This is a genomic window from Paenibacillus sp. JCM 18996 (assembly GCF_055392555.1).
Genome location: NZ_AP043884.1, coordinates 2,762,501 through 2,819,226, shown reverse-complemented (window position 1 = coordinate 2,819,226; position 56,726 = coordinate 2,762,501). Strand labels below are relative to the sequence as shown.

Genomic DNA, 56,726 nt, shown 5'->3' with positions numbered 1-56,726 from the left:
GTCCTTTTATACGCCGCATCGAGGGCACAGCATGTGCACGAATTGATTTTGCCGGCTTTGGAGGAAGGAAAGATTGTCATCAGCGACCGTTATATCGACGCCAGCGTCGCTTACCAAGCTTACGGTCTCGGGATCGATCTCGATGCTGTGATTTCCATCAACCGTTTTGCAAGCTCCGGACTGCAGCCGGACAGAACTTATATGTTGGATTTATCTGTTGAAGCAAGCAGGGAGCGTTTACAATCCAGAACGGCGGGTAATGGTATGCAAGGATTAGACAGGATCGAACAGAAAGGCGCCGCCTACCATCAAAGGGTAAGGGAAGGATTCCATCGTATTGCCGCTCGCGAGACGGAACGGATTGTCGTTATCGACGCGGACCGCACTGCGGAAGAAATGGCGAAACAAATAATTGGGGATTGTGAACAGTTTTTAAACCATTTCCAATGAGAAATGCGCTATAATACAAGGGAGGGTTTCTTTATGAAATTAGTAATCGCCGTAGTTCAGGACAAAGACAGCAACCGTCTGTCCAACGCTTTGGTCAAAGACGGGTTCCGGGCAACGAAACTGGCCAGCACCGGCGGTTTTCTCAGGGCCGGCAACACAACGTTCATGATTGGTATCGAGGACGAAAGAGTTCCGGAAGTGATGAAAGTCATCCAAGCCAATTGCAAAACAAGGGAACAGCTGGTCACACCGGTATCTCCGATGGGTGGAACAACCGATTCCTATATCCCTTTCCCAGTTGAGGTCCAGGTCGGAGGAGCAGCGGTGTTTGTGCTTCCGGTCGAGCGTTTCGAGCACTTTTAAGATGGAAAAGGAGGGACTTCCCCTATGAAAATCAATCCAGGCTGGCGGCCCCTCGATAAAGATATCAGGCTCGGAGACGGTTCGTCCGCGCACAATATCCAAGCCAAAAACTTTTCCGACATCATGTACCATCACCAGGAAAAAGCCTCTGAGCAGCAACTGCAGCAGATTGTCCAGCAGATCCATATGCAGGCCGACCGGCTTCTGAAATCGATGACGATCCGGGAGCTGCACACTTATAAACAGTACGTCAAGAGATTTCTTGAAGAGACGGCCCGCAGGGGGATCCGTTTGAGGGACACCAAGGGCTGGGACCGCAGGGGAAGGACGAAGAGATACAAGCTTTTGGACGAAATCGACGGGCATCTGCTGAGGATGGCGGATGACCTGTTGGACAGCGAGCAGGGACGGATTGAAATTCTGGGAGCGATCGGCGAAATCAGAGGACTGCTCATTAATTTCGCTTTTTAGATAGGAAGTCGTAGATATATGCCTTTTACATCCATACGCGGCCAGCAGCACGCCAAAAGGCTGCTGCAGAACGGACTGCGCTCCGATACATTGTCGCATGCCTATATATTTACCGGACCCGTGGGGACGGGAAGGAAGAAGATGGCGTTTGCGCTCGCCCAAGCCGTGTACTGTACCGGGATGAAGGACGACGCTTGCGGAACCTGTCTGGAATGCCGCAAAGTCGAGCATGGAAACCATCCCGATCTGCATTGGATCGAGCCGGACGGAGCGTCCATCAAGATAGAGCAGGTAAGAGAGCTGCAAAAAGAGTTTGCCTATAAAGCAACGGCTTCAGCCGTTAAAATTTATATTATTCAACATGCAGAGAAAATGACCGTTCAAGCGGCAAATTCGCTGCTTAAATTTTTGGAGGAGCCCGGATCGCAGGTGATTGCCGTTTTAATCGCGGAGAATGGACAGGCCTTGCTGCCGACCATTCGTTCGAGGGCGCAGGAGATCCACTTTTTCCCTTTGAAAAGGGGTGAGATGATCCATGCCTTGCTGGAGGAAGGACATCCTGCCCCATTGGTTGCCGCCGCGGCGCATTTGACTGCCGGAATGGAGGCCGCAAGAGAGCTGATCACGTCAAAATGGTTTGCAGAAACCAGAAACGTAGTGATACAATTGACAAAGGAAATCCTGACCCGATTTCCGGCTGCATTCTTGACCATACAGCAAAAAGTGATAAAAACGGAGCTTTCGGAGCATGTTCATATATTGTTGGATCTCGTTATTTTATGGTTTAAAGATATGGTTCATTTGAGCTTGGGACGCCGACAACAGCTCATCTACAGCGATCAATTGGAATGGATGAGCCCGCAGGCCTTCAGCAAAGGAACCGACTATTGGCTGCGCGGAATGGAACGGGCGATGGAAATGCAGAAGCGTCTCCGTTACCATGCTAATCCCCAATTAATCCTGGAGAAATGGTTGATTGAACTTCAGGGGGTGTAAAATGTATTCAGTGGTTGGAGTCCGCTTTAAGAAAGCGGGTAAAATATATTATTTCGACCCGAGCGATTTTCATGTGGAGCAGGATAACTCGGTCATTGTGGAAACTGCAAGGGGGATCGAGTACGGCAAGGTCGTTATCGGCCGCAAGAACGTAGAGGAGCAGGACGTGGTCCTTCCCTTGAAGAAAGTGATCCGTATTGCCGACCTCACGGACGCCGAGCTGGTTGAGAACAATAAGGCGGCGGCTAAAGAGGCTTTTGGCATCTGCCAGAACAAGATTAAAGAGCATGAATTGAAAATGAAGCTTGTGGATGTGGAGTACACGTTTGACCGTAATAAGATCATTTTTTATTTTACTGCGGAAGGACGGGTTGATTTCAGGGAATTGGTAAAGGATCTTGCGAGCATCTTCAGGACAAGGATCGAGCTCAGGCAGATCGGAGTGCGCGACGAAGCCAAGATGTTGGGCGGTATCGGCCCATGCGGCCGGATCCTGTGCTGCTCTTCGTTCCTGGGAGATTTCGAACCGGTGTCCATCAAGATGGCAAAGGATCAGAATTTGTCCTTGAACCCGACCAAAATTTCCGGATTGTGCGGCAGACTTATGTGCTGTCTTAAATATGAGCATGATAATTATGAAATCGGCAAGGACAGCCTTCCGAAAGTGGGCAGCATGGTGGTAACCTCTTACGGAAACGGCAAAGTCCTTGGCTTGAAGCTTGAGGAGCGGTTGGCGAAAGTGCAGCTTTTCGATCTGGGTAAGGTGATGGACCTGCCTTTCGACGATGTGGTTGAGCAGTAGGGAGCGGCATACCCGGGCACTGAGGTGAAACAGTGGACAAGAATCATATATTTCTGCAATTCGATCAGATGGAAGAGCAAATGGGCAAAATGTACACAGATTTAGGGACGCTGAAAAAGAAGCTGATCGATCTGTTGGAAGAAAACAAGCGGCTCGCTATTGAGAACAGTCAACTGCGTCTTCTGATCAAAAAGGAAGAGGCCTCCGAGGAGGAGGACGGGAAGGAACCTTATCCTCTGCAGGGTCAAGGTTACGATAATTTAGCCGGGCTGTACCAAGAAGGATTTCATATATGCAACGTCAACTATGGACATTTAAGGACGGAAGGGGACTGCCTCTTCTGCTTGTCTTTCCTGAATAAATGAATTACCGCCGTAGAGATCCCGTCTCTACGGTTTTTTGCAGGTTATTATGAAAGCGGAGAAGTGAACGGATTGGAAAACGTGAAGCTGCAGCCTACAGAAAGGCTGGATGATTTGTTGACGAATAATTTAAGGATTATCCAGAGCGAGGAAGTGTTCAGCTTCTCCATGGACGCTATACTATTGGCTCACTTTTGCAGTGTCCCTGTGAAAGGGGCTATACTTGACCTGTGCACAGGAAACGGTGTTGTACCTCTTCTGCTGACGACACGTACCAGGTCCCGAATCTGGGGAGTGGAAATTCAAGAGCGATTGGCCGATATGGCGAAGCGCAATGTGAAGCTCAACGGTCTGCAGGATCAATTGACCATGCTGCACGGAGATCTGAAAGAGGTCCATCAAACGCTGGGCTACGGAAATTTTGACCTGGTCACCGTCAACCCTCCATACTTACCGGTACCGAGCGGGGAGATCAGCGGCAATGCCCATTTTGCGGCGGCCAGGCATGAAGTGCACTGTACTCTTGAAGATGTGGCGGCGGCTTGCTCAAGGCTGGTACGTCCCGGAGGTAAGGCGGCAATGGTTCACAGGCCGCATCGTCTGGCTGACATTGTCTGCCTGATGCGGAAATACCGACTGGAGCCCAAGCGTATCCGTTATATCCACCCACGGCAGGGAGAGGAGGCCAATATGGTGCTGATTGAAGCGATAAGAGACGGCAAGCCGGAGATACGCACACTGCCTCCCCTGATCGTCTACACGGAAGAAGGGGTATACTGCAAGGAGCTGATGAAAATATATTATGGAGGGGTTAACGCCTCCAGTGGAGCGGAGCAGGAGTCACGATGCTGAAGGTACAAAAAAGCTACGAGGAACACACAGCCGGCACTCTTTATCTCGTCGGCACACCTATAGGAAATTTGGAAGATATGACTTACCGGGCCATTCGAATTTTGGGAGAGGTCAAGTGGATTGCAGCGGAGGATACCCGGCAGACCCGAAAGCTGCTGACGCATTACGATATTTCCACGAGACTGGTCAGCTACCATGAACACAATAAACAAGCGAGCGGCCCTGAATTGATTCGGCTTCTGCTGACCGGAGAATCCATTGCCCTTGTGAGCGACGCAGGTCTGCCGGCTATCTCGGATCCGGGCTGCGAACTGGTTCAGCTGGCGGTGGAACACGAGATACCCGTAGTTCCTGTTCCCGGCGCGAACGCGGCCTTATCCGCCTTGATTATTTCCGGACTCCCCACGGATAAATTTACGTTTATAGGCTTCTTGCCGAGAGACAACAAGACGGCCGCGAGTCAGCTTGAAGAGCTTAAAAGCCGGAGGGAAACGCTTATTTTATATGAATCCCCCCACCGTATATCCAAAACGCTGGAAAAGATTAAAGAAGCTTGGGGCGACCGGCCGGTTGCCGTAACCCGTGAACTGACCAAACGTTTCGAGGAAGTGGCCCGGGGAACCGTGACGGAAAGCCTGGAACGGCTGAAAGATCACCCGCCTCTTGGGGAATACTGTATTATTGTGGGCGGCTTTGAAGGGAAGGACTCGGATGAGCGGGGCGGCTGGTGGGAGAACCTTTCTTTAGCCGAACACGTGGAGCGTTATATGGCGGACGGACTGGATCGAAAGGATGCAATGAAGCAGACCGCCAAGGAACGCGGCTTATCCAAGAGGGACGTGTACAATGAGCTTTTGGGCCATTAAAATACTTCTGGTATAATGATGTGCAGCATGTCTACAAAAAAAAAATCCCTTACAGGCCTAAAGGTCTGGTAAGGGATCAAGAGGAGATATGAAAAAGGTTAGAATTAACAATTTCAACTTACTGTTTCTATTATATACTATTTTTATTAGTTTGTCACAGGAGTTGGCATATCCGCTAAACAATTATGGCAAACGATTTTTCCTTTGAAGTAAGAGACGTTCTCCGCGTTTCCGCAGAAAATGCAGGCTGGTTCATATTTCTTGAGCATGATGCGCTCGCCGTCCACATAGATCTCGAGAGCGTCTTTCTCGCCAATTCCAAGAGTGCGGCGCAGTTCGATGGGAATGACAACACGCCCAAGTTCGTCGACTTTACGTACAATGCCAGTAGATTTCATCATTATGAAAGGTTCCTCCTATAGATATGTATTTTATCGTCAATATTCGACATATTTTTCGATTCTAATAATACCAACGATTCCCAGAATAGTCAACTTAAAAATAGATTAAAAGTCTATAAAATTTAAGCAAAAAAGGAAATACATAGAAATTTTAAAAAAATTATTTTAAGCTAAACAGTTGATTTTACTGCATTTTTTCCGCTTATTACCGTTTTGGGTTATAATGAAAACAGCTTTGAAAATTGTTACAGGATTATGAAAATTGTAAATAAAAGTCATGGAAATCGACTTTTTTCGACAAAAATAATAGAGACAAGCGATCCACCCGGTCGAAAAACAGTTCTATCTCAGGGAGGTGTCTATGTATCGGTTGCTGCGTGAGGAAAAAGTGTTCAAGGATCCGATCCATAAATACATTTATGTCCAGGATCAGTTGATTTGGGATTTGATCAATACCAAGGAGTTCCAAAGGTTGCGGAGGATCAGGCAGTTAGGCACTTCTTACCTGACCTTTCACGGCGCTGAACACAGCCGGTTCTCCCACTCCCTGGGCGTATATGAAATCACCCGCAAAATCATTTCCCAGTTCGAACGGAACCAGTACGAGAGCTGGCCCGGGGAAGAGAGGCTTTTGTGCTTGTGCGCGGCGCTGCTGCATGACATCGGGCATGGGCCGTTCTCCCATTCCATCGAAGGCGTATTCGGCATCCACCACGAAGAGTGGACGATCCGCATGCTGCTCGGTGAAACAGAGGTTAACCGTGTTTTAAGCCGGGTTTCCCCTGTGTTTCCCCAGAAGGTGGCGGGTGTGATTGCCAAGACCTATGAAAAGGAAATTGTAGTCAGTCTTGTTTCAAGCCAGCTGGACGCGGATCGGATGGACTATTTGCTGAGGGATGCTTATTTCACCGGAGTCAATTACGGCACGTTTGATCTGGAGCGTATTCTGCGGATCGTCAGGCCGTACAAAGGGAGGATCGTTGTCAAAGACAGCGGAATGCACGCGGTGGAGGACTATTTAATGTCCCGGTACCAGATGTATTGGCAGGTGTACTTTCACCCGGTCACACGCAGTGCAGAGGTGATATTGAATAAAATTTTTCAAAGGGCCAAAATGCTGTACGAAGAAGGCTATTCCTATCGATTTATGTTGAGGCCTATGGTGGAAATGTTTGAGCGCACGATCAGCTTGGAAAACTATTTTCTGCTGGACGAGTCGATGATGCAGACGATACTGATACAGTGGAGTTATGAGCAGGATCAGATCCTCTCGGATTTATGCGGCAGATTCATGCATCGCAAGCTGTTTAAATATGTGGCAGTCGACGATGTTTCGCCGAGTCTGCTGGAAGCGATAACGGCGGGGATGCAAAGGATGGGGTTTGATTCGTCCTATTACCTGCAGATCGATTATCCGTCTACTCTCCCCTACGATGTGTACCGGCCTGGGCGAGAGGATGACAGCCTGCCGATTCTGCTGCTGGACGAGAAGGAGCAGCTGACCGAGATTTCCCAAAAATCCGACATTGTCCGCTCGATAAGCGGCATCCGCAGAGGAAAGCATCATTTGTATTTTCCCGAGGAAATCAGCCATTCGATGCAATCTCTATGATTTTAAGCCAAAAACAACCGCAGAAGGAGCAGCCATGTTAACAGACACCCATATGCATTTAAACGCGGACGCCTTCGCCGAAGACCGTGATGCGGTCATTAAAAGGGCTTATGAAGCGGGAGTCACCCGGATGGTAAACGTCGGCTTCAACAGAGAAACGATTCCGACATCGATGGAGCTGGTGGAAGCGTATGATTTCATCTGGGGAGCCGTCGGTTGGCACCCTCAGGACGCTAAGGACATGACGCCCGAAGATTTGGATTGGATTGAACAGCTGTGCAGGCATGAAAAGGTGGTGGCACTGGGCGAGATCGGCCTGGACTACTACTGGGACACCTCCCCTAAAGACGTGCAGCAGCGGGTTTTTCGCGAACAGATCCGTCTGGCGCGCAGGATCGGTATCCCGATCGTGATCCATAACCGGGACGCGCACCAGGATATCGTGGATATTTTGCGGGAAGAGAAGGCGGCGGAGATTGGCGGCATCATGCATTGTTATTCCGGATCCTGGGAGATCGCCAAGCTGTGTCTGGATATGAACTTCCATCTTTCGTTCGGGGGGCCCATCACCTTTAAGAATGCGAAACAACCGAAGGAAGTGCTGGAGAAGGTGCCTTTAGACCGTCTGCTCATCGAGACCGATTCTCCTTATTTGACGCCTCACCCTTTCCGGGGCAAAAGAAACGAAACGTCGTATGTGAAGCTTGTCGCCGAGGCGGCAGCAGAAATCAAGGGCGTGTCCCTGGAAGAGCTGGCCGAAATCACGACAAATAACGCCATTTCATTATTAGGCTTGAGGTAAGCTGTCGATTTTTCGCGGTACGAAGCGAAAGCTGTACCAAGCGATAAGGGCCAGGCATACGGCCGGCAGCCAGATCCATTGCATCCCCGTAAACACCAAAAGGAGCAGCGAGAGCACAATGAGCTGCACAACGAGCGCCCGGAAAATAATGCGGCCCACCGCCTGCACCCTTGTCCGGCCTTCCAGCGGATATAATTTCACCCAAAAGGAATGACGTTGCAGCTGCTCCACCCCGGAGATTTGCAAAGCCGAAATTCCCAAAGTCCCGAGGAAGAACAGCACTCTGCCGGTGTCCGAGACAGCGCTGATAAGCAGCAAGCCGCCGATAAGCGTGATCCGGGACAAGATGCCGAACAGCTCCGACCGGATAAACGATTTTGCATAAAGAAAAAAGAATGTGTGATGCTGTGTAAAAGGCACGTAATCGGCAAGCCGCGACAGCGCCGATCTCCTTTTCACCCGGTAAGACCGGGCAGGGACATCCGTAAAAAAGCTGAAGAAGGAGTACAGCCGCGCCTGCTGATCTTTTTCTTGCTGGATAAGCTGTTCCCAGTTGACGGGAAAGCGCGGGGTGCCCCGCATATACAGCGCCGATGCAGCCAAGCTGCAGAGCAGCAACAGACCGGCAATGGGCCAACTTGCGACTAAAAGCATGTAAGCGATTAAAGCTGTCGCTGCCCACCGAAAGAGGGAGTGCACCGTCCGGTAGGTGGCATACTGCAGCTTGTCTTCATACCAGCTTCCAGCCAAATTGCTTGCTTTGATGAGAAAGAAACTGACCAGGAGTGTGATCAGATAGGAAGTTCCCGCGCCGGTACAGTGCTTGATTAGGGGCCACAGGATGAGGAGGGGCACCCCGATCCATAGGAGCTGCATGCCGATGCTCCTGAGCAAGGCTTTGCGAAAATAGCCGCCCAGTTCTCCCTCCAGCCGCAAAAGAAAGACGCGGTCTGCTTCCTTCAGCAGGGTCCGCACGGGAGAGATGACCAGCAGCGGAATAAGCACAGCTAGAGCGATCCACTCGTAAGGGTAGGTAACGGGGAGCCCGTCAAGCAATTTTCGGTAAAAGTAAAAAAACACGATCAAGCCAAGCAGCAAAAAAGTGCCGAAGCCGCTTCGAAACACATCTTTCCAATACTGAAGATTGTTTTTTCGGTAAGCGGCGAGCCTGCCGCTCCATAGCTGGTCCGATTGCTTCACTTGTCCCCCTCCTTGATCAAAGCGAAAAACGTCTCGTCAAGCGAAGCGCCTGGACTGCCGGCCGCCGCAGCGATCTCCCGGAGGGACCCTTGGGCAAGAGCGCGTCCTTTATGCAGGACGACGTAACCGTCGCAATATTTTTCAATCGTCGCCAAAATGTGCGAAGAAATGAGGAAGCTCGCGCCTTTTTCTTTGAATTTCACCATCAATTCCAGCAGGGATCGGATGGCCAGCGGATCAAGGCCGAGGAATGGCTCGTCGATGATATAAAGCTGGGGTTCAATGAGAAAAGCGTTCATGATCATTACCTTCTGCCTCATCCCCTTGGACATCTGGAACGAAAAGCTTTCGGTCTTGTCGGCCATTTGAAATTCCTCAAGCAGAAAATCCATCCGTTCGCGGAACAAGGGTTCGGGAATGCCGTAAGCCCTCGCGGTCAACTCCAGATGCTCGCGGAGAGTCAGATCCTCATACAATTCGGGGGATTCCGGCACATAAGCGTACAGGCTGCGGTAACGTAGAGGAGATTCCTCCAGCTTAAGGCCGCTGATGGTAATCGTTCCCTGCTGCGGCTTAAGAAGTCCGAGAATATGTTTGATCGTTGTGCTTTTTCCCGCGCCGTTTAAGCCGATCAGGCCCATCATTTCGCCCGGACGAAGAGAAAAACTGATTTCACGCAGATAAGGCTTCCGGGGCAGATAGCCGCCGAAAAGCCCGTCCACTTTGAGTGAAGTTTCCAAAACGAGCACCTCTCTTTTAAGGGAAATTATGTAAAATATGTGTGGGTTTTTATGCCCATATAGGGCAAAAAAATGATAAAAAAGTCATGCTTTTTGCGATATGTCGAGAAAAACAAGAAAACTAAACCTAATACAAAGAAATAACCTGTTTTTATTCGGTAAAAAGCAGTATTTGATTGGAATTTATCTTTTTTTGACCATTTTTAGAAAATTTCCAGACTTTACATGTCATAATTTACAGCGTATCATAGCTTTCATGATAACTTAATACATCTTATCATATTTCCGTATCGCTGAGTTTCCCTTTTGGGGAAACGGGGGAACCAAGTCATGGTACCATGTTCATGGTATCAGGGGTGAATCCTAAGGCAAGCACCGCTTGCCCAGGTAGGGCGACTCTCACGTCCGAATCCGTCAGCTAACCTCGTAAGCGTGCAGAGAGAGGTAACTTAACATCGTGTACTGTTTCTGATTGATTGGAAAAGCCACGAGAGAAGTCCTCTTCTCTTTTGGCTTTTTTTGTTGCCCGGAAATATGGATATTAGAGAACTGCAGCTCATACATTGTTCAAAGGAGGTGGACGACTCCCGGCTCGAACGAAGAAGTATGAAGCCAATGTTGGGATGTAAGTAAAATACCACAGTCACGTCAAAATTAATCATGCACTACACGACGGCGAGGCTTACAAGGAGGACCGAAGAAGTGGGAGCTTTAGACAACCGGCAAACCCATGAAGAGCGATCATCCAACCTATCCTTCGCATTGCGATGGAAGCATGAAAACTTGCGTTTGATATCAACGATATCAATTATCTCTTGCGCTATGACTTTCATGTTCTTGGTGATGTTATACGGTACGGCTACCAAAAGCGTATCCGTGGTGGTGAACGGACAAGAGCAGGTAGTAAAAACCAAGCAGCTTGTCCTGCAACGCCTACTGGATGAACAAGCCATATCGATTGGGGAGCATGATCTTGTTAATATTCCTCTGAATGGGAAGATTCAAGACGGACAGAGAATAACAATTGATCGTGGAAAACCAGTCCAATTGACAGCTGATGGAAAGACGACAACGGTTTACACCACCGGTACAACGGTAGAGAGTGCTTTGAGAAACTTACATATAGCACTTGGGAAAGACGACAAGGTCGTTCCTTCCCCGGAAACGAAATTATCGGATACATCGGATGTCAGAATCATTCGCGTCAAGAAAGAGACCGAACAGGAGAATGTGCCTATATACTTCGGAGTTATTCAGCAGAACGACAACAATTTGCTTAAAGGCAAGGAGCAGGTCGTTCAAGAAGGCAAGCAGGGAGTTCTGGTCAAGCAGAAAGAAAAAGTATTTGAGGACGGCGAGCTGGTCTCGGAAACGATTGTGGATGAGTCTGTTGCTGCGCCAAGTGAGGACAGGATTGTTGCGGTGGGTACGAAGAATCCCGTGGTAACCGCAGCCGTTACGGCCGTCCCGGCAGCTGCTCCGGCTTCTGCTCCGGCCAGCGCCCCTGCCGATACGCAGGTAGTCAGCAAAAGCGGTATGAATTTCGGTTATAAGCAGGTGTTGAATAACGTGTCCTTGACCGCTTATGCGGCAGGCGTCAGTTCAACCGGCAAATCCAGCAGCAACCCCCAATATGGGATGACCGCAACCGGAACCCGCGTAACCGAAGGCAGGACGATTGCCGTAGATCCGAGCGTGGTACCGCTTGGATGGTGGGTTTACATTGAGGGTCTCGGTTTCCGCAGGGCGGAGGATACCGGCAGTGCCGTGAAAGGAAAGATCATCGACGTTTATTTCGACAGTGAAGATTACGCCAACCGGTTCGGCCGGAAAAGCGGCTTTACTGTTTATGTGATCGGACCCAACAAGCCTGTAGGGAATTGATTGAATATTCATATTGTGCTATTTTAAATATAATCTAGGTATAATGTGAAGAAGAGGTTGCGGCCTCTTCTTTTTCTGTATAAAGGATGAGAAACGGATAATGATTAAAGAAATTATTGTAGTAGAAGGCAAGGACGACACCGCTGCCATCCGTAGGGCGGTCGAGGCGGAAACGATTGAAACCGGAGGGTCCGCGATTAATACGGCGATATTGAATCGCATCGCGCTCGCCCACCGCCGCAGGGGTGTGATCGTGTTTACGGATCCCGATCATGCGGGGGAAAGAATAAGGAAAATCATCACTCAGCACGTCCCCGGCTGCAAGCACGCTTTTCTGAGGCAAGAAGAAGCTACACTGAAAGGCGATATCGGTGTGGAGAACGCGGCTCCGGAAGCCATCCGGGAAGCGCTCAGCAAGGTGAGGACCGATTATGCCGGCGCCGAATCGCGGATTACTTGGGACGATCTCCTGGAAGCGGGGCTCATTGTGCATCCCCGGGCTTCTTCCCGCCGGTTGGCCGTAGGCAACGCGCTCGGAATAGGGTATGCTAACGGTAAACAATTTTTCAACCGCTGCCGAATGTTTCAAATCACCAGGGAAGAATTCGAAGCGGCCTTAACCCAACTAGATGAAGAGGTTAATCCATGACGATGAATGATTTTTTTTCTTCTGAAGATATTGCATCTCCGAAACGGACGAAGGAATTGATCCGAAAATACGATTTTACGCTAAAGAAAAGCCTTGGACAGAATTTTCTTATCGATTACAAGATATTAAATAAAATTGTCGGAGCCGCCGGGCTGGACAAGAGCAAAGGGGCGTTGGAAATCGGTCCGGGCATTGGCGCGCTCACACAGCAGTTAGCCAAAATCGCGGGAAAGGTGGCCGCTGTAGAAATCGATCAGAGGCTGATTCCCATCCTCGCCGAGACATTGGACCCTTACCCGCATGCAAGCGTAATCCATGGGGATGTGCTCAAGCTTGATCTGCATGGGCTGTTCCGGCAGCATTTCCGGGATGTTCAGGGCGTCAGTGTGGTGGCCAACCTGCCTTATTATATTACTACGCCGATTATTATGAAGCTGCTTGAGGAAAAGCTGCCTCTGGACAATATCGTCGTCATGATCCAGAAGGAAGTCGCCGAACGGATGGCGGCGAAGCCGGGGGGCAAGGATTATGGGAGCTTGAGCATCGCCGTCCAATTCTATTGCGAGCCCGAGATCGTGACGATCGTGCCCCGCACGGTATTCATCCCACAGCCTAACGTGGATTCAGCTGTAATAAGGCTGCGGGTAAGAAAATCTCCTCCGGTGCAGCTCACGGACGAAGAACACTTTTTCAAAGTGATTCAAGCCAGCTTTGCCCAGCGGCGCAAGACGCTGTGGAACAACCTGGTCTCAGGTTTGTATGGGAAAGAGCGCAAGGACGAGCTTCAGGCCGTTCTGTCCGCATGCGGGATCGATCCATCCCGGCGTGGCGAAACGCTCAGTATCGAGGAGTATGCGTGCCTTAGTAACGCGATGCTGGCCTCGATAAGATAGCGTCGCTTTATCCGCGAATTTATTCACACCAAAAGCCCACCCTCGCGCATATGATACATCGGAGGGGATTAAGCTTATGAATCTAGGAGACCTGGTCACAAGAAGATCTTACGGCGGTGACATCATTTTCAAAATCGAGTCAATCACAGGCGCGTGGGCTACCTTAAGAGGAGTGGAGTATCGGCTGTTGGCGGACTCTCCTGTCCAAGATTTAACGTTGACAGACGCTAGATACTTTTGGACCCGCACCATTCGAACCCAGCCCCAAGTCGTTCAGTCCATGCACAAAATGGAGGACTATAGAACGTCCATTCTGAAAAAGGCGATGTCCAGAAATCCTGGGGTCGAGGACAAGGGATACTTCGAACTGCCGGGAAAAGTGCTCCATCTGGACGGTGATCCTTCCTATCTGCAGAAATGCATGAGTCTTTACAAACAGCTGCGAATTCCCGCGAAAGGCTACTACGTGGCGGAGACCGGTATGGCGGAAGCGCTCTACACGCTGCTGCCGGAGGTTCTTCCCGATATCGTGGTGATCACAGGACATGACGGGATCATTAAGCATCGGAGAGATGTAAACAGTCTCAATTCCTATAAAAATTCCCATAATTTTGTGAATGCTGTAAAGGTGGCACGCCAGTACGACAGGAATCTGGATTCCCTGACCGTGATCGCGGGTGCCTGCCAATCCCACTTTGAGGCCTTGGTGGAAGCGGGCGCCAACTTTGCCAGTTCCCCCGCCCGAATCCTGATCCATGCGCTGGATCCGCTTTGTATTGCTGCAAAATTTGCCTACACCTCGGTTCGGGAAACGGTCAGTATCCCGGATGTCATAAACATGACAGTAAGCGGTATCCAAGGAATCGGAGGACTTGAATCCACAGGATGCTATCGTATAGGCCTTCCGAAAGTAACTTATTCTGTTTCAGTGTAAATCGGCAAAGCCCGGTCAGCTTGGAAATTCCAAAGCTCAGACGGGTTTTTTGGTTTGTCTGCATAAAGCAACCAAGTCTGAATTATAATACATTCGAAAAGGTAAATTTAGAACGATGCGTTGACAATGCGCGTGCACTACTGATATAATAATTGGCCTTGTTTGACAAGCCTCCTCAAATGGAGTATAATGTATAAAGAAAGAGGTGGTAGAGAACAATGGCTAAAAATGCGCTGTTGGAAATTAAACGCAGTTTGGAGCCCCATGTCGGGCAGAAAATCATGTTGAAAGCAAATGGCGGACGTCGCAAGACAGTCGAGCGTTCCGGTGTTTTGGAAGAAACCTACCCTTCTGTATTTATTGTAAAATTGGATCAAGAGCAGAACGCTTTCAAACGTGTATCTTACAGTTATGCCGACATTCTAACGGAATCCGTAGAAGTGACGGTGTGCAACGATGATGGACAAATGCGCATAACTTACATACAACATTGAGCGCATAATGCAATAGAGCGGCGGTGAAGTCCAAGCGACTTCGCCGCTTTTTTGTTGGCCGTGGGTGCCATTTGCGAGTGAACGTTTGGGTCGCGTATGGTAAAGGTGTTTCGGTGCATACTAATATTACCCCTATAGAGAAGGAGGATGTTCCCATGAGTCGTCGTAGAAACCGTGGAGTTTTGTCCGAGGAGTTCAAGTACGAACTGGCTAAAGACCTTGGTTTTTATGAAACTGTTCAACGCGAAGGATGGGGAGGCATTCGTACCAAGGACGCGGGGAATTTGGTGAAGAGAGCGCTGCAGATCGCGGAGCAGTCGGTGAGACAGCGGCAATCCCGGCCATAACGCAATACAAGCAAGTGTGAGAAGCTCCCGCGGGAGCTTTTTTTCTTAACGTTAAAGACAGTTGGCTAAAGGATTAAAGCGAAATGAAACTTTCTTTACCAAGAAAACCTGCCTATAACCGCGGTCGCTCATCCTTGAACAGCCTTGATAGAGGTTTTCTTATCGGTCTGCGGGTTAACAGGAATGGCGCGCCGAATGCGATGAGATGCTTTTATGAAAGGCATTTGCTATAGTATAGGGAAAGAAGCGGTAAGTAGAGAAGAAGGTGACAGAAGTGAAGGTATTCGAGAAGGCGCCGGCCAAAATCAATTTGTCTCTGGACGTGCTAAGAAAGCGCGAAGACGGTTACCATGAAGTGGAGATGGTAATGACGATGGTCGACCTGGCGGACCGGATTGAAATGCAGGAGTTGCCGAGGGACACGATCATCATCTCCAGCCAGGCGGGTTACATTCCATTGGACGAAAAGAATCTAGCCTTCCAGGCGGCGAGATTAATGAAGGACCGCTATGAGGTAAAGAAGGGCGTTTATATCCACCTGGATAAAAAGATTCCTGTGGCGGCAGGCCTGGCTGGCGGGAGCAGCGACGCGGCGGCTGCCTTGAGAGGGTTGAACCGGCTGTGGGGCCTTAATATCCCGCTGAAAGAACTGCAAACTTTAGGCGCGGAGCTGGGATCGGACGTACCTTTCTGCGTGGCGGGAGGGACGGCCATAGCTCGGGGACGGGGCGAGATCCTGGAGCCGATCGCTTCTCCGCCGCAGTGCTGGGTGATCTTGGCCAAGCCTCCGATTAATGTGTCCACGGCGGATGTATACGGACGATTCCGGGTGAAAGATGTAAAGAAGGGCCCGGCCACCTCCCACGTTCGCAAAGCGATCGAAGATAAAGATTTCTGGGAGCTGTGCGACAGTCTTGGAAATGCGCTGGAAGAAGTCACCTTGTCGTTATATCCGGAAGTCAGACAGCTGAAAGAGGTCATGCACCGTCTGGGAGCTGACGGCGTCCTTATGTCGGGAAGCGGGCCGACGGTCTTTGGACTCGTCTCCAAAGAATCCCGGGTGGCGAGAATATATAACGGGCTGCGCGGTTTTTGCAAGGATGTGTATGCGGTGCGCTTGTTGACCTGATCCGGGGCCCCACAATTTGCTAATGTGAGATCTATGTCAGAATAATTTTCATGAATAACTTGAATAAACACGTATATCAATGATATATTTTCAATATAACATTCGGGTTTGAATTGGCTCTTTCATCATTTATTCCGTGTAGAGAATTGTTTTTTATCCATTGACGAAGAAAGGGGGGGCGCCGATGAAGAAACTTAAAAGAAGCGCAAGACTGGTGGAGATGACTCAGTATTTATTGTTTCGCCCCCATACTTTAATCCCTTTGACTACATTCGCCGAAAGCTACAGTTCCGCGAAGTCGTCCATCAGCGAGGACCTGGCTATAATCAAGGAGGTTTTGGAAAGCGATGGTTTGGGGGAACTGAATACGCTTGCCGGAGCCGCTGGAGGAGTAAAGTATATCCCCACTGTCGCCAAGGCAGGCGCCCTGGAGTATATCCGGGGAATCTGCACTCAGCTTGCACAGCCGGACCGCGTACTCCCCGGAGGCTACGTGTACATGGCGGATATTCTGGGGCAGCCGACAATTCTCAACGAAGTGGGCCGGATGTTCGCGTCTGCTTTTGCCCGGAGGGATTTCGACGTCATCTTGACCGTGGAAACTAAAGGGATCCCCATCGCTTACGCGGCAGCCTCTTATCTGAACGTGCCGGTTGTGGTCGTCCGCAGAGACAGCAGGGTGACGGAAGGATCCGCGGTGAGCATTAATTACGTGTCGGGCTCCAACAAAAGGATCCAGACAATGTCGCTGTCCAGAAGGGCGTTGAAAGAAGATTCGAGGGTCCTCATTATCGACGACTTCAAGAGAGTGGGGGGCACGATGCGGGGTATGATCGACCTCCTGAAGGAATTTAACGCCACCGTCAAAGGCATAGGAGTATTTGTGGAATCGGCAGAGGTGGAGGAACACCTGGTGGAGGACTATGTTTCTCTAGTCAAAATCTCGGGAGTCGATTCCAGGTCAGCGCAGCTGACCGTAGTGCCGGGCAATTATTTTGAAGAAAGCGAGGAATTGTAATGAAACTGCTGACAATATCAACCCAAGGGGCTCCGGCGGCTATAGGGCCATACGCTCAAGCCGTGAAGGCGGGCGACCTTCTGTTTACTTCGGGCCAAATTCCGCTTGGTCTGGACGGACAAGTAGTTGCCGGAGGAATCGCCGAACAGGCGCATCAGGTGTTTTCCAATTTGAAAGCGGTATTAGCGGAAGCCGGGGCGGATTTCAGCCATGTGATCAAGGCGACCGTGTTTATAAAAGATATGAACCAGTTCGCAGAGCTGAATGAAATTTACGCCTCCTATTTCGGAATCCATACACCGGCCCGTTCCACAGTCGAAGTTTCCCGTTTGCCGAAGGATGTTCTTGTCGAAATAGAATTGATCTGCTCGCTTTCTGTCGATTAACTTTGAACTGAAAAAAAACAAAAAAAAATCCATTATTTTTCTAGGAAAAAGAAGGAATCCAGCCCCAAAATGTGGAATTATACTGCCAAGTCTTTGATGCTAAAAGGTGGTGACTTTTAAATGCAAATTACTGATGTGAGACTCCGCAGAGTAAATTCCGAGGGCAGAATGAAAGCAATCGCTTCCATTACGATTGACAACGAATTCGTAGTACACGATATTCGTGTCATCGACGGCAACAACGGAATGTTCGTCGCCATGCCAAGCAAGCGCACTCCTGACGGAGAGTTCAGAGACATAGCTCACCCTATCTCTTCTACCACTCGCGAGAAGATCCAGGCGGCCGTTTTGACAGAGTACGAAAGAGCGGCTGCCGACGAGGAAGTTATGGAAGAAGGAGCATAAGAACGTGATGTAAGAGAGCCTTGTTTTGCGGGCTCTCTTTTCTTTTTGTATAATAGAATACAGATCCATCGCGCATAAAGACAGCGCATCATTCAGAAGGGAAGGGTTTGTTTGATGAATATTTACGCGGTTGTGTTGGCTGCAGGCCAAGGAAAGAGGATGAAATCCAAGTTGTATAAGGTTCTTCATCCGGTGTGCGGCAAACCGATGGTGGGGCATGTGGTCGATATGCTTGAAAAAATTCATGCCGACCGTTCCATTGTAATTGTGGGCCATGGCGCCGAAGCAGTGCAATCCTTCTTGGGAGATCGGGTCGAATATACAGTGCAGCAAGAACAGCTGGGAACCGGCCACGCGGTTATGCAGGCAAAGAAGCTGCTTGAGAATGAAGAGGGAGTGACGCTCGTCGTCTGTGGAGACACCCCTTTGGTCAAAGAAGAAACGTTGTTGGAAATGATGAGGCTGCACGGCGAAACGGAGGCGGCTGCGACAGTTCTGACGGCCAAGCTGGAACAGCCTCATGGCTATGGACGAATTATCCGGGACGCGGACGGCGCGGTAAACCGGATTGTGGAGCAAAAGGACACCACTCCCGAGGAAGCGGCGGTGCAGGAGATCAACACCGGCACATACTGCTTTGACAACCGCAAGCTGTTCCAGGCTTTATCCAACGTAACGAACAACAACGCACAGCAGGAATACTATCTGACCGACGTCATCGGCATTTTCCGGCAAAGCGGAGAAACGGTGCAGGCGTACTGTACGCCGGATGAGGCTGAATCCATTGGAGTGAATGACAGGGCGGCCTTGGCGGAGGCGGAGAGGCTGATGAAGGAGCGCATTAACCGCCGCCATATGCTGAACGGGGTAACGATTATCGATCCGTCGCAAACTTACATTGAAGCGGATGTCGTAATCGGAGAAGACACAGTAGTGTATCCGGGCACATTGCTGAAGGGGAAGACAGTCATCGGAAGCCAATGTGTCATCGGGCCTCAATCCGATATCGCCGACAGCGTCATCGGAGATGAAGTCGAAGTGAAGCACTCGGTCGTAACCGATGCGGAAATCGGCAACCAGACGTCGGTTGGCCCGTTCGCTTATCTGAGGCCGGGGGCCAGGCTCGGGCGGAAGGTGAAGGTCGGCGATTTTGTGGAAATCAAGAACGCCAAGCTCGATGACGGCGCGAAAGTGTCTCATCTGAGCTATATCGGGGATGCGGTTGTTGGCAAGAATGTCAACTTCAGCTGCGGGGCGATAACCGCCAACTATGACGGTTACCGCAAGCAGCTCACGGAAATCGAGGATGAAGCCTTCATCGGCAGTAACGTCAACTTGATCGCGCCCGTGAAGATCGGCAAAGGGGCTTATGTCGTGGCCGGTTCGACCATTACGCACGACGTAAACGAGAATGATCTGGCGATAGCCAGGGAGCGGCAAGTGAATAAGCCGGGGTACGCGGATAAGCTGCGCAGCAAGATTCTGGCAGCTAAGAATAAGCAGTAAATTTTGCAAAATCGGCTGAGGACGTTTCAAAACGACTCCATAAGGGTTATAATTAGGAAGGGTTCAACTCTAACTGTACCCATTCCCGGTTGCTGAACTATAAGGAGGTACAAAATGTATGACTGCAGCATTAACAACGGAACCTCGTCAATCAGTGACGAAATCCGAGAATAAAGGGCTTCGGGCCCAAGGGAAAATCCCCGGCGTCGTTTATGGCAAGAAAGTGGGAAGTGTGCCGGTGACCGTCGACAGCAAAGAACTGCATATCGCGTTAAAAGAAAACCCTAACGGAGTTATCGAGATGAATCTGCCGGGTGCCGGCAAGCAATCCGTTATGATCAGCGAAATTCAAAAGGACAGCCTTTCCAAGGCGATTCTTCATATCGATTTCCATCAAATCAATATGGACGAGCCCGTCAGAACGACTCTTGCAATCGAAATTGTGGGAGAGGCCCAAGGCGTGAAGGAAGGGGGCGTTCTGCAGGTGCTTGCGCATGAAGCGGAAATCCGCTGTCTTCCTGAGAACATTCCCGCACATCTGCAGGTGGAGGTCAGCAAATTGAACATCGGGGAGAATGTCCTTTTCTCCGAGATCGAGCTGCCTGAGGGTGTGGAGCTGCTTTCTCCTGCCGAGAACGTGGTTGTAACCATCGGGCTTCCGCAGAAGGAAGAGGCAGCCGAGACCGAAGAGGAAGCTCCTGCTGCGGAGGGCAAGGATCAGGCGAAAGCCGCAGAAGCAACCGAATAATCCTTCCGGTCCTTCCGGTTTATCAGAGGCTACTGTTACCCGACAAGGTGCAGTAGCTTTTCTGGTTTACACCTCCGCTTTGTGTCCGGTATACAGGCCCCGCGCTATGTACCCGGATGAGGCTTCGGAGCATGACTCTGGCTGGAGTCGCTTAGTAGCCGGGTCTTGAGATAAACGTATATATAGCACGGTTGTAGTAGATATTATTGACTTTGATGAAGCTCGTCGTGTAATATTCTACAAAACCGATGTCCTTGTGGTTGTTCTTGAAATAAACCTGTACAGGAACCTCATGTTCGATATGGTCCTTGAACTGTTGGTCGTGATTTAAGGGTTGGCCATTGGTATACATGCTGGAATCACCTACAGTGGAATTTTGGCTTATATTAATAACGACAATTGCTGGCGAAGATGTATCACTGCATTTACATAAAAAAAGTAAATTTTTTTAAACTGTCGGGTATTTTGCTGAAAAAAGGAGCAGATCTTCATTGAAATGGTTTGTTGGGTTGGGAAATCCCGGAACAGAATACGGAAGCACCAGGCATAATGTCGGATTTATGGCCATTGACGCTTTTGCCAGGAAACACGGAATCTCCGTCACAGGCGCCAAATGCAAAGGGCTGATCGGCGAAGGACGCATACAGGGAGAGAAGGTTATGCTGCTGAAGCCGATGACTTATATGAACCTGTCCGGAGAAAGCGTCCGCGCGTTTATGGATTATTACAAAGCCGAGCTGCAGGATATGATTGTCCTGTATGACGACCTTGATACGCCATTCGGACATCTGAGGCTGCGGTATCAAGGAAGCGCGGGAGGCCATAACGGGATCAAGTCCATTATCCAGCACACGGGCACGCAGACGTTTAACCGGATTCGAATGGGAATCTCCCGCCCCGCTCCCGGATTTCCGATAGTCAATTATGTGCTGTCCAATTTTACCAAAGAAGAAATGAAATCAATGGACTCTCTGCTTGAGAAAACGGTGGAAGCTATGGAATGCAGCCTGCAAGCGCCTTTTGACAAGACTATGGCGAAGTACAATTCCTGAACTGGGGGCAATTATGCGGCTTCGCTCCCGTAAAAGTCTCAATTCCAGGGCTAATTGACGGCGTTTTGGGAATACTGAAAAGGTATATGACCAAAACAGGAGGCATACACTATGTCAATTAAATATATTTGTCCCCACTGCCGGATAGGGATTGGCCAATTGGACTCGTCGGTTTCCGAATTTCAGCTGGGCTTCCATTTCTTGACCACAGAGGAGCGGAGAGATATAATATCGTATGATTCAAACGGTGATGTGACTGTCCGAATTGCGTGCGATTATTGCAGGGAAGCGGTGGAAAATAATCCCGAGCTGTCCCTTATCGTTAATCCGTTGCAATAAGAAACGGGCGGATAGGCCGAAGCTTTACAGCTTAGGCTTCTTTTGCTTCATATGAAGGTGTATGGTTGAGAGGGGTGTACATGATTGCAAGAGTTACTTTCTGCTTTTTCCCGTGATGCGGATTTTCAGTCGATTGTATCGGGACTGCGTTCCGGAATGAAAGAACAATTGATTTCCGGTTTGTCCGGGTCATCCAAAGGGGTCATGATTTCGGCCCTTGCCGCAGAGATGAAAGCCCCTTTATTGGTTCTTACTCACAATATGTTCTCGGCTCAGAAGATTGTGGAAGATTTGGTGGAATGCCTGCCCGAGGAGCAGATTTTGTTATTTCCCGCGCAGGAAATCCTCTCGGCTGAGGCCGCGGCGGCAAGTCCCGAAATGCTCGCCCAGAGGATAGAAGCGTTAACCCGCCTGGCCTCCGGATACAGAGGGGTCGTTGTGGCGCCGTTTGCGGCTGTACGAAAGCTTTTGCCCAATAAAGAGATGTTTGTGCACGCGCCTGTGTCTCTGAAGGTAGGGGATACGGTGCAGTTGGAAGATTTCCTTGTTAAGATGACAGAGCTGGGGTATGAAAGAACGGAAAGGGTCGAATCCAAAGGACAGATGAGTGTCCGCGGCGGAATCATTGATTTTTACCCGGTGACTTCGGAGACGGCTTTCAGGGTGGAATTGTTCGATGTGGAAGTAGACTCGATCCGAAGCTTTGAGGTGTCCGATCAGAGATCGATAGACAAGCTGAATTCAATAGTCATTCTGCCCTGCAGCGATATTTTAATAGAACGTAAGCGCTTCCAATTAGCGGCGCAGCATGCATATGAACTGCTCCAGGCCCAACTGCAGAAAATGTCGGACCGCAAAAGCAAGGAAAAGCTGCTGGAGAACATCGGTTACGATATCGAAAGATTGAAGCAGGAAGAGAATTTCCCGGGCATTTATAAATATATTTCCTTGTTGTATCCGGAGAGACAGAGTTTGTTCGATTACGTCCCTCAAGATACGGTGCTGTGGATCGACGAACCGCTGCGTCTGCTGGAGACGGTGAAGCAGCTTGAGAAGGACGAAGCCGAATGGATGACCCATTCCCTGGAGGAGGGCAAGAGCTTGCCTGCTTTTTCCGTTTCCAAATCCTATGAGTCGATGCTGTTCCGCAAGCCTTTCCAGACGCTGTACTCTTCCCTTTTTTTAAGGCAGGTGCCGCAAACCCAACCCCAGAACATTGTCAATTTCATGTCCCGGGCGATGCAAAGCTTCCATGGGCAGATGAATCTGTTGAAATCGGAGATGGAACGCTGGAAGAAGACCGGAAGCCGGGTCATTATCCTCGCCAACGGGCCTGAGAGGATCGAACGCGTTAAGCGGGTGCTGCAGGACTATCACATCGAGGAGCCTGTTATCCTGGACGGAAACCTTCAGGCAGGGTTCGAGCAGCCTTCCATTCATTTGGTCGTCATTACCGAAGGCGAGATGTTCACGCAGAAACAGCGGAAAGTGCGTAAAGTAGACAAGAAGCTGGACAACGCGGAACGGATCAAGAGCTACCAGGAATTGAAAATCGGCGATTATGTAGTGCATGTCAACCATGGAATCGGGAAGTATGTAGGTATCGGCACCCTGGAGATCAACGGGATCCACAAGGATTACATCCACATCCTCTATGCGGGCGGAGACAAGCTGTCCGTGCCGATCGACCAGATCGAGCTCATCCAAAAGTATGTCGGAGCCGAAGAAAAAGAGCCTAAGATCTATAAGCTTGGCGGAGCCGATTGGGCGAGAGTCAAAAGCAAAGCCCGGGCTTCTGTCAAGGACATTGCGGACGATCTGATCAAGCTGTATGCCGAGCGGCAGGCCGCCCAAGGCTATGCCTTCCAGAAGGACAGCGCTTATCAGCAGGAGTTTGAAAGCTTGTTCCCTTATGACGCGACTGTGGATCAGCTGAGGGCTATAGAGGAAATCAAAGAAGATATGGAGAAGTCCAGGCCGATGGACAGGCTGCTCTGCGGAGATGTGGGGTACGGCAAGACGGAAGTGGCGATCAGGGCAGCGTTCAAAGCGGCTATCGACGGCAAGCAGGTGGCCGTTCTGGTGCCCACTACGATTTTGGCGCAGCAGCATTATGAAACTTTCCGTGAACGATTCTCCGGATACCCGTTTCGCATCGAGGTCCTGAGCCGTTTCCGTTCGAAGAAGGAACAAACGGACACGATGAAAGGAGTGAAGGCGGGAACTGTGGACATAGTGATCGGCACGCATCGGCTGCTCTCCGCGGATGTTCAGTTTAAGGAACTCGGCCTGCTTATAGTCGACGAGGAGCAGCGTTTTGGCGTGTCCCATAAGGAGAAGCTGAAGAGGCTCAAGACGAATGTCGATGTGCTTACCTTGACGGCGACGCCGATTCCGCGGACGCTGCACATGTCGATGCTGGGAGTGCGCGATCTGTCCGTCATCGAGACGCCGCCCGAGAACCGTTTCCCTGTGCAGACATATGTCGTTGAACACAGCAACGCGCTGATCCGTGAGGCTTTGGAGCGTGAGCTGTCCAGGGAAGGACAAGTGTATTACCTTTACAACCGGGTACAGGGCATTCACCAGATGGCGGATATTATCTCATCGCTGGTTCCCGACGCCAAAGTGGCCGTAGCTCATGGACAAATGTCCGAGCAGGAGCTGGAAAAGACGATTCTCGACTTCCTCGACGGGGAATACGATGTGTTAGTTTCTACCAGCATTATCGAGACCGGTGTGGATATTCCTAACGTCAATACATTGATCGTACACGACGCGGATAAAATGGGTTTATCCCAGCTGTATCAGTTAAGAGGACGGGTAGGACGCTCTAACCGGATTGCGTATGCGTACTTCACTTATCAACGCGACAAAGTGCTGACCGAGGTGGCCGAAAAGAGACTGCAGGCCATCAAGGAGTTTACAGAACTGGGTTCAGGGTTTAAAATTGCCATGAGGGATTTGTCCATCCGGGGGGCCGGCAATCTGCTCGGTGCGGAGCAGCACGGATTTATCGCGTCTGTGGGTTTTGATCTGTATTCGCAGATGCTTGCGGAGGAAATCGCCAAACTCAAGGCCGAGATAGACGGCACAAGCGCGGAGCCCGAGAAGGAATGGCAGACCCAACTGGATATCAATCTGGATGCTTATCTTCCATCCGACTACATTTACGACAGTATGCAGAAGATTGAAATTTACAAAAAGGTTGCCCACATTCGCAAGATAGAGGAATCGGAGGACCTGCGCGACGAGCTGGTGGACCGGTTCGGCGATTTGCCGCAAGCGGTGGAGAACTTGCTGGCAGTAGCGCGCCTTAAGGTTTACGGCATCCAATATGCCGTTGAGTCTATCACCCAAAAGGGAGACGACTACTATATCAAAATCCATCCCGACCAGAACGGCCGGTTGGATGGGCAGAAGCTGTTCGAGCTGTCATCCGACTTCGGAGGCAGGGTGAAGCTCATCAGCGGTCCGCAAATTCATATCGCGGTTCGCTGTAAAGGCATGAGTTCTGAGGAATCGATCTCATATCTGGAAAAATTTTTGCTGCAGTATAAGGCGGCTTTAAAGTCGAAAGGAGAATTACAGGATGTTGCAAAATAAACAAACGTTAGCGAAGAAGTGGGTCCTCCTTTTAGCAGCCGCTATATTGGTGCTTGGTGTGCTCGGCGGGTGCGGAAAGAAATCGCAAGCGGGAAATGCGGCCGCTTCGAAGGATGTAGTCGCCACTTATAAAGGCGGAACGGTCACCGCCGAGGAGTTCGACAAGTTTCAAAATGTAAATAAAGTGTTCTATCCCCAGTACGCCCAGTTTGCGAACGATCCGTCTTACAAGCAGGAAATGCTGAAGCAGTATATCACCTTCAAGGTGCTGTCCGAACGTCTGGATGCCAAAGACAAGCCGGAAGCTGACAAAAAGGTGAAAACGCAGACCGATCAAATTAAAAGCTACCTGGACATGCAGGGCGGAGCGGATAAGGTGCTTAAGGACAACAAGATCGAGATGAAGGACCTTGAGCAGTTTGTGCAGCGCAGCCTTTATTCATTGACCGCGATGGAAAGCAAAGTGACGGACGACCAGGTCAAAGCCGAGTATGACAAGAAGCTCGCGGCGGACAAAGAGGCTTACACCGTGGCTACGGTCAGCCATATCCTGGTCGCTTTGAAAGACGCTGCCACACAGAAAGACCTTCGCACTGCTGACGAGGCGTTGAAACGCGCGAAGGAAGTGCAGGACAAGCTGAGCAAAGGCGGAGATTTTTCAGCTTTGGCCAAGGAATACTCCGACGATCCGGGTTCCAAGGACAAAGGCGGCAAGTATGAGAATGCGGATATCTCCCAATGGGTGCCTGAATTCAAAAAGGCCGCAGCCGAGCTGCCTCTGGGCCAGGTCAGCGATCCGGTCAAGACCGATTACGGTTACCACGTGATGAAAGTGGAATCAAGAACAACCAAGAAGCTGGACGATGTCAAAGCGGATATTAAGTCCGGACTTGCAGAACAGCAAATATACAACTTTGCCGAGAAAGAGCTGCCGGGCATGATTGAAACCAACAATCTTCCCAAGCCTCAGCCTCAGCAGCCTGCCCAGCCGAATAACGGCGGACAAGCGCCATCCGGTTCACAGCAGCCTGCTCCGGCCGCACCGGCTCCCGACCAGACTGCGCCGCAGAATACACCGGCGCCTGCTCCGGCAGAGCCTAAGAAGTAAGCCCTTCGCAATATTTACCAGGATGTCCTTCGGGGCATCCTGTTTTTATTTGGATATTATGGACATAATGAGTGAAGCGGAATCTGTTATATAACGGGTGTAGATCAGACCCGCTGGGAGTTGTATAAGAATTTGGGAACGGTTGAATACTATGTTCAGAAACCAATTCCCTTTCATCATGGTATAAAGTTTTGGATCTACTCGTATCTAATTCTTCAAAGAAAGCGAGGCAGCTAGAGGCATGAAAGCAACTGGAATTGTTCGTCGTATAGACGATTTGGGCAGAGTCGTAATTCCAAAAGAAATCCGCCGCACATTGAGGATTCGCGAAGGAGATCCACTGGAAATTTTTGTTGACCGGGACGGGGAAGTCATTCTTAAGAAATATTCACCAATCGGGGAGCTCGGCGATTTCGCAAAGGAATATGCTGAATCCTTATATGAAAGCACAGGGCATATTACGATGATTTCGGACCGCGACACAGTTATTACCGTGGCAGGCGGCTCCAAGAAGGATTATTTGGACAAGCCGATCGGAAGTCTCGTCGAAAGCAGCATGGACAATCGCAAGACCGCGCTGGACAGCGGAGGCGGACAGTATGAAATTTGCAAAAACATGAATGAAACCTACAGCTCCTATGTTATCGCACCGATCATTGCGGGCGGCGACCCTATCGGCTCCGTTATCCTGCTGTCCAAAGAAGACAATGTGAAAATGGGCGAACTGGAAAGCAAAATGGCCGAAACCGCAGCCGGTTTTTTGGCCAAGCAAATGGAGCAGTAAGACGAAACTTCTCAAGGCAGGCTTCCTTGAAGGCAAGGTGCTCAGGCATCTTCTTATCCGGGAGGCTTTTTTCTTTGGCCGGATATCATATATAATGGAGGGCATGGGAGGAGATGGCGTGAACGACAAAGAGCGGGAGAGACCGTCATCCCGGTGGATGGAAGGCGCATTGGTATTGGGTTTGGCAGCGGCAGTTTCCAAGGCGCTCGGGACGCTGCAGAAGATTCCGCTGCAGAATCTGGCCGGAGACCAGGTATTCGGCATCTATAACGCGGTTTATCCGCTGTACATATTGATTACTTTCCTCGCAACCGCGGGGTTTCCGCTCGCGGTGTCCGCTTTTGTTGCAGAGCGGGCCTCCAAAGGGCAGTATGGCGAAGCCAGGCGTGTACTTCGCATTGCTGCCGCCATTCTTTCGATGAGCGGCTTGCTTTTCTTTGCGGGTTTATACTGGGGGGCCGATCTGCTGGCAGGCTGGATAGGCGTACAAGATACGGCGGCGGCTATCCGGAGCGTTTCCTTTGCGCTGCTGATTGTGCCGGTTATGTCCGCTCTGCGCGGATATTTTCAGGGACACGGCAACATGCTGCCCACGGCTTATTCCCAGGTTGCCGAACAGCTTGTGCGTGTGCTTACTATGGTGGGGCTGCTTCTTTACTTTATGCAGGGACATGCTTCCGAAGGAACGATAGCGGCGGGAGCTACATTCGGCTCTGTCACCGGCGCAGCGGCGGGCTTGGCCGTTGTGTGGCGTTATTGGATTAGGGAACGAATGGATCCCCGTGTGGATGAGGCCAATGGATTAAGCGGCGGGCGTGTAAGCACGTTCTCTCTGGTCAGGCAGTTCGTGCTCTATGCGCTTCCTATTGCGCTGGGATCCATCATGCTGCCGATCTTGACGCTGGTGGACACTTTTACGATGCCCCGCCTGCTGGCAAACGGCTTGGGCACGGAAGCGGGCGCCATGCGGCAGTTTGGTCTTTACAACCACGGGCTGCCGTTGGTCCAAATGGTGGCTATGATCGCCGCTTCCGTGACGGCCGCGGTGGTTCCCGTCATAGCGGCTGCTAGGGCGACAGGCGATGAACGGCTGATCCGGATAAGGACCGAGCTCGCTCTGCGGTTAACTTGGCTCATAGGGCTGGCCGCTTCCATAGGGATGGCTTTGACTGCAGAGCACCTGAATATCACGTTCTACACGGATAATGAGGGCACTGGAGCCGTGCGAATACTGGCCTTTACCGCTTTATTCAGCATTATGAATATTATCTCGGGAAGTATCCTGCAAGGGCTGGGCGCCGTGTTGATCCCGGTTGTAAGCCTGCTCGCAGCCTCTGCGGTCAAGCTGACCGGGAATTATCTTCTGATGCCCCGGCTCGGAATTGAGGGGGCCGCATACTCCGCCAACGCGGCTTTAATGCTGGCGGCGGGTATAAATCTTTACTTTTTGAGAAAGCTGACAGGAGCTTCTTTCCGCTCAAGCAGCTTTCTGTGGAAACCTGCTTTGGCTGCGGCCATCCTGACTTTCGGCATTTTATTAAGCATGCACGCGGCCCAAACTGTGCTGCAGTGGGCCCCTGTCCTGCTGCCGTCAAGGCTGCAGAGCACGATAATCAGCTTGTTCACCGTGTTGGCCGCGGCAGGGATGTATATTGCCGCTGTATTCAAGACAGGCTGTCTTACAAAAGACGACCTGGAGGCCCTCCCGGAGCTTCAAGGCAAACTGGATGCTTTTCTGCTGAAGATGAAGCTGCGTAAACCGATGAATCTTTAAATAAAAACGACTGCTGGAGGTAATTATGAGCGCATCCATTACGATTGTCGGATTGGGAACCGGGGATGAGAACCAATTAACCTTGGGCGTATGGAAGAAGCTGCAGTCATCCGGGCGCCTGTATGTACGGACGGAGCAGCATCCGGTGGTGCAATCCCTGCTGCGTGGAAGTATGGCGTACGAATCCTTCGACAGGCTCTATGAGCGGCATGACACTTTCGAGAAGGTATACGATGCGATCGCCGGGGAACTCGCGGCCGAGGCGAAGCAGACAGGGGGAGAGGTGGTTTATGCCGTTCCGGGCCATCCGATGGTGGCGGAATATACGGTTAAACTCCTGCGGGAACGCTGCTCCGCGGAAGGGATTCACCTGACAGTCCTGGGGGGCGAGAGCTTCCTCGACCAGGCGTTCCTGCGGTTCGGCTTCGACCCGATCGATGGCTTCCAGCTGCTTGACGCTTCCGAACTGTCCGTAGCCAATCTGAATCCCCGCCTGCATACGATCATCGGCCAGGTGTATGATGTCCATACGGCTTCCGACGCCAAACTCAGCCTGATGCAGATTTATCCGGACGACTACAAGGTAAAGGTCGGGCATTCCCTCGGAGTGGAGGGGGCGGAAAGAATAGAAGAGGCAGCTTTGTATGAACTGGACCGAATCAAGGATTACGGCAATTTATCTTTAATCTGGGTGCCGGCCGCCGACAAGCCTGAACTGCTTAACCGTTCTTTTGCCCGCTTGCATGAAATTATCGCGATTTTGCGGAGCCCGGAAGGGTGCCCTTGGGACCGTGAACAGACTCATGCTTCCCTTCGCCGTTACCTCATCGAGGAGACGTATGAAGTGCTGGAAACGATTGATGACGACGATCCTGCAGCGATGTGCGAAGAGATGGGTGACCTGCTTCTGCAAATTATGCTGCATTCCCAAATCGAAGAGGAAGATGGCGTTTTTACCGTCTACGACGTGATCCAGAAACTGAATGAAAAAATGATTCGCCGCCACCCCCACGTGTTTGCCGAAGCCACAGCCGATTCTTCGGAAGAAGTGCTCGTCAATTGGCAGCAGATCAAGGCCGAGGAAAAGAAAAGCAAGGGTGTCGATGCTGCTGAGGAACAGGTTCTCTCCGGCATCCCGAGAGATCTGCCTGCTTTAATGAAAGCGTGGCATCTTCAGAAAAAGGCGGCTCGCGTGGGCTTTGATTGGGAACGGATCGAGGAGGTCATCGGGAAAGTGGAGGAGGAACTTGCGGAGCTGAAAGAAGTGCTTGCCACAGGCGATCAACGCGATGAGCAGAAGGAAGAGCTGGGAGACCTGCTTTTTGCCGTCGTGAATCTTGCGAGGTTTCTGAAGGCGGATCCGGAGGAAGCTCTCTCCTCCACCAACCGCAAATTCATCGAACGTTTCTCTTATATTGAGCGGGAGCTGCGTTTAAGAGAGAAGACTTTTGACCAAACTGATTTACTAGAAATGGAAACCCTGTGGCAGCAGGCAAAAAAACTTCGGCAATCGACCGCGCAAAAGCAGGAATTCTAGCGGGTGCAAAGAATAAATAATTACGAACAGGCAGGGCTCGGCGGAGCTCACAAAAATGAATGCTATTTAGGAGGATTCTATTATGTTGAACAAAGCGGATCTAATCAGCAACATCGCAACCAAAAGCGGAATGACCAAAAAAGAAGTGGAAACCGTGCTTAACGGTTTTTTGGGTGAAGTGACCGAAGCTTTGACGAACGGAGATAAAGTGCAGCTGATCGGCTTTGGCACTTTCGAGACCCGCAAACGTTCCGGCCGCACGGGGCGAAACCCGCAAACCGGCAAGGAGATTTCTATCCCCGAGACGGTGGTTCCGGCTTTCAAAGCGGGAAACAAACTTAAAGAAGCCGTAAAATAATGCGTCTTGACAAGTTTTTGAAGGTTTCCCGCCTGATAAAGCGCCGTACTGTCGCGAAGGACGTCTCGGATCAGGGAAGAGTCTGGATCAACGGCAGGGATGCGAAGCCGAGCTCTACGGTAAAGGTGGGAGACGAGCTCAAGATCCAGTTTGGACAGAAGCTCGTAACGGTCCGGGTGGAACGCCTCGCGGAAACGACGAAAAAGGATGAAGCCGCGGGTATGTATACTATGCTTCAGGAAGAAAAGCTTCAGGATAATTCACTGTAAAACCAACACGCTCCCTTCGGGGAGCTTTTTTGTTCCGGAAAGGCCCTGCTTACTTGCGGGGTTTTTTTGCCAGGCTCGTTCTAAACAAGGACATCCCTCCATACCTATTTATTAATAGACCTGAAACCGAGGGGGAAAACGAGCTATGGTCCTGGAACAAGCCGGTAAGAACAAAAGACAGGAAATCAAAATGCTCAACCGCAAGCTTTTGGAAATATCCGGCGTAATGAACGTGGAAAGCTTCGACAGCGAGGAGTTTTTGCTCGAAACGGAAATGGGATTCCTTATGATCAAAGGTCAGAATTTACATATCAAGAACTTGAACCTGGAGCAGGGATTAGTCGCCATCGAAGGGATTGTGAATAAACTGGAGTATGTGGACTCGAACTCGGGCGAAAAGTCCAAGGGTCTGTTGGGTAAGCTGTTCAAGTGAGCCTGCAGGTACAATTTGTGACTATTGGGATGATGTTTCTGAGCGGGCACGGGCTGGGGGTTATGTACGATATGTACCGCGTTCTGAGCAGGCAGTTCAGGGCTCCCAAGTGGATCATTCCTTTTCTAGACGTTGTTTATTGGGTCGTGGCGACTCTTCTGGTATTTCTCGCGTTATTCTACAGTAATCAGGGTGAAGTGCGGATGTTCGTTTTTACCGGAATGGCGGCCGGGATTTGCTTTTATTTCCTGTTTTTTAGCAAAACGGTAATCGGGATTATCCGGTTCGGAATAAAAGTGGTCAAAGCTCTGATTCAATTTCTCCGCAAGATGTTTAAATATCTAATTGTCGCTCCCATTAAGGCGCTTTACCGATTATTAATCGGAATCATTGGAATTTTGGCAGCAGTGGCTGTTTTCCTTTATAAGATTGTGATACAATTGTTGTATCCATTCTGGAAAATCTTTCTCTGGCTGGTTCGTCCCGTTCAGAAAAGATTAGCCGTGCCAAAGAAACTTATCTTTACATTTCAGAAGATCAGGGGATGGTGGCGGCGAATTTTCCGTAAGCAGTAGGAGGCTTCGAACGATGACAATGGGCAACATTGATCAAAAGTATAGAAACCTGAAACGAAGATTGCGTATTTCGATCATCGTGTTCCTGTGTCTGCTGAGTTATGCCGGAGTCACTTTCTGGAACCAGATGGCAAAGCTTGACGAGGCGAAGAGCCAAGCAGCCGAGCTCGACAAGAAGCTGGCGGAGAAGCAGAAGACGAATGAAGATATCCGCCGTGAAATTATACGTATGAATACCCCCGAGTATTTGGAACAGAAGATCGCCAAGGAGCTTCACTATGTGAAGCAGGGAGAAGTGCTTCTCTTTACGCCGAAACCGGCCGCTTCGAATCCATAGGCTCCGTCAGGAAAATGCTTACATGTTGAAAGTATTTCCCGCATCAGTTATAATCGGGCTAGCCGGTTTTTGAACATTTTATGGGAGGAACATTTTACTTTATGGCAATTGAAGTGGGCACAAAGCTAGAAGGAAAGGTAACAGGCATTACTCACTTCGGAGCGTTCGTCGAGCTTTCCGAAGGAGTTACCGGGCTTGTTCACATCTCTGAGATCGCAGATAATTACGTCAAGGACGTCAACGACCATTTGAAGGTGGGTGACAAAGTCCTTGTCAAAGTAATTAATGTCGACAAAGACGGGAAGATAGGTTTATCCATTAAGCAAGCCGTTGACAAGCCTGTTGAAGCAAGGCCTCCTCGTCCGGAACGACAAGGCGGCGGGTACCAAGGCAGACCGGATTCGAACCGTCCCGGCGGAGACCGTGGAGGATTCGGACGGGGCGGCGGCGGTGACCGCGGCGGGTTCGGACGCGGCGGAGACCGTGGAGGCCGTTCGTTCAAACCGCCTGCTAACAAGTTGACATTCGAAGACAAAATGTCCCGCTTCCTTAAGGATAGTGAAGAACGGATTTCATCGTTAAAGAAGAATACGGAAGGTAAACGCGGAGGCAGAGGCGCCAGACGCGATTAGTTTCATACAAAAGACGGCCGTGGATCCATTCCGCGGTTTTTTGTTTTGTTGAGAGGCCTATAGTGAAATGACAGGAACGGCTAATTTTTATTGACTTAGCAACGTAATTTGTATATAATTTTATTCATTGTGGCGGCGTAGCTCAGCTGGCTAGAGCGTACGGTTCATACCCGTAAGGTCGGGGGTTCGAGCCCCTCCGCCGCTATATCGCTCAATATCGGAAGTTTTGTCGCTTCAATTTCCAATTATTAGTGGAATCGACAGGGAATTACGGATTCCCTGCATTTTAGCCCCCAAGCAGACGGCGCCAAGCCGTCTGTTTTTTATTGTCCGGCATCTTTGAATCATTCTGATCGCGCACTGTCATTGGGTGTGGAAACGATTCGCGCTTCGGGTTATTTTGTCGTAAACTTTTTTGAGTCTACTACCTATTTATGACAAACTTTATACTAGACTTCCCAATATAATAGGGACACAAACCAAAGGATGGAAGGTGTCGCTATGATGCAAAAATGGACAAGTCTTCAAAACGATGGTTGGAATGGGCTAAGCTGGGCCGGAAAAGCCAAACAGAACATTATGGGCATGATCTCAAGGCAAGGCTGGATTCAAGCGGTTGTTTCGAAAAAATGGAATATTCTCTTGTTGATGATGGGGTTTCTGCTGGGGAGGGCGATGATCCTCGAGGAGCTTTCTCCTTTTGCAGCAGCTTACTTTGCCGTCATCTACTTTCTTAGGCGTGACATTGCGGCTTGGGTCGGCGTTGCAGCAGTGGCCGGGAGTTACCTTTCTCTTCATTCCCACGCAGGTTATATCGGGACGGAAATCGCCGTCTTTCTTCTTATCCAGAAGGGACTCGAACGGTTCGAGCGGTCAGAGCTCTCGTTCACCCCCATCCTTGTCGGCCTCTCCACCTTTATGGTTCAACTGTTTGCGGCCATGGTCAGCACGGGGCTCACCTGGTACGCTCTAATGATGACCGGAGTGGAGGCGCTGCTAAGCGTAATTCTCGCCTTAATCTTCATCCAGGCACTGCCGGTGTTCACGCTATCCAGGAAAAATATCCAGTTAAGACATGAGGATGTGATTTGCTTAATCCTGCTGCTTGCCTCGGTGATGACAGGGACAGTCGGCTGGTCCGCCGGCTCCATGAGTATAGAGCATATTTTTTCCAGGTATTTGATCCTGCTGTTCGCCCTGGTGGGAGGAGCCCCATTCGGCGCTTCCGTCGGGGTGATAGGGGGATTGATCTTAAGCTTGGCGGATATGCAGGCCGTGTACCAAATGAGTCTTCTGGCGTTTGCGGGACTGCTTGCCGGATTGATGAAGGAAGGAAATAAGCTGGGGGTTTCCGTGGGGATGCTGATCGGGACCTCGATCCTTTCCATCTATGTCGGTACAAAGGCGCAGGTGTTGTACTCCACTTGGGAGTCCGTGGTCGCTGTAGGATTTTTCCTGCTTACTCCGCGCAGCGTTGTGCAGATTCTCGCCAAATATGTGCCCGGCACGCAGGAGAATTTGAAATCCCAACAGGACTATGTCAAAAGAGTCAGAGACGCGACAGCTTCCAGAGTGGAACAGTTCTCCGAAGTTTTCAAGCAGCTTTCGCGAAGCTTCAAGCAGTTCGCGTCCGAAAACCACACCGCGGAAAGGGAGGAAGAAGTCGGACATTTCATGAACGCTGTGGCAGAGCGGTCCTGCCAGGCGTGCCATAGGAGAAATCATTGCTGGGACGAGAAGTTTCCGCAAACCTATAAGCTGATGACCGATATGATGACGGAGGTGGAGATCAAGCAGAATTTTTCCAAGAAAGACATTCCGGCTGCCTGGAAAAGGTCCTGCGTCAAGACGGAGCAGGTGCTGGATGTGATGAAGCAGCAGTACCGGCTTTTCCAAAACAATCTGCACTGGAAAAAGCAAATCACCGACAGCCGGCAGATCGTGGCGGATCAATTGTTCGGCGTGTCGCAAATTATGGAGGATTTGGCTAAGGAGATCAAAAGGGAAGGCCAGGCCATGTTTCTGCAGGAAGAGCAGATCCGGCACGCTCTGGAAGCACTTGGACTGTCGATCCACAGCATCGAGATCATCTCTTTGGATGAAGGAAATGTAGAAATTGAAATTATCCATCAATATACGAAAGGATTTGACGAATGCCGTAAAATCATCGCTCCGCTGCTTTCCGACATCCTGAGAGAGAACATAGCCGTAATGAGCGAGCAGATGCATGATAAGGGGGACGGCTACGCCACCGTTGTATTCGGCTCCGCCAAGGAATTCGAAGTGGTCACGGGAGTAGCGGCCATCGCCAAGGACGGGGACCTGCTGTCGGGAGACAGCTTCAGCACCGTGGAGCTTGGGAACGGCAAATTCGCGGTCGCCTTAAGCGACGGGATGGGAAACGGAGAAAGGGCGAAAGCTGAAAGCAGCGCGGCCCTGACTATTTTGCAACAGCTCCTCCAATCCGGGATGGATGAGAAGCTAGCTATCAAATCGGTCAACTCCGTTCTATTGCTGAGATCCTCCGATGAAATGTATGCGACCGTGGATGTCGCGCTGATCGATCTGTATAACGCTGGCACCACTTTCTTGAAAATCGGGTCAATCCCCAGCTTTATAAAAAGAGGAAACGAGGTCATCCCGATCTCGGCCAATAATCTGCCAGTGGGCATTCTGCAGGATATCGAGGTGGACTTGATATCGATGGATTTGCAGCCGGGCGACGTGCTGATCATGATGTCCGACGGCATTTACGACGCGCCAGGCCCTGCGGTTAACAAGGAGTTGTGGATGAAGCGGCTGATCCAGGAGGTATATATGGACACTCCTCAGGATATGGCGGAGAGCTTGCTGGACAAAGTAATGCGCTACCATCAAGGCGAAATCCATGACGATATGACAGTGGTCGTGGCAAAAATCGAGAAGCATCAGCCGGAGTGGGCAACTTTCCATTGGCCGGGCATGACCCGGATGGAACGACCTAAGACGGTGAGTTGAGCCGATGCGTGAACAAGCTGCAGTTCTGGGGACTGCGGCTTTTTGGTGTGTAGTGCTGCAGTAAAGGGCTGGCTGACGGGGCATCATTCCCGGCTGTCCGCAAAGTACCCGGCTTCGTACGGACCTTGTCGTCACTTTGCGGGAAAATGTTTATACTCTCTCAACTATGGAGAAGCTGATACTACAATTAATAGTTTCCATAGGGGGGACGGGAATGAAGCAAATTATTCTGGTCACGGACGGTTGTTCAAATGTCGGAATCAGCCCTGTCGTTGCAGCGGCCCACGCCCAGGCGGAGGGTATAGTCGTAAATGTAGTAGGAGTGATTGATCAAGGAGAGTTGGGAGAGCGCGGAGCGGAGGAGATCAGGGAAATCGCCGACGCCGGCGGGGGAATGAGCCGAATCGTGGCTTCAAGCCAGCTTGCCCGGACGGTGCAGATGATGACCCGGAAGACGGTTGCCTATACCATCCAGGCTGAGGTGGGCAAACAGATGAAGTCGCTCTTCGGCCATTCGGCGCTGGAACAGCTGCCTCCGGCGCAAAGGGCCCAGGTAGTCGAGACGATAGATGAACTGGCAGAGACTTCCCCGCTGGAAGTCGCCCTGTTGGTCGACGCGAGCGCCAGTATGAAGCCCAAGATGGATTCCGTCCGCGAGGCTGTACGCGACTTGATGCTCAGCCTGCAGGCAAGAATGGGCAAAAGCCGACTGGCCGTTTTCCATTTTCCGGGAGCGGCGAATTCGGATGAAGAAGCCGTAATGGATTTGGATTGGACTTCCAACCTTGCAAATGTGGACAAGATGTTCTATAAATTAAACATGAAGGGCACAACGCCTACAGGGCCCGCACTTATGCACGTGATCCGCTATATGACGGGGGAACCTTTTGCCGGAAGTCCGGTCATTTCTGAAACGGGGACAAGAGAGAGCAGACAGCTGCCCAAAAGCAAGGAAGGGATGCTGAGTGACTACGTTATTTGACGCACCGCTGCAGCCGGGTTTAATGATACGCGGCAAATGGCGTAAAGGATGCTATCAAATCCGCAGGCTTCTTGGCCAAGGAGCCAACGGACAGGTGTACCTGGTGAGCCAGGGAAGTTCATACTATGCTTTGAAAATCGGATACGATTCGTTGGAACATCTGTCGGAAGTCAACGCTCTCAAGCAGCTGTCCCAATCGGCTGCTTTTGAGAATTATTTGATTGACGTCGACGATGCCCGCCTGGAGGGGAAGGACTACCCTTTCAGCGTGATCCGTTACATAAAAGGGGATAATATTCATCGGTTCCTGCAGGAGAACGGGCTGGACTGGGTTTATCTGGTTGGCTGGAACCTGCTTGGCAAGCTCACGGAGCTGCACGGCACAGGCTGGATATTCGGTGATCTAAAGCCGGAAAACGTGCTGGTGTCGGGTCGGGGCGCGGTTCATTTGATCGATTTCGGAGGGGTCACAGGAAGGGGAAGGGCGGTCAAACAGTTTACGGAGATGTATGACCGCGGTTACTGGTCCGCAGGGTCGCGTTCTGCCGAAGAAAGCTACGACTTGTTCTCTTTTGCCGTGCTCATGCTGTCTATGCTCGATTCGTCGGACACATTCCGGTCATTGCCCGTTGTGCTGCCGCACAACCGTACCGTCGGCGTGCTGCTGGACAGGGTGTACAAAGAACCGGCCTGCCGCACAATCGCTCCTTTTCTGGAAAAAGCTTTAACCGGAAAATATGCTTCGTCCAAAGAAGCCCGCTTGGAATGGAGAAAGCAGATGCTGCAGCATCGAATGCGCCGCCCACCCGCTCCGGGCAAGAAGGGGGTTTGGGTTCCGGCGTCCTTCGCACTGTCCATCGCTTTGTTTGCGGCAACAGTATATTTTTTCAGATAAGAGGATGACCATCATGGGATTGCTTGCCAAGGTAAATGAAACAATCGGCAATGAGCGTCTGCTGCAGCAGGGAGATACGATTGTCGTCGCGGTGTCGGGGGGTCCGGATTCCATTGCGATGCTCCATATTCTTCACCGCCTGTCGGAGCACTGGAATTGGAAGCTGGTCGCAGCTCATGTCAATCATCAGTTTAGAGGCCGGGAATCCGACGAGGAAGCGGATTTTGTCGTAAGCTTCGCCCGCGCCCTGGAGCTTCCTGTGGAAGTGGGGAATATTGACGTACCGCAGTACATCGAAGAAACCGCAATGAATGCCCAGACGGCTGCAAGGGAGCGGCGATACCGTTTCCTGAGGGAAACCGCGGAGCAATATAAGGCAAATTGTATTGCAGTCGCCCACCATGCGGACGATCAGGCGGAGACGGTTCTGATGAGGCTGATCCGAGGCACGGGTCCCGGAGGGCTGTCCGGAATGCCGATTATGCGGATGGAAGGTAAAATGAAACTTGTTCGCCCCTTGTTACGTATATACAAGTCAGAGGTTTTGGGCTACTGCCGGGAAGAGCGTCTCGCCTACCGGGAGGACAGCTCGAATCAGCTGCGCAAATATTTTCGCAATCAAGTAAGGCTTGATGTGCTGCCGATGCTCGGCAGGTACAATGATCATTTGGCGGAATCCGTCGCAAGGCTTGCCGAAATGATGGCTTCGGAGAACGCTTATATGGACTCTGTCGTTCGGCGGATCTTTGAGGAGGGCGTATCGCGGGAAGCAGAAGAGTATACCTTTTCGAGAAGGTGGTTTGCCGGAAGTGCCGTCGCTTTACAAAGGCGGTTGATTAAACTAATATTATATTATCTTTCCGGCGATTCGGATTTTTTGGATTACAGGAAAACCGAAGGTATCCGTACGGCTATATTGCAGGAGCGGTCGCCTAATTTAACGATGAATTTGAGCGATGAGGTCCATTTTACGAAAGAATATGACCGGATTCGTTTTCATAAATTCAAACTGCCGGCGCAGGATTACGACTATGCCATTGAAGCGTTATTAGCTGAATTGGAGATTAAGGAAGCCGGTTTTCGTTTAATCTTTTTAAAGGAAGAAGTTGAGCCGGGATGCACGCCGGTTGTCGCCAGAGAACACAGTAAAGACGATTCCGTGTTTGACTACGACCTGCTCGATTTTCCTCTGAGGATCAGGAACCGCAGAGCCGGAGACCGGATGCAGGTTATTGGTTTAAACGGGTCGAAAAAAGTAAAAGATATTCTCATTGATGATAAAATTCCTCCTGCGGACAGGGAGCGGATTCCTTTACTGGCGGACGCATCCGGCCATATTCTGTGGATTCCCGGGATCCGAAGATCACGGCATGCGGCGGTATCGGCGGGCACCACACGGATTCTACGGATCACAGCTATAGATCTGAAGGACCGCCGATAGTCTGCACAAGCTTTTATGATCATATTATTTATTAGGAGGTCCACCTGTTGCTTAACGATATTGAAGAGGTGCTGTACAGCGAGGAGCAGCTGCAGCACAAAATTCGGGAATTGGGCGCTTTGCTCAGCAAGGAATTCGAGGGCAAGAACCCGCTCGTTATCTGCGTACTGAAAGGCGCTTTTATATTCATGTCCGATCTCGTCAAACGGATGACTATCCCGCTGGAGATCGATTTTATGGCAGTTTCGAGCTATGGGGCTTCCACCAAATCCTCTGGGGTGGTCAAAATCGTGAAAGATTTGGATGTGTCCGTCGAAGGCCGCCACGTGCTCATTGTGGAAGATATTATAGACAGCGGCCTCACTTTAAGCTACTTAATCGATGTATTGGAAAGGCGCAACGCATTGTCGACTTCCGTTGTCGCCCTGTTCAATAAACCTGCCCGGAGGACAGTTGACCTGGAACCGGACTATGTCGGGTATGAAATCCCGGATGCTTTCATCGTAGGATATGGGCTCGACTATGGCGAGAAATACCGGAACCTGCCCTTTATCGGGGTTCTTAAACAAGAGATTTACTCCACCTAGGCACGGCTTTCACGGTAGCTCCGTATAGTGGAAACGTTCTATTGAGATGGGGAATCTCGCTATGGTAAAATATAAAAAGTGTGCCCTTTGAGAGGAGGTTCGGGATGAATCGAATTTTGCGCAATACAGGTTTTTATCTGCTTATTTTTTTGGTAACAGTAGGTATCATACATTTTATCAGCAACCAGAATGATACCAAGGATACAATCTCATATACGAAATTCCGCCAGGTTGTAGCGGAGAAGAATGTGGAATCGGTCACAGCGCAGTTTAACGGGTATACCTACCTTATCCAAGGTACGTATAAAACCCCGGTGACAGATAAGAAAAGCTTCCAGACCAACGGTTTTTTCGATACGAAGACGGTTGATCTGCTTGAATCAACAGGCGCCGATGTCACCGTCAAACCGATGGAAGAGAACAGCATCTGGTTTAGCGTGCTTACTTCGATTATCCCGTTTATCATCATTTTCATTCTTTTCTTCTTCCTGATGAATCAAGCGCAGGGCGGCGGAGGGAAGGTAATGAACTTCGGCAAAAGTCGCGCCCGCCTATACAATGATGAGAAGAAGCGCGTGACGTTCGAGGATGTGGCGGGGGCCGACGAAGAGAAGCAGGAGCTTGTTGAAATTGTGGAGTTCCTGAAGGATCCGCGCAAGTTTGCTGCAGTGGGGGCCAGAATTCCGAAAGGGGTTCTGCTCAACGGCCCTCCGGGAACCGGTAAAACGCTGCTTGCCCGGGCAGTCGCCGGAGAAGCGGGTGTTCCGTTCTTCTCCATCAGCGGTTCCGATTTTGTCGAAATGTTCGTCGGTGTCGGCGCATCCCGCGTGCGCGACCTGTTCGAGAACGCGAAGAAGAACTCTCCTTGCATTATCTTCATTGACGAAATCGACGCGGTTGGACGCCAGCGCGGCGCCGGTCTTGGCGGCGGCCATGACGAGCGCGAACAGACGCTGAACCAGCTGCTTGTCGAGATGGACGGTTTCGGGGCGAACGAGGGAATCATTATCGTTGCGGCGACCAACAGGCCGGATATTCTCGATCCCGCGTTGCTGCGTCCGGGACGCTTTGACCGCCAGATTACGGTGGACCGTCCGGATGTGAAAGGCCGCGAAGCTGTGTTGAAAGTGCATTCGAGGAACAAGCCTTTGGCCAAAGATGTCAGAATGGATTCGCTGGCCCGGTATACAACCGGCTTCACGGGTGCCGATCTGGAGAACTTGCTGAACGAAGCGGCACTGATCGCAGCCCGTAGAAACCGTAAAGATATTTCGATGGCCGAGATTGAGGAAGCGTTCGACCGTGTTGTCGTAGGAACGCAGAAGAGCAGCCGCGTGATCAGCGAGCGTGAGAAGCGCATTGTCGCTTTCCATGAAGCTGGACATACCATTGTCGGTTATCACGTCGAGAATGCGGATATGGTGCACAAGGTGACCATCGTTCCCAGAGGACGCGCCGGCGGTTATGTCATGATGCTGCCTAAAGAAGGCGAAGACCGGATGATGTCGACCAAATCCGAGCTTTTGGATAAGGTTACGGGTTTATTGGCCGGCCGGGTGTCGGAGGAATTGTTCATTGGAGAAATCGGAACGGGAGCTTACAGCGATTTTCAAAGATCGACCTCCATTGTCCGCAAGATGATCATGGAATACGGAATGAGCGACAAGCTCGGACCGATGCAGTTCGGCAGCGCTCAGGGACAGGTCTTCCTGGGTCGGGATATCGGGCATGAGCAGAATTACAGTGACGCGATCGCTTATGAGATCGATCAGGAGATGCAGGATATTATCCGCAGCTGCTACAACCGGGCTCGCGAGATTCTTACGAACCATAAAGATCAGGTTCGCCTGATTGCCGAAACGCTGCTGGAGAAAGAAACGCTCGATAAAGAGCAGATTGTTCAATTGATCGAGAATGGCAAGTTGCCGCCTGAAGAGGAAGAAGTGAAGGTGAACATCAACGGCCAGAATCAATTGAACGATTCCAACAAGTTGGGCTTTCCCAAAGAAATCAGAGACAGTGCAGCTGTGCCGGAAACAGAGAACAAGGAACCGAAGAAGCTTCCTGATCCGAACGATCCGGATGCCAATAAATAAAAAGACTGCACACCGCGTCCACTTTCTAGTGGCGCGGTTTTTTATTTGAATTTTTACAATAGACCTGAATGATAAGCGGCTGCTGCTGCATTTCAATTGTAAATATTTTGCAATCCAAATGTGACAAATTCGTGATTGACAGTGCCCTGAATGTTGTGTAAATTAAATGTAAATTCTTTAGTTTTTAATAAGTTAGTGCTTTTTTTCACAAACAATGAGACATGCAGCCATACAGCAGATATTCAGCGAGCGGGGTCAATGAGCTGCACTTTCATTTCATGATTTTCAATTAAGGGTGAGTTGTCGCCGCCCGGAGGGGGAAGCTATGGAAGCCTTGGCTTTACAGAGGAAAGCGGAACAAAATCAGGAATTGAAGGAAAAAATTGCTCAGCTGAAGAAAGAACGAAACGCCATTATTCTCGCGCATTATTATCAACGAGATGAGATACAGGAAGTTGCCGATTTCAGAGGGGATTCCTTTTTACTGGCACAGAAAGCTGCGGAGACCGACGCGGATGTGATCGTATTCTGCGGTGTACACTTCATGGGGGAGAGCGCGAAGATACTTGCGCCGAATAAGACGGTGATCATTCCCGATGAACGCGCAGGCTGCCCAATGGCCGACATGGTCAATGTCGACGGGCTCAGATCGCTGAAGCGGCAGCATCCGAATGCAACGGTGGTAGCTTACATTAATACTTCCGCCGATGTCAAATCGGAAACGGACATTTGCTGTACTTCCGCCAATGCGGTCAAGGTGATCGAATCGATCGAGTCGGAGGAGATAATCTGGGTTCCGGATAAAAATTTGGGAGACTATGTATCAAAATTCACAAACAAAAAAATGATTATTTGGGAAGGTTACTGCAATACTCACGATATGCTCACCGTCAAGGACGTGGAAGAAATGAGAGCCAAGTATCCGAATGCCGAGTTCGTGGTACATCCGGAGTGCCGTCCCGAGGTGGTGAAGATGGGTGATTTCGTCGGAAGCACCACGGCCATCATCAAGTATTGCCGCGAGTCTGACTGCCAGGAGTTTATTGTCGGCACGGAGGATGGGACCGGATACCAGCTTCGTCTGGACAGCCCGAATAAACAGTTCCATTTTGCGACCAAATACCTGGTATGCCCGAATATGAAAGTTAACAATTTGAAGAAAGTGGTCCGATGCCTGGAAACGATGCAGCCGCAGATTTATGTGCGTCCAGACGTGGCTGACAAAGCTAAATTGTCCTTAAAGCGTATGCTCCAGGTAAAGTAGCTTGCGCTGCTTTGTTGGAGACCGGGGGGAGCTTCAGATGACGAGATATTTGGTTGATTTCAATTTGGATGATCTGCCGCGCGTGGCAACGGATATCATTGTGATTGGTGCCGGCATCGCCGGCCTGTTTACCGCGCTTAAAGCAAGCCAACACCGCAAAGTGCTGATGGTCACCAAGAAATCATTATTGGACAGCAATACCCGATATGCTCAAGGGGGTATTGCTGCTGTTATTTCCAATGAAGATTCACCGGAGTACCATCTACAGGATACTTTGTTTGCCGGCGCGGGGCTTTGTTCCTATAAAGCGGTGGATGTATTGGTGCACGAAGGACCGGCAGGAGTGCAGGATCTTATTCGCATGGGCACCCAGTTCGACCTCGAGGATGGAGAGCTCGCCCTTACCAAAGAAGGGGCTCACAGCCAGCGTAGAATACTGCACGCCCAAGGGGATGCAACGGGAGCCGAGATCGTAAGGGCTCTGTCCGAGAAAGCGAAGCAGAATCCGAACATTGAAATATGGAACGACCATTTTGTTATCGATTTGGTTACGGAGAAGGGCGAATGCTACGGCGCAATCGTCCAAAAGCCTGACGGACACAAGGTATTCGTCAAGGGAAATGCCACGATCCTGTGCTCGGGCGGGGCCGGGCAGCTTTTTCGGTACACGACGAACCCCGACATCGCAACCGGTGACGGGATCGCCATTGCCTACCGGGCGGGGGCCGAGATCCAGGATATGGAGTTTATCCAGTTTCATCCGACCGTGCTTTGTTATCCGGGTGCTCCCCGTTTCCTGATTTCCGAAGCAGTAAGGGGAGAAGGCGGTATCCTGCGCAATATACACGGTGAACGGTTCATGGAAAAGTACCATCCGCAGCTTGAGCTTGCTCCTCGAGATATTGTGGCCAGAGCCATCGTGACGGAAATGGAAAGAACGAAGTCGACGTTCGTCTACATTGATATTACACATGAGAGCGAGGGCTTGATCAAACGCCGGTTTCCGAACATTTACGAATTTTGTTTAGGCCACGGTCTGGACATGACCACGGACTGGATTCCGGTTGCCCCGGCGGCCCATTACATGATGGGAGGAGTAAAAACCGATTTAAAAGGAGAGACTGCGGTCAAAAGGCTTTTTGCCTGTGGAGAGGTATCCTCTACGGGTGTGCACGGGGCGAACCGTCTGGCCAGCAACTCCCTGTCGGAAGCAATTGTGTTCGGGAGCAGGATTGTACAAGCCATCCTTGAGATGGAGGCCGTCGGCGCCGTTCCCTGCATCAAGGAATCTGCCGCCCGTTTCGAACTGAGGCAGCCCGTCATCGAAAAGCGGCTGAAACTGCAAAAGCTGATGCTCAGATATGCAGGGGTTACACGGACGGGAGAAGGATTAAAAAAAAGTATGGAAGAATTAAAAAGACAAGAAACTTTTTTCCGCTCCCGGCTGTCTAAAAGAGAGGACTATGAATTTGCCAACCTTCTGACGTGCGCCATGCTGACTTCGCAGGCCGCATTGATGCGGGGGGAAAGCCGCGGAGGCCATTACCGCGAGGATTTTCCGGAAAGAAATGACGATCTATGGCAGAAGCATCTCGTGTTTAACCGGTATAATGGAATGACAGAGGAGAGTATGGAGGATGTTTAACTTAAATACAGAATCTATAGCCCGCAGCATCCGGCAGTGGCTGGATGAAGATATCGGCACGGGAGACATAACCACGATGACGACAATACCTTTAGAACGGAAGTCTAGAGGTATCATACATGTAAAGGAAACGGGCATCATGGCGGGAATGCCTGTCGCTGGGCTGGTGTTTGAGACGGTGGATCCCGAGCTTCAATTCATTGCGCGCGCCGCAGACGGGCAGGCTGTGGAGCAAGGCGCCGTGTTGGCCGAAGTCGTGGGAAGCACGCGCAGCATACTGCTTGGCGAGAGGCTGGCTTTAAACTTGTTGCAGCGATTATCAGGGATTGCGACGCGTACCCGCCAGTACGTCGAAGCTCTCGAAGGAACACCGGTCCGGCTGGTGGACACCCGCAAGACGACGCCGGGCCACCGGGCCTTGGAGAAGTACGCAGTGCGCGTAGGCGGCGGACACAATCACCGCTTCGGCTTGTATGATGCCGTGATGATCAAGGATAATCATATTAAAGGCGCGGGCGGCATTAATCAGGCAATCGTCTCTGCACGCCGGGCCATTCCCCATACGATGAAAATTGAAGTCGAGGTAGAGACGCAGGATCAGCTGGAAGAGGCCCTTTCAGCCATGCCGGACATCATTATGCTGGACAATATGAATGTGGAGCAGATGAAATCGGCGGTGCATCGCATCAAAGAAATGGCGCCGCATATTGTTATAGAAGCTTCGGGGTCAGTGACTCTTCAGACCATCAAAGACATTGCTTCTTCCGGGGTAGATGTCATCTCCGTGGGAAGATTGACCTACTCCGTCTCTTCTCTCGACATTTCCTTGGACCTCAATGAGCGAAAAGGAGCCGGTTTATGATTCTGGTTGTGGATGTCGGCAATACGAACATCGTGCTTGGATTATATGACCGCGAAACGCTGGCCCATCATTGGCGGCTTAGCACGAACCGTTCCGCGACAGTTGACGAATACGGCATGATAATGATGAATCTGTTCAATCATGCGGGCGTCGATGCGGATGAGGTAGAAGGAGTCATCGTCTCTTCGGTCGTGCCGCCGCTGAGGTTTGTGCTGGAGAATCTGTGCACAAAATATGTGAAGAAGACGCCGCTCATTGTAGGGCCCGGCATTCGGACAGGCTTGAATATCCGATATGAGAATCCTCGGGAGGTAGGCGCCGACCGTATCGTAAACGCCGTTGCAGCGATAGAGCTGTACGGCGCTCCATGTATCGTCGTGGATTTTGGAACTGCCACGACGTTTGACTACATTGACGAGAACAGCCAATATATAGGTGGGGCCGTTGCGCCGGGAATAGGCATTTCCACAGAAGCTTTATACCAGCGGGCCGCCAAGCTGCCCAGGATAGATCTCGTGCGTCCGCGGAGCGTGGTAGGCCGCAGCACCGTTACCTCCATGCAGGCGGGAATCGTTTTTGGATTTGCCGGGCAGGTGGATGGAATCGTTGAACGTATAAAAGAGGAATTCAACACAGAACCTACGGTCATTGCAACCGGTGGATTGGCCGAAATGATCGCATCGGAATCGCGGACCCTCTCGCTGGTCAATCCGCTGCTCACACTGCAGGGTCTTCAAATCATTTATAAACGAAATGTATAGAAGGGATTTAATCGATTATGAAAGACTATATGATAAGGGGTACCGCGCTGGAAGGAAAAGTGCGTATTTTTGCGGCCCATACCACCGCGCTTGTCAACGAACTATGCAGAAGGCATCAGACGATGCCGGTAGTGTCTGCAGCTTTGGGACGTACGGCAACCGTGGCGCTGATGATGGGAGCTATGCTGAAAGGGGAGGAAAAGCTGACGATCCAAGTGAAAGGGGACGGCCCGGCAGGCCAGATTGTGGTTGACGCCAACGCAAATGGGGAAGTCAGGGGGTATGTCGGCCAGCCTATCGTCGATTTGCCCTTGAAGCCGAACGGGAAGCTCGACGTCTCGGCCGCAGTGGGCGAGGGATTCATCTATGTGATCAAGGACCTTGGGCTAAAAGAGCCCTACCGGGGGAGCACCCCTATCGTTTCCGGGGAAATAGCGGAGGATTTTACTTACTATTTCGCCAAGTCGGAACAGACCCCTTCCGCGGTCGCCCTAGGCGTATTGGTTGATACCGATTACTCGATCCGCGCGGCAGGCGGCTTTATCATTCAGCTGCTTCCAGGCCTCAGCGACGAGGAAATTGACCAAATCGAAGGCCAGTTGGCTGAGCTGCCGCCGATTACTACACTGCTCGACCAAGGAGCGACATTGGAACAGGTTTTGACAAAAATAGTCGGCGAAGTGAACGTTATGGAAACCTCAGGCGCCCGCTTCCGCTGCAAATGCTCCCACGAACGGGTAGAACAAACTTTAATATCGCTGGGCAAAAATGAGCTGCAAAAGCTTGCCGAAGAAGATGAAAGCGTGGAAGTGGAATGCCATTTTTGCAATGAGAAATATATCTTCTCGAAGGGACAGCTGGAGCGGCTGGCCGACACTTTATAAAATAAACCAACTATAATAGATGAATAGGATAGACACTGGGGAGATCGGGAATGCGGAATGTAAGGGTTTTATGGGGAATAATTGTCGTTCTTTCATTATGCGTAGCCGCTCTTGCATCGGTTTTGCTCTTTCGTCCTTCCGCGGCTCCCGCAGAGGGATCCATCCCGAAGCAGGCGATTGACGCCCCCCGTACGGTCGCTTCCATTGGAGGGCGTGTCATCACTGAGTCGGAGGTTAAGATGAATCTTGTGAGACGATATGGCCAGACGATGATGAAGGAAATGCTGGACCGGGAAGCTGTCAGGCTCGAAGCGGAGCAAAAAGGGATTAAGGTAGCGGACAGCGAAGTGGATATGGAATTGAAGCGGATGCAGCAGGGTTACGACAATGAAGATGCATTTTATAAGTCAATGAAGGAGCAGCTTGGCTTGACCAAATCTGAGCTTAGGGAAGACGTTTATAATAAGCTTCTCTTGGATAAAATTGCGACCCAGAACATTAAAGTCAGCGACCAGGACATAACGGACTATATGAACAGCCATCCGGAGGAGTTCACCGGGCTCGTGCAGATCAGAATCCAGCAGCTGATTTTAAACAATAAGGAAACGGCCGTGAAAGCTATAGAAGAACTGAAAAAAGGCACGGATTTCGCCATAGTGGCAAGAGACCGCTCGCTCGATGACGCCACGGCCAACAAAGGCGGAGATTTGGGGTGGGTCGACCAAGGGGACCCGTTCGTTCCGGCCCCGATTATGAATGAGGCCAAAAACTTGCAAGCCGGGCAGATCAGTGCGCCGATCCCTCTCGATAAAGGCCAATACGCCGTAATCCGCTTAAAGGAACGCAAGGAAAAAGGGAAGGATTTCGTCGATATGATCCGCGAAGGAGTCCGCAGAGATTTGGCGCTTCACCAAGCTCCACCGTTAAAAGATATTCTGTCCAGCCTTCGCGCCAAGAGAAACGCAAGCATTGTTGACCCTGCCTATAGTCCTTAAAAATGCAGTTGACAATAGTTTCCCTCATTGATAAGATGGACGTATAATCCTACTGATTTACTCGGATATAATTTCGCGGGAGGGAATTTGGAATGGCTAAATTGGTACAGAATATTACACAATTGATCGGGGATACGCCGCTCGTACGGTTGAACCGCGTAGTGCCTGAAGGAAGCGCTGAAGTTTATGTGAAGCTTGAATTCCAGAACCCCGGAGCAAGCGTCAAAGACCGCATCGCCATTTCCATGATTGAGGTTGCAGAACGGGAAGGCAAGTTAAAGCCCGGCGATACGATTGTCGAACCTACCAGCGGAAACACCGGTATCGGACTGGCCATGGTGGCCGCGGCTAAAGGTTATAAAGCGGTTCTGGTCATGCCGGAAACGATGAGTATGGAAAGAAGGAACTTGCTTCGCGCTTATGGCGCCGACCTCGTGCTGACTCCCGGCGCCGAAGGAATGAAAGGTGCGATCAAGAAAGCGGAAGAGCTGAAAGCGAGCAACGCGAATTATTTCATGCCTCAGCAGTTTGAGAACCCGGCCAACGTCAAGATTCACCGCGAAACGACAGGCCCTGAAATCGTGGAAGCGATCAAATCCCACGACGGCAAGCTGGACGCGTTCATTGCAGGTATCGGAACCGGAGGGACGATTACCGGAGCCGGCAGCGTCCTTAAGGAAAATTTCCCTGGCATCAAGGTGTATGCCGTTGAGCCGGCCTCTTCTCCGGTGCTTTCCGGAGGCAAGCCCGGACCTCATAAAATTCAAGGCATCGGCGCAGGCTTCGTGCCGGATATTCTGGATACGGACGTTTACGACGAAATCATCGCCGTTGAAAACGATCAAGCTTTTGAAACCTCCCGCCGTGTGGCGAAAGAAGAGGGAATCCTGGGAGGAATATCATCCGGAGCAGCTATCTATGCAGCTTTGAAGGTAGCCAAACAATTGGGAGCGGGCAAGCGTGTCGTTGCAGTAATCCCAAGCAACGGGGAAAGATACCTTAGCACACCGCTATACCAGTTCGAAGAATAACACGAATTAAAGATGCAGCCCTTCGACAAGAGGGGCTTTTTCTCTATATCAAGGAGGTTCCTTCATGTCGGTCATAACCACAGGGCAGCAGTGGCGGCAGTGGGCCGGTCAGTATACCATAATCCCTTATATTGAAAGCATACCAATGGACACAAGACGCCTTCTATCACTGCAGCAGGCATGGGAAATGGCCGAGGGGCCTTCTTTTATTCTGGAGAGCGGAAAGACGGGCAGGTACACATTTCTGGGACTTTCCTCCTTTTCTACGATACAAGGCAAAGGCAATGAGTGTGTCATCAAGGAAGGCGGAAAGGAAATCCGGCACGCCGGTTCTCCTTTTCAGCTCGTAAAACAGTGGCTGGCCCGTTACCGTTCACCCAAAATCGCCGGTGCGCCGAAATTTGTCGGAGGCTGCGCAGGCTTTTGGGGCTATGACGCAGTACGCTTCATTGAGAAGCTGCCGGAGACGGCTTCCGACGATCTCGGAACTCCGGATTACGCGTTCCTGCTGGTCGACGAATTATGGATAATGGACCATCAAGCCGGTCGGCTGTTTCTGGCTGTCCATTCACCGGTGACAGAGTCGATGCGCGAGGATCCGGAACAGCTCCAGTTTGTATATAATACAGCAGCCGATAGAGCCGCCCGTATGAAATCGCAGTGGGAAAAGATCCTCGCTTCGAACGATACTCCTGATACAGTGGAACGCCACAAACGGTTCCAAACCATGCTCGAAAAGGACAAGCTGCTCCTTCATACCCATCCTCTGCAGGGAATCGCCCCCGCTTTTAAAGAGGAAGATTTTATCCGGGCTGTTAAGAAAATTCAGCAGTACATTGCCCAAGGCGATGTGTTCCAGGTTAACCTGTCCGTCCGTCAAAGCCGTAAGCTTAATGCGGAGCCGGAACAAATTTATGAGTGGCTGCGGCTGCTTAACCCTTCTCCTTATATGGGCATGCTTCGGTTTCAAGGATTTCAGCTCGTGTCCGCTTCCCCTGAACTTCTCGTGCAGTTGGAGGATGGCAGAGTAAGGACGAGGCCGATTGCCGGGACAAGACCCCGTGGGGCTAATGACGAAGAAGATTTACGGCTGGCAGGCGAGCTGATCGAGAATGAAAAGGAACGTGCGGAGCATATTATGCTTGTCGATTTGGAACGGAACGATCTCGGGAAAATATCCAAATACGGCACCGTCCGGGTAAAAGATTTAATGGTGATTGAAAAATACTCCCACGTAATGCACATTGTCTCGGAGGTGGAGGGGGAGCTCGCCGCAGGCAAAGACGCGTTTGATGTCATTGAAGCTGCCTTTCCGGGCGGGACGATCACAGGCGCTCCCAAAGTTCGTACGATGGAAATCATCGAAGAGCTGGAACCCGTCAGACGGGGGGCTTACACCGGTTCTATGGGATGGATTGACTATAACGGAAATATGGAATTTAATATTGTTATACGAACACTGCTCATCACCTCGGAAGGAATGGGCCATATCCAGGCCGGCGCGGGCATCGTTATCGATTCTGTACCTGAAAAGGAGTACGCGGAGTCGATGAATAAAGCGAAGGCTCTATGGAAAGCCATTCAATACGCGGAGCAGTGGAAAGAGGCTGCTGGACAAGCCGGGGCGGATAAAGAAGCAAAAAGGGAGCTTGCTGCTAATGATTCTGGTAATAGATAATTACGATTCTTTTACGTACAACCTGGTGCAGTACCTGGGCGAGCTTGGGCAGGAGGTGGCGGTTCACCGCAATGACGCTATTGACCTGCAGGGCATTGAAGGGTTAAAGCCGGACCACATCCTGATCTCTCCGGGACCCTGCACCCCAAATGAAGCCGGAATATCACTTGAGCTGATTTCCCATTTTAAAGGGAAAATTCCTATCCTTGGGGTCTGCCTGGGGCACCAATCGATCGGCCAAGCCTTCGGGGGGGAGGTCGTACGGGCGGAGAAGCTGATGCACGGCAAAACGTCGGAGATTTTCCACGACCAAAAGACGATCTTTGAAGGCATTCCCTCTCCTTTCACGGCCACCCGGTACCATTCATTGATCGTTAAAGCGGAAACGCTCCCTGAATGCCTGGAGGTCAGCGCTCGCACGGCGGAAGGAGAAATTATGGGGCTGCGTCATAAAGAGTACGCCATTGAAGGAGTGCAATTTCATCCGGAGTCTATAATTACCGACTATGGGCTGCATATTTTGCGTAATTTTCTGTCCCAATCGGTAAAATAAGAAGGAGCCGTCATGAAAATTTGGATGAACGGCAGTGTGATGGAAGACAAAGAAGCCGCGGTTTCGATTTACGACCATGGCTTCCTTTACGGGATCGGATTGTTTGAGACGTTTCGAACGTACAGAGGGAACCCTTATCTGTTTGAAGACCACCTGGCAAGGCTGCGGGACGGCTGCGTTCAATTGAACATGGAGTGGAGTTACAGCGCTGAGTTTCTACGCAATCAAATTGCAGGGCTGCTGGAAGCCAACGGATTGAGTGACGCTTATATCCGTCTGTCGGTCTCTGCGGGTCAGGATATTCTTGGGCTTCCCTCAGGGAATTATACCCGGCCGAACGTTATCCTTTACATGAAGGCTCTTCCGCCAATACAGAGGGAGATATACGAGAAGGGCAAGCCGCTGCAGCTTCTTTCTATAAGAAGGAACAGCCCGGAGGGCGCGGTCCGCTTCAAATCCTTTCATTATATGAACAACCTTCTTGCCAAACGTGAGCTCGGCGGGTATCCGTGGGCTTCGGGAGCGGAAGGTTTATTTGTAAATGAGCGAGGCTTTCTGGCAGAGGGGATCGTCAGCAATTTATTTTTCGTTAAGGCAGGCCGGCTTTGTACTCCTTCCGTAAATACAGGCATATTACCGGGTATCACAAGAGAAAAGGCCATCGAAATCGCACGGAATACTGGTGTAGAAGCAGAAGAGGGACTGTACACCTGGGAGGAGCTGCTCACTGCGGACGAATGCTTTCTGACAAATTCCATTCAGGAGCTCGTCCCTGTGAGCAAGATGTTAAACGAGTCGGGCGACTGCTTCGTCCCCGCCTTGGGAGCTCCGGGGCCTCTGACCGCCCGCCTGATGGGTTTATATAAATCGGGTATTGACAAGATCAGCAGCAAAGGGAGAATCAACGATGAACGGCAGAATAAATGAAGCTTCAGGCGCGCGTGTCGTCTCCTGTCAAGGGGGGAGTCTGGAGCTGGGTTCGCGCACTTTGATCATGGGTATTTTAAATATAACGCCGGACTCTTTTTCCGATGGAGGAAGCTATACGGACTTGTCAGCTGCAGTAATAAGAGCTAAGCAGATGATAGAGGAAGGCGCCGACATTATCGATATCGGAGGGGAGTCCACCCGGCCCGGAGCGGAAAAAGTCTCCGCGGCAGAAGAAATGCGACGCATTCTTCCTGTAATCGAGGCGTTAAAAGACGAAATCTCCATCCCCATCTCGATCGACACTTACAAGGCGGAAGTCGCCAAGGCGGCTTTGGAAGCTGGTGCCGGAATCATTAACGATATTTGGGGTTTGAGATTGGACCGGGAAATGGCGCCGTTGTGCGCGGAATACGGGTGTCCTGTTATTTTAATGCATAATCGCAGCGACATGGAGTATACCGATTTTATAGACGACGTCCGGCGGGACCTGCTGGAGAGCATAAGTCTTGCCAGAAAAGCCGGAATCGGCGAAGAAAAAATCATATTGGATCCGGGGATCGGTTTCGCCAAAAATTATGAGCACAATCTAAAGCTGATGAATTATTTGCAGGATATTGTCGAACTGGGGTACCCTGTCCTCCTCGGAACCTCGCGTAAAAGGTTTATAAGGACCGCTCTGGATCTCCCCGCGGAGGAAGTGGTTGAGGGCACGCTGGCTACCAATATATACGGTATTACCCAAGGATGCAGTATCGTACGCGTGCATGATGTAAAGGCGATGAAGCGGGCGGCGGTAATGACCGACGCTATGCTGAAGATGAGATAGGAGAGCGATTTCGCATGGACAAGATATTAATGAAAGGGATGCAGTTTTATGGCCGCCACGGGGTTTTTCCCGAGGAACGAAAGCTTGGCCAGAAATTTTTCGTTGATGTGGATTTGTTTCTGCCCCTGGAGCAAGCCTGCCAGACGGACGACCTGCAGTTTACGGTGAACTATGGCGATGTTTATAAAGTAGTCAAAAATATTGTCGAAGGCGAACCCTTCAACCTCATCGAGGCGCTGGCGGAACGTATTGCATCTGAAGTGCTGCGAACTTATACTAGTATCGAAGAATTGACCGTCAGGGTAGTAAAGCCGAACCCGCCTTTTGACATCGTGTTTCAAGGAGTGACGGTGGAAATCCACAGAAAGCGGGCTTAACTTATGCGGCAACCGGATAACATCGGCACAATATGTTTTATAGCTCTGGGATCCAATATAGGAAACCGCGAGCAATATTTATTATCCGCCATCGAGGCTTTGGATAAACATGAGCATATCAGCGTTACCGCTGTCTCGGACATCTATGAAACCGAGCCTGTCGGCTACACGGAGCAGGACGCATTTCTTAATATGGTGATCGCCGTCCGGACGGATCTCTCCCCGGAGCTGCTGTTCGAGCATATGGTTTACGTCGAGCAGCTTTTGGGCAGAACCCGGGAGGTTCGCTGGGGTCCGAGAACGATAGATATCGATTTACTGCGCTATGGCCAGCTGCACACGAACACGGAACACTTGACTCTTCCCCATCCCCGAATGATGGAGCGTGCGTTTGTGCTGGTTCCTCTTCTCGATATATATGAACGGCTGGGACTGCCGCCGGAATCCTTATCAACACGATTGGAAACACTGGATGGAAAGGAAGGCGTAAAGTTTTGGAAAAAGATGCCCTGGCATACCGAATACGAGCTTTTCGAAAATTAAAGGGCTTGACTCAGAACGAACTGGCGGACATCATGGGAGTGTCTCTTGCGATATTGGGCTCCATAGAACGCGGCACCCGCAGAGTGGATGACCGGATGCTGCAGAGGATAGCCGAAGCTTTACATGTCGACCCCCAAGAAATCAAGCCTGAGCCTCTGGGATAGGCAAACGGAAGGAGCTGCAATAATGACCTTGCAAATAGGAGATGTCGTTTGCCCGAATAAAGTCGTTTTGGCGCCGATGGCAGGGGTGTGCAATCCCGCATTCCGCCTGATCGCGAAAGAATTCGGGACCGGCCTCGTCTGCGCGGAGATGGTAAGCGATAAAGCCATCGTGCACGGAAACTCGAGAACTTTGGAAATGTTGTATGTGGACGAGAGAGAAAAGCCGCTTAGCCTGCAAATTTTCGGCGGGGATAAAGAGACGCTTGTGGAGGCCGCAAAGGTTGTCGACGAACGGACCAATGCGGATATTATAGATATCAATATGGGATGCCCGGTGCCCAAAGTAACCAAATGTGACGCCGGGGCGCGGTGGCTGCTGGATCCACCGAAAGTGGAAGAGATGGTCTCCGCCGTTGTGGCGGCCGTTAAGAAGCCGGTTACGGTAAAGATGAGGATCGGCTGGGATTCGGATCATATTTTTGCCGTGGAGAACGCGAAAAGGGTCGAAAGCGCCGGAGGGGCGGCTGTCAGCGTCCATGGACGCACCAGGGAGCAGCTGTATACGGGTAAGGCCGATTGGAACATTATAAAAGAAGTCAAGTCGGCTGTGTCGATTCCTGTCATCGGCAACGGAGACGTGGTAACGCCGGAGGATGCCAAGAGCATGCTCGATTTGACCGGCGTTGACGGGGTCATGATCGGCCGGGGAGCGCTCGGCAATCCCTGGATGCTGTACAGGACCGTTCAGTTCTTAAGCACAGGCGAGCTGCTGCCCGAGCCGGATGCCGCGGAAAAAATGAGGATTGCGGTGCTGCATCTGGACCGGCTGGCTGCCTTGAAGGGCGAGCATGTGGCGGTTAAAGAAATGCGAAAGCATATGGCATGGTACTTGAAAGGTCTTAAAGGCTCTGCACGTGTGAAGGACGTTCTGATGGAAGCCGTGAAGCGGGACGAAATGGTCGGCATACTGGATGACTTTGTCAGGGATCTGGCCGCCGAATCCCACTCGGAAGCAGGCCGGGAAGGCGGCGTCATTACGCACTGAGAAGGCTCTGGGGGCAATTGACATTTAATTATGGTTGCAATATAATCAGTAACTAATTGGAAAATAACTTTAGCCTTTAGAGTCATCAAGGTGCGTGCATGTAATATATTAATTAATAATCCATCCCAACTTATATGGGAGTTTTGCGAATCGTATGGACATTTTTTCATGACGGGAGATCGGTAAGGATATGAGTGAAAAAGAAGTCATTTTAACCCAGGATGGTCTAAAGAAACTGGAAGACGAGCTGGATAACCTGAAATCAGTTAAACGCCGCGAAGTGGCGGAGCGTATCAAAGTGGCCATAGGCTACGGTGATATCAGCGAGAACTCGGAGTATGAAGATGCGAAGAACGAACAAGCTTTTATCGAAGGAAGAATCATCACCCTGGAAAAAATGCTGCGCAACGCCCGGATCATCTCCAATGATGAAGTGGATACCAATCTGGTCAGTGTCGGAGCCAAGGTGACATTGAAGGACATGGAGTTCGGAGATACTATCGAATACTCCATCGTTGGGACTGCGGAATCCGACCCGTTCAATAACAAAATATCCAATGAAAGCCCGGTCGGCAAAGCGATTCTCGGTAAAAGCAAAGGCTCCATTGTCGACGTGAACGTTCCTGCCGGCGTCATTCAATACGAAATCATCGATATTCAAAAGTAAATGGCTTTAAGTGTAGCAGCGAGAAGCTTCCGTGGGAAGCTTTTTGCTTGCTTTTGGAAAATAGGGGCCGCGAGCCTCGGAGCCGGGAAGAACGTCTTTGGACGTTCTTTTCCGCATGGACCGGCGGTTGCGTTTGCCAAGTTTAAGGGAGATGAAAGCATGAGTGAGGACGTACAGGAATTAAATGAGCTATTGGTGATTCGCCGCAGCAAATTGGACGAGCTTAAGGCGCTCGGCGTCGATCCGTTTGGAAGCAAATATGAAAGAACGCATTCGGCGCAGCAAATTTTGGATGCTTACGAAGGCATGTCCAAAGAGGAGCTGGAAGCTTTACACGCTGAAGTGAGCCTTGCCGGCCGGATTATGCAAAAAAGAGGGATGGGGAAAGC

Annotated in this window: 62 protein-coding genes, 1 tRNA gene and 1 riboswitch (2 of these 64 running past the window's edge); of the genes, 59 read left to right on the top strand and 4 right to left on the bottom strand. The window is 50.8% G+C overall.

What is annotated here, in order from left to right; genetic code table 11:
• The 8 genes from tmk to rsmI form a co-directional block, all read left to right on the top strand.
• Window positions 1–450 carry the 3' portion of a dTMP kinase gene (gene tmk / locus ACZ5N7_RS13880; RefSeq protein ID WP_464654964.1) on the top strand. Its footprint begins 198 nt before the window's first position, so only the last 450 of its 648 coding nucleotides appear in the window; its start codon lies off the left edge, out of view; it ends in the stop codon at window positions 448–450.
• A 33-nt stretch (window positions 451–483) separates the two neighbouring features.
• On the top strand, window positions 484–813 hold the full coding sequence (locus ACZ5N7_RS13875) for a cyclic-di-AMP receptor (RefSeq protein ID WP_464654963.1): 330 nt from the start codon (window positions 484–486) through the stop codon (window positions 811–813).
• Between the two features lie 24 nt (window positions 814–837).
• Window positions 838–1,284: a YaaR family protein gene (locus tag ACZ5N7_RS13870; RefSeq protein ID WP_464654962.1), complete on the top strand. Its 447-nt coding sequence runs from the start codon at window positions 838–840 to the stop codon at window positions 1,282–1,284.
• An 18-nt stretch (window positions 1,285–1,302) separates the two neighbouring features.
• Entirely contained in the window at window positions 1,303–2,280 is a 978-nt protein-coding gene (gene holB, locus ACZ5N7_RS13865) for a DNA polymerase III subunit delta' (protein ID WP_464654960.1), read from the top strand.
• Window position 2,281: 1 nt separating this feature from the next.
• Window positions 2,282–3,082 carry a PSP1 domain-containing protein gene (locus tag ACZ5N7_RS13860; RefSeq protein ID WP_464654958.1) on the top strand — a complete coding sequence of 267 codons (801 nt, stop codon included), beginning with the start codon at window positions 2,282–2,284 and terminating at the stop codon, window positions 3,080–3,082.
• A 32-nt stretch (window positions 3,083–3,114) separates the two neighbouring features.
• Entirely contained in the window at window positions 3,115–3,447 is a 333-nt protein-coding gene (yabA, locus tag ACZ5N7_RS13855) for a DNA replication initiation control protein YabA (protein ID WP_464654956.1), read from the top strand.
• Window positions 3,448–3,516: 69 nt separating this feature from the next.
• Window positions 3,517–4,296 (top strand): tRNA1(Val) (adenine(37)-N6)-methyltransferase, encoded by a 780-nt coding sequence (locus ACZ5N7_RS13850; protein WP_464659275.1) that lies wholly within the window; start codon window positions 3,517–3,519, stop codon window positions 4,294–4,296.
• Window positions 4,290–5,162: a 16S rRNA (cytidine(1402)-2'-O)-methyltransferase gene (gene rsmI, locus ACZ5N7_RS13845; RefSeq protein ID WP_464654954.1), complete on the top strand. Its 873-nt coding sequence runs from the start codon at window positions 4,290–4,292 to the stop codon at window positions 5,160–5,162. The genes ACZ5N7_RS13850 and rsmI overlap by 7 nt, the downstream gene beginning before the upstream one ends.
• Before the next feature lie 146 nt (window positions 5,163–5,308).
• On the opposite strand, the gene ACZ5N7_RS13840 is transcribed toward rsmI, so the two are convergent.
• A complete protein-coding gene (locus ACZ5N7_RS13840; RefSeq protein WP_464654952.1) occupies window positions 5,309–5,563 on the bottom strand; it encodes an AbrB/MazE/SpoVT family DNA-binding domain-containing protein in 255 nt (84 codons plus the stop codon).
• Window positions 5,564–5,924: 361 nt separating this feature from the next.
• On the opposite strand from ACZ5N7_RS13840, the gene ACZ5N7_RS13835 reads away from it, so the two are divergent.
• Together ACZ5N7_RS13835 and ACZ5N7_RS13830 are read left to right on the top strand one after the other, a co-directional pair.
• Window positions 5,925–7,175 carry an HD domain-containing protein gene (locus ACZ5N7_RS13835; RefSeq protein WP_464654951.1) on the top strand — a complete coding sequence of 417 codons (1,251 nt, stop codon included), beginning with the start codon at window positions 5,925–5,927 and terminating at the stop codon, window positions 7,173–7,175.
• A gap of 34 nt (window positions 7,176–7,209) precedes the next feature.
• Complete coding sequence (locus tag ACZ5N7_RS13830) at window positions 7,210–7,977, top strand: TatD family hydrolase (protein WP_464654949.1); 768 nt, start codon at window positions 7,210–7,212, stop codon at window positions 7,975–7,977.
• Here ACZ5N7_RS13830 and ACZ5N7_RS13825 read toward each other — a convergent pair.
• Entirely contained in the window at window positions 7,963–9,177 is a 1,215-nt protein-coding gene (locus tag ACZ5N7_RS13825) for an ABC transporter permease (protein ID WP_464654948.1), read from the bottom strand. The genes ACZ5N7_RS13830 and ACZ5N7_RS13825 overlap by 15 nt on opposite strands.
• On the bottom strand, window positions 9,174–9,917 hold the full coding sequence (locus ACZ5N7_RS13820) for an ABC transporter ATP-binding protein (RefSeq protein ID WP_464654946.1): 744 nt from the start codon (window positions 9,915–9,917) through the stop codon (window positions 9,174–9,176). Before ACZ5N7_RS13820 ends, ACZ5N7_RS13825 begins: the two co-directional genes overlap by 4 nt.
• A 281-nt stretch (window positions 9,918–10,198) precedes the next feature.
• Window positions 10,199–10,366, top strand: a riboswitch (cyclic di-AMP (ydaO/yuaA leader).
• Window positions 10,367–10,619: 253 nt separating this feature from the next.
• Between ACZ5N7_RS13820 and ACZ5N7_RS13815 the strand changes: the two genes are divergently transcribed.
• The 12 genes from ACZ5N7_RS13815 to ACZ5N7_RS13760 all read left to right on the top strand — a co-directional run bounded on the left by ACZ5N7_RS13815 (window position 10,620) and on the right by ACZ5N7_RS13760 (window position 20,310).
• Window positions 10,620–11,801 (top strand): ubiquitin-like domain-containing protein, encoded by a 1,182-nt coding sequence (locus ACZ5N7_RS13815; RefSeq protein ID WP_464654944.1) that lies wholly within the window; start codon window positions 10,620–10,622, stop codon window positions 11,799–11,801.
• Window positions 11,802–11,901: 100 nt separating this feature from the next.
• Window positions 11,902–12,450, top strand: a complete 549-nt coding sequence (gene rnmV, locus ACZ5N7_RS13810; protein WP_464654942.1) for a ribonuclease M5 — start codon at window positions 11,902–11,904, stop codon at window positions 12,448–12,450.
• Window positions 12,447–13,343 carry a 16S rRNA (adenine(1518)-N(6)/adenine(1519)-N(6))-dimethyltransferase RsmA gene (gene rsmA, locus ACZ5N7_RS13805; protein WP_464654940.1) on the top strand — a complete coding sequence of 299 codons (897 nt, stop codon included), beginning with the start codon at window positions 12,447–12,449 and terminating at the stop codon, window positions 13,341–13,343. The genes rnmV and rsmA overlap by 4 nt, the downstream gene beginning before the upstream one ends.
• A gap of 76 nt (window positions 13,344–13,419) precedes the next feature.
• Window positions 13,420–14,277 carry a sporulation peptidase YabG gene (yabG, locus tag ACZ5N7_RS13800; protein ID WP_464654938.1) on the top strand — a complete coding sequence of 286 codons (858 nt, stop codon included), beginning with the start codon at window positions 13,420–13,422 and terminating at the stop codon, window positions 14,275–14,277.
• A 218-nt stretch (window positions 14,278–14,495) separates the two neighbouring features.
• Window positions 14,496–14,771 carry a biofilm formation stimulator Veg gene (gene veg / locus ACZ5N7_RS13795; protein WP_464654936.1) on the top strand — a complete coding sequence of 92 codons (276 nt, stop codon included), beginning with the start codon at window positions 14,496–14,498 and terminating at the stop codon, window positions 14,769–14,771.
• 155 nt (window positions 14,772–14,926) lie between these two features.
• On the top strand, window positions 14,927–15,118 hold the full coding sequence (locus ACZ5N7_RS13790) for a protein sspF (RefSeq protein ID WP_464654935.1): 192 nt from the start codon (window positions 14,927–14,929) through the stop codon (window positions 15,116–15,118).
• Between the two features lie 274 nt (window positions 15,119–15,392).
• Window positions 15,393–16,247, top strand: coding sequence for a 4-(cytidine 5'-diphospho)-2-C-methyl-D-erythritol kinase (gene ispE, locus ACZ5N7_RS13785; RefSeq protein WP_464654933.1), 855 nt, complete (start codon window positions 15,393–15,395; stop codon window positions 16,245–16,247).
• Between the two features lie 184 nt (window positions 16,248–16,431).
• On the top strand, window positions 16,432–17,265 hold the full coding sequence (gene purR, locus ACZ5N7_RS13780; protein WP_464654931.1) for a pur operon repressor: 834 nt from the start codon (window positions 16,432–16,434) through the stop codon (window positions 17,263–17,265).
• Entirely contained in the window at window positions 17,265–17,651 is a 387-nt protein-coding gene (locus tag ACZ5N7_RS13775; protein ID WP_464654930.1) for a RidA family protein, read from the top strand. Before purR ends, ACZ5N7_RS13775 begins: the two co-directional genes overlap by 1 nt.
• A gap of 120 nt (window positions 17,652–17,771) precedes the next feature.
• The gene (gene spoVG / locus ACZ5N7_RS13770) at window positions 17,772–18,056 is read left to right on the top strand and encodes a septation regulator SpoVG (RefSeq protein ID WP_464654928.1); all 285 of its coding nucleotides are present in this window, start codon (window positions 17,772–17,774) and stop codon (window positions 18,054–18,056) included.
• Between the two features lie 114 nt (window positions 18,057–18,170).
• Window positions 18,171–19,562: a bifunctional UDP-N-acetylglucosamine diphosphorylase/glucosamine-1-phosphate N-acetyltransferase GlmU gene (glmU, locus tag ACZ5N7_RS13765; RefSeq protein WP_464654927.1), complete on the top strand. Its 1,392-nt coding sequence runs from the start codon at window positions 18,171–18,173 to the stop codon at window positions 19,560–19,562.
• Between the two features lie 118 nt (window positions 19,563–19,680).
• Complete coding sequence (locus tag ACZ5N7_RS13760; RefSeq protein WP_464654926.1) at window positions 19,681–20,310, top strand: 50S ribosomal protein L25; 630 nt, start codon at window positions 19,681–19,683, stop codon at window positions 20,308–20,310.
• 151 nt (window positions 20,311–20,461) lie between these two features.
• On the opposite strand, the gene ACZ5N7_RS13755 is transcribed toward ACZ5N7_RS13760, so the two are convergent.
• Window positions 20,462–20,662, bottom strand: coding sequence for a hypothetical protein (locus ACZ5N7_RS13755; protein ID WP_464654925.1), 201 nt, complete (start codon window positions 20,660–20,662; stop codon window positions 20,462–20,464).
• A 139-nt stretch (window positions 20,663–20,801) separates the two neighbouring features.
• Here ACZ5N7_RS13755 and pth point away from each other — a divergent pair, with 139 nt between their 5' ends.
• The 37 genes from pth to lysS form a co-directional block, all read left to right on the top strand.
• Window positions 20,802–21,362, top strand: coding sequence for an aminoacyl-tRNA hydrolase (gene pth / locus ACZ5N7_RS13750; protein WP_464654923.1), 561 nt, complete (start codon window positions 20,802–20,804; stop codon window positions 21,360–21,362).
• Between the two features lie 111 nt (window positions 21,363–21,473).
• Window positions 21,474–21,701 carry an anti-sigma-F factor Fin gene (locus tag ACZ5N7_RS13745; protein ID WP_464654921.1) on the top strand — a complete coding sequence of 76 codons (228 nt, stop codon included), beginning with the start codon at window positions 21,474–21,476 and terminating at the stop codon, window positions 21,699–21,701.
• Between the two features lie 84 nt (window positions 21,702–21,785).
• Complete coding sequence (gene mfd, locus ACZ5N7_RS13740; RefSeq protein ID WP_464654919.1) at window positions 21,786–25,307, top strand: transcription-repair coupling factor; 3,522 nt, start codon at window positions 21,786–21,788, stop codon at window positions 25,305–25,307.
• Window positions 25,294–26,415 carry a peptidylprolyl isomerase gene (locus ACZ5N7_RS13735; RefSeq protein WP_464654917.1) on the top strand — a complete coding sequence of 374 codons (1,122 nt, stop codon included), beginning with the start codon at window positions 25,294–25,296 and terminating at the stop codon, window positions 26,413–26,415. Before mfd ends, ACZ5N7_RS13735 begins: the two co-directional genes overlap by 14 nt.
• A 241-nt stretch (window positions 26,416–26,656) precedes the next feature.
• The gene (gene spoVT / locus ACZ5N7_RS13730) at window positions 26,657–27,199 is read left to right on the top strand and encodes a stage V sporulation protein T (RefSeq protein ID WP_464654916.1); all 543 of its coding nucleotides are present in this window, start codon (window positions 26,657–26,659) and stop codon (window positions 27,197–27,199) included.
• A 118-nt stretch (window positions 27,200–27,317) separates the two neighbouring features.
• A complete protein-coding gene (locus tag ACZ5N7_RS13725; protein ID WP_464654914.1) occupies window positions 27,318–28,973 on the top strand; it encodes a putative polysaccharide biosynthesis protein in 1,656 nt (551 codons plus the stop codon).
• Window positions 28,974–28,998: 25 nt separating this feature from the next.
• Window positions 28,999–30,510, top strand: coding sequence for a bifunctional methyltransferase/pyrophosphohydrolase YabN (gene yabN / locus ACZ5N7_RS13720; RefSeq protein WP_464654912.1), 1,512 nt, complete (start codon window positions 28,999–29,001; stop codon window positions 30,508–30,510).
• Window positions 30,511–30,595: 85 nt separating this feature from the next.
• Window positions 30,596–30,868 (top strand): HU family DNA-binding protein, encoded by a 273-nt coding sequence (locus ACZ5N7_RS13715; protein ID WP_464659273.1) that lies wholly within the window; start codon window positions 30,596–30,598, stop codon window positions 30,866–30,868.
• Entirely contained in the window at window positions 30,868–31,137 is a 270-nt protein-coding gene (locus tag ACZ5N7_RS13710) for an RNA-binding S4 domain-containing protein (RefSeq protein WP_464654910.1), read from the top strand. The genes ACZ5N7_RS13715 and ACZ5N7_RS13710 overlap by 1 nt, the downstream gene beginning before the upstream one ends.
• A gap of 145 nt (window positions 31,138–31,282) precedes the next feature.
• A complete protein-coding gene (gene yabP / locus ACZ5N7_RS13705) occupies window positions 31,283–31,570 on the top strand; it encodes a sporulation protein YabP (RefSeq protein WP_464654908.1) in 288 nt (95 codons plus the stop codon).
• Entirely contained in the window at window positions 31,567–32,145 is a 579-nt protein-coding gene (gene yabQ / locus ACZ5N7_RS13700; protein WP_464654906.1) for a spore cortex biosynthesis protein YabQ, read from the top strand. The genes yabP and yabQ overlap by 4 nt, the downstream gene beginning before the upstream one ends.
• A gap of 13 nt (window positions 32,146–32,158) precedes the next feature.
• Entirely contained in the window at window positions 32,159–32,482 is a 324-nt protein-coding gene (locus tag ACZ5N7_RS13695; RefSeq protein ID WP_464654904.1) for an FtsB family cell division protein, read from the top strand.
• A gap of 101 nt (window positions 32,483–32,583) precedes the next feature.
• A complete protein-coding gene (locus ACZ5N7_RS13690; protein WP_464654902.1) occupies window positions 32,584–33,114 on the top strand; it encodes a S1 domain-containing RNA-binding protein in 531 nt (176 codons plus the stop codon).
• A 131-nt stretch (window positions 33,115–33,245) separates the two neighbouring features.
• Window positions 33,246–33,319, top strand: a tRNA-Met gene (locus ACZ5N7_RS13685).
• A gap of 296 nt (window positions 33,320–33,615) precedes the next feature.
• On the top strand, window positions 33,616–36,111 hold the full coding sequence (gene spoIIE, locus ACZ5N7_RS13680) for a stage II sporulation protein E (RefSeq protein ID WP_464654900.1): 2,496 nt from the start codon (window positions 33,616–33,618) through the stop codon (window positions 36,109–36,111).
• A 214-nt stretch (window positions 36,112–36,325) separates the two neighbouring features.
• A complete protein-coding gene (locus tag ACZ5N7_RS13675) occupies window positions 36,326–37,093 on the top strand; it encodes a vWA domain-containing protein (RefSeq protein WP_464654898.1) in 768 nt (255 codons plus the stop codon).
• Complete coding sequence (locus tag ACZ5N7_RS13670) at window positions 37,077–37,988, top strand: protein kinase domain-containing protein (RefSeq protein WP_464654896.1); 912 nt, start codon at window positions 37,077–37,079, stop codon at window positions 37,986–37,988. Before ACZ5N7_RS13675 ends, ACZ5N7_RS13670 begins: the two co-directional genes overlap by 17 nt.
• A gap of 13 nt (window positions 37,989–38,001) precedes the next feature.
• Complete coding sequence (gene tilS, locus ACZ5N7_RS13665) at window positions 38,002–39,429, top strand: tRNA lysidine(34) synthetase TilS (protein WP_464654894.1); 1,428 nt, start codon at window positions 38,002–38,004, stop codon at window positions 39,427–39,429.
• A 47-nt stretch (window positions 39,430–39,476) separates the two neighbouring features.
• The gene (hpt, locus tag ACZ5N7_RS13660; protein WP_464654892.1) at window positions 39,477–40,016 is read left to right on the top strand and encodes a hypoxanthine phosphoribosyltransferase; all 540 of its coding nucleotides are present in this window, start codon (window positions 39,477–39,479) and stop codon (window positions 40,014–40,016) included.
• A gap of 104 nt (window positions 40,017–40,120) precedes the next feature.
• On the top strand, window positions 40,121–42,112 hold the full coding sequence (ftsH, locus tag ACZ5N7_RS13655; protein WP_464654890.1) for an ATP-dependent zinc metalloprotease FtsH: 1,992 nt from the start codon (window positions 40,121–40,123) through the stop codon (window positions 42,110–42,112).
• Between the two features lie 325 nt (window positions 42,113–42,437).
• On the top strand, window positions 42,438–43,376 hold the full coding sequence (gene nadA, locus ACZ5N7_RS13650) for a quinolinate synthase NadA (protein ID WP_464654888.1): 939 nt from the start codon (window positions 42,438–42,440) through the stop codon (window positions 43,374–43,376).
• A 37-nt stretch (window positions 43,377–43,413) separates the two neighbouring features.
• Window positions 43,414–45,021 carry an L-aspartate oxidase gene (nadB, locus tag ACZ5N7_RS13645; protein ID WP_464654886.1) on the top strand — a complete coding sequence of 536 codons (1,608 nt, stop codon included), beginning with the start codon at window positions 43,414–43,416 and terminating at the stop codon, window positions 45,019–45,021.
• Window positions 45,014–45,883, top strand: a complete 870-nt coding sequence (gene nadC, locus ACZ5N7_RS13640; protein ID WP_464654885.1) for a carboxylating nicotinate-nucleotide diphosphorylase — start codon at window positions 45,014–45,016, stop codon at window positions 45,881–45,883. The genes nadB and nadC overlap by 8 nt, the downstream gene beginning before the upstream one ends.
• Window positions 45,880–46,644: a type III pantothenate kinase gene (locus ACZ5N7_RS13635; RefSeq protein WP_464654883.1), complete on the top strand. Its 765-nt coding sequence runs from the start codon at window positions 45,880–45,882 to the stop codon at window positions 46,642–46,644. Before nadC ends, ACZ5N7_RS13635 begins: the two co-directional genes overlap by 4 nt.
• A gap of 17 nt (window positions 46,645–46,661) precedes the next feature.
• The gene (hslO, locus tag ACZ5N7_RS13630; protein ID WP_464654881.1) at window positions 46,662–47,528 is read left to right on the top strand and encodes an Hsp33 family molecular chaperone HslO; all 867 of its coding nucleotides are present in this window, start codon (window positions 46,662–46,664) and stop codon (window positions 47,526–47,528) included.
• 50 nt (window positions 47,529–47,578) lie between these two features.
• Window positions 47,579–48,523 (top strand): peptidyl-prolyl cis-trans isomerase, encoded by a 945-nt coding sequence (locus tag ACZ5N7_RS13625; RefSeq protein WP_464654879.1) that lies wholly within the window; start codon window positions 47,579–47,581, stop codon window positions 48,521–48,523.
• Window positions 48,524–48,615: 92 nt separating this feature from the next.
• A complete protein-coding gene (cysK, locus tag ACZ5N7_RS13620; protein ID WP_464654877.1) occupies window positions 48,616–49,554 on the top strand; it encodes a cysteine synthase A in 939 nt (312 codons plus the stop codon).
• 64 nt (window positions 49,555–49,618) lie between these two features.
• Entirely contained in the window at window positions 49,619–51,232 is a 1,614-nt protein-coding gene (locus ACZ5N7_RS13615) for an anthranilate synthase component I family protein (RefSeq protein WP_464654876.1), read from the top strand.
• Complete coding sequence (pabA, locus tag ACZ5N7_RS13610) at window positions 51,213–51,785, top strand: aminodeoxychorismate/anthranilate synthase component II (RefSeq protein ID WP_464654874.1); 573 nt, start codon at window positions 51,213–51,215, stop codon at window positions 51,783–51,785. Before ACZ5N7_RS13615 ends, pabA begins: the two co-directional genes overlap by 20 nt.
• Window positions 51,786–51,797: 12 nt before the next feature.
• The gene (gene pabC / locus ACZ5N7_RS13605) at window positions 51,798–52,712 is read left to right on the top strand and encodes an aminodeoxychorismate lyase (RefSeq protein WP_464654872.1); all 915 of its coding nucleotides are present in this window, start codon (window positions 51,798–51,800) and stop codon (window positions 52,710–52,712) included.
• A complete protein-coding gene (gene folP, locus ACZ5N7_RS13600) occupies window positions 52,693–53,541 on the top strand; it encodes a dihydropteroate synthase (RefSeq protein ID WP_464654871.1) in 849 nt (282 codons plus the stop codon). Before pabC ends, folP begins: the two co-directional genes overlap by 20 nt.
• 14 nt (window positions 53,542–53,555) lie before the next feature.
• On the top strand, window positions 53,556–53,918 hold the full coding sequence (gene folB, locus ACZ5N7_RS13595; RefSeq protein ID WP_464654869.1) for a dihydroneopterin aldolase: 363 nt from the start codon (window positions 53,556–53,558) through the stop codon (window positions 53,916–53,918).
• 3 nt (window positions 53,919–53,921) lie between these two features.
• Window positions 53,922–54,461, top strand: a complete 540-nt coding sequence (folK, locus tag ACZ5N7_RS13590; RefSeq protein WP_464654868.1) for a 2-amino-4-hydroxy-6-hydroxymethyldihydropteridine diphosphokinase — start codon at window positions 53,922–53,924, stop codon at window positions 54,459–54,461.
• On the top strand, window positions 54,413–54,625 hold the full coding sequence (locus tag ACZ5N7_RS13585; RefSeq protein ID WP_464654866.1) for a helix-turn-helix domain-containing protein: 213 nt from the start codon (window positions 54,413–54,415) through the stop codon (window positions 54,623–54,625). Before folK ends, ACZ5N7_RS13585 begins: the two co-directional genes overlap by 49 nt.
• 22 nt (window positions 54,626–54,647) lie before the next feature.
• Complete coding sequence (dusB, locus tag ACZ5N7_RS13580) at window positions 54,648–55,670, top strand: tRNA dihydrouridine synthase DusB (protein ID WP_464654864.1); 1,023 nt, start codon at window positions 54,648–54,650, stop codon at window positions 55,668–55,670.
• 190 nt (window positions 55,671–55,860) lie between these two features.
• On the top strand, window positions 55,861–56,337 hold the full coding sequence (gene greA / locus ACZ5N7_RS13575; protein WP_464654863.1) for a transcription elongation factor GreA: 477 nt from the start codon (window positions 55,861–55,863) through the stop codon (window positions 56,335–56,337).
• Window positions 56,338–56,496: 159 nt separating this feature from the next.
• A protein-coding gene (gene lysS / locus ACZ5N7_RS13570; protein ID WP_464654862.1) for a lysine--tRNA ligase crosses the window boundary here: on the top strand, window positions 56,497–56,726 show its 5' portion. 1,270 nt of this gene lie beyond the right edge of the window; the window shows 230 of its 1,500 coding nt (coding positions 1–230); it begins with the start codon at window positions 56,497–56,499; its stop codon lies beyond the right edge, outside the window.

Bases quoted from the DNA above. Each gene is read 5' to 3' on its own strand.
- ACZ5N7_RS13755 (WP_464654925.1), bottom strand. From the start codon at position 20,662: ATGTATACCAATGGCCAACCCTTAAATCACGACCAACAGTTCAAGGAC.
- ACZ5N7_RS13790 (WP_464654935.1), top strand. From the start codon at position 14,927: ATGAGTCGTCGTAGAAACCGTGGAGTTTTGTCCGAGGAGTTCAAGTAC.
- folK (WP_464654868.1), top strand. From the start codon at position 53,922: ATGCGGCAACCGGATAACATCGGCACAATATGTTTTATAGCTCTGGGA.
- ACZ5N7_RS13760 (WP_464654926.1), top strand. From the start codon at position 19,681: ATGACTGCAGCATTAACAACGGAACCTCGTCAATCAGTGACGAAATCC.
- ACZ5N7_RS13875 (WP_464654963.1), top strand. From the start codon at position 484: ATGAAATTAGTAATCGCCGTAGTTCAGGACAAAGACAGCAACCGTCTG.
- cysK (WP_464654877.1), top strand. From the start codon at position 48,616: ATGGCTAAATTGGTACAGAATATTACACAATTGATCGGGGATACGCCG.
- folB (WP_464654869.1), top strand. From the start codon at position 53,556: ATGGACAAGATATTAATGAAAGGGATGCAGTTTTATGGCCGCCACGGG.
- nadB (WP_464654886.1), top strand. From the start codon at position 43,414: ATGACGAGATATTTGGTTGATTTCAATTTGGATGATCTGCCGCGCGTG.
- ACZ5N7_RS13745 (WP_464654921.1), top strand. From the start codon at position 21,474: ATGTCAATTAAATATATTTGTCCCCACTGCCGGATAGGGATTGGCCAA.
- ACZ5N7_RS13870 (WP_464654962.1), top strand. From the start codon at position 838: ATGAAAATCAATCCAGGCTGGCGGCCCCTCGATAAAGATATCAGGCTC.
- glmU (WP_464654927.1), top strand. From the start codon at position 18,171: ATGAATATTTACGCGGTTGTGTTGGCTGCAGGCCAAGGAAAGAGGATG.
- tilS (WP_464654894.1), top strand. From the start codon at position 38,002: ATGGGATTGCTTGCCAAGGTAAATGAAACAATCGGCAATGAGCGTCTG.
- spoVT (WP_464654916.1), top strand. From the start codon at position 26,657: ATGAAAGCAACTGGAATTGTTCGTCGTATAGACGATTTGGGCAGAGTC.
- ACZ5N7_RS13690 (WP_464654902.1), top strand. From the start codon at position 32,584: ATGGCAATTGAAGTGGGCACAAAGCTAGAAGGAAAGGTAACAGGCATT.
- ACZ5N7_RS13615 (WP_464654876.1), top strand. From the start codon at position 49,619: ATGTCGGTCATAACCACAGGGCAGCAGTGGCGGCAGTGGGCCGGTCAG.
- yabP (WP_464654908.1), top strand. From the start codon at position 31,283: ATGGTCCTGGAACAAGCCGGTAAGAACAAAAGACAGGAAATCAAAATG.
- hslO (WP_464654881.1), top strand. From the start codon at position 46,662: ATGAAAGACTATATGATAAGGGGTACCGCGCTGGAAGGAAAAGTGCGT.
- greA (WP_464654863.1), top strand. From the start codon at position 55,861: ATGAGTGAAAAAGAAGTCATTTTAACCCAGGATGGTCTAAAGAAACTG.
- rsmI (WP_464654954.1), top strand. From the start codon at position 4,290: ATGCTGAAGGTACAAAAAAGCTACGAGGAACACACAGCCGGCACTCTT.
- folP (WP_464654871.1), top strand. From the start codon at position 52,693: ATGAACGGCAGAATAAATGAAGCTTCAGGCGCGCGTGTCGTCTCCTGT.
- yabN (WP_464654912.1), top strand. From the start codon at position 28,999: ATGAGCGCATCCATTACGATTGTCGGATTGGGAACCGGGGATGAGAAC.
- ftsH (WP_464654890.1), top strand. From the start codon at position 40,121: ATGAATCGAATTTTGCGCAATACAGGTTTTTATCTGCTTATTTTTTTG.
- dusB (WP_464654864.1), top strand. From the start codon at position 54,648: ATGACCTTGCAAATAGGAGATGTCGTTTGCCCGAATAAAGTCGTTTTG.
- ACZ5N7_RS13860 (WP_464654958.1), top strand. From the start codon at position 2,282: ATGTATTCAGTGGTTGGAGTCCGCTTTAAGAAAGCGGGTAAAATATAT.
- nadA (WP_464654888.1), top strand. From the start codon at position 42,438: ATGGAAGCCTTGGCTTTACAGAGGAAAGCGGAACAAAATCAGGAATTG.
- ACZ5N7_RS13735 (WP_464654917.1), top strand. From the start codon at position 25,294: ATGTTGCAAAATAAACAAACGTTAGCGAAGAAGTGGGTCCTCCTTTTA.
- yabG (WP_464654938.1), top strand. From the start codon at position 13,420: ATGAATCTAGGAGACCTGGTCACAAGAAGATCTTACGGCGGTGACATC.
- ACZ5N7_RS13635 (WP_464654883.1), top strand. From the start codon at position 45,880: ATGATTCTGGTTGTGGATGTCGGCAATACGAACATCGTGCTTGGATTA.
- ACZ5N7_RS13695 (WP_464654904.1), top strand. From the start codon at position 32,159: ATGACAATGGGCAACATTGATCAAAAGTATAGAAACCTGAAACGAAGA.
- rnmV (WP_464654942.1), top strand. From the start codon at position 11,902: ATGATTAAAGAAATTATTGTAGTAGAAGGCAAGGACGACACCGCTGCC.
- pabC (WP_464654872.1), top strand. From the start codon at position 51,798: ATGAAAATTTGGATGAACGGCAGTGTGATGGAAGACAAAGAAGCCGCG.
- ACZ5N7_RS13835 (WP_464654951.1), top strand. From the start codon at position 5,925: ATGTATCGGTTGCTGCGTGAGGAAAAAGTGTTCAAGGATCCGATCCAT.
- ACZ5N7_RS13710 (WP_464654910.1), top strand. From the start codon at position 30,868: ATGCGTCTTGACAAGTTTTTGAAGGTTTCCCGCCTGATAAAGCGCCGT.
- holB (WP_464654960.1), top strand. From the start codon at position 1,303: ATGCCTTTTACATCCATACGCGGCCAGCAGCACGCCAAAAGGCTGCTG.
- pabA (WP_464654874.1), top strand. From the start codon at position 51,213: ATGATTCTGGTAATAGATAATTACGATTCTTTTACGTACAACCTGGTG.
- purR (WP_464654931.1), top strand. From the start codon at position 16,432: ATGAAGAAACTTAAAAGAAGCGCAAGACTGGTGGAGATGACTCAGTAT.
- veg (WP_464654936.1), top strand. From the start codon at position 14,496: ATGGCTAAAAATGCGCTGTTGGAAATTAAACGCAGTTTGGAGCCCCAT.
- spoIIE (WP_464654900.1), top strand. From the start codon at position 33,616: ATGATGCAAAAATGGACAAGTCTTCAAAACGATGGTTGGAATGGGCTA.
- ACZ5N7_RS13840 (WP_464654952.1), bottom strand. From the start codon at position 5,563: ATGATGAAATCTACTGGCATTGTACGTAAAGTCGACGAACTTGGGCGT.
- ACZ5N7_RS13625 (WP_464654879.1), top strand. From the start codon at position 47,579: ATGCGGAATGTAAGGGTTTTATGGGGAATAATTGTCGTTCTTTCATTA.
- nadC (WP_464654885.1), top strand. From the start codon at position 45,014: ATGTTTAACTTAAATACAGAATCTATAGCCCGCAGCATCCGGCAGTGG.
- ACZ5N7_RS13675 (WP_464654898.1), top strand. From the start codon at position 36,326: ATGAAGCAAATTATTCTGGTCACGGACGGTTGTTCAAATGTCGGAATC.
- ACZ5N7_RS13775 (WP_464654930.1), top strand. From the start codon at position 17,265: ATGAAACTGCTGACAATATCAACCCAAGGGGCTCCGGCGGCTATAGGG.
- rsmA (WP_464654940.1), top strand. From the start codon at position 12,447: ATGACGATGAATGATTTTTTTTCTTCTGAAGATATTGCATCTCCGAAA.
- ACZ5N7_RS13830 (WP_464654949.1), top strand. From the start codon at position 7,210: ATGTTAACAGACACCCATATGCATTTAAACGCGGACGCCTTCGCCGAA.
- spoVG (WP_464654928.1), top strand. From the start codon at position 17,772: ATGCAAATTACTGATGTGAGACTCCGCAGAGTAAATTCCGAGGGCAGA.